This window comes from Gilliamella sp. App4-10, assembly GCF_001690495.1.
GTDB lineage: Bacteria > Pseudomonadota > Gammaproteobacteria > Enterobacterales > Orbaceae > Gilliamella > Gilliamella apicola_G.
On the sequence record NZ_LZGS01000042.1, the window covers coordinates 1 to 42,960 of the forward strand.

Annotated in this window: 41 protein-coding genes, 1 pseudogene and 1 other annotated feature; of the genes and pseudogenes, 30 read left to right on the plus strand and 12 right to left on the minus strand. The window is 35.4% G+C overall.

The features are described 5' to 3' along the window. The 12 genes and pseudogenes from A9G23_RS11530 to A9G23_RS08845 form a co-directional block, all read left to right on the plus strand. Window positions 1–626 (plus strand): annotated as a pseudogene (locus tag A9G23_RS11530) (hypothetical protein); the annotation flags it as partial. A 79-nt stretch (window positions 627–705) separates the two neighbouring features. Further along, window positions 706–2,034: a M23 family metallopeptidase gene (locus tag A9G23_RS08800; RefSeq protein WP_065587258.1), complete on the plus strand. Its 1,329-nt coding sequence runs from the start codon at window positions 706–708 to the stop codon at window positions 2,032–2,034. A 5-nt stretch (window positions 2,035–2,039) separates the two neighbouring features. Continuing rightward, window positions 2,040–3,101 carry a hypothetical protein gene (locus A9G23_RS08805; protein ID WP_141669992.1) on the plus strand — a complete coding sequence of 354 codons (1,062 nt, stop codon included), beginning with the start codon at window positions 2,040–2,042 and terminating at the stop codon, window positions 3,099–3,101. A gap of 117 nt (window positions 3,102–3,218) precedes the next feature. Then, window positions 3,219–5,036: a hypothetical protein gene (locus tag A9G23_RS08810; RefSeq protein ID WP_065587260.1), complete on the plus strand. Its 1,818-nt coding sequence runs from the start codon at window positions 3,219–3,221 to the stop codon at window positions 5,034–5,036. Between the two features lie 3 nt (window positions 5,037–5,039). Beyond that, entirely contained in the window at window positions 5,040–5,999 is a 960-nt protein-coding gene (locus A9G23_RS08815) for a hypothetical protein (protein WP_065587261.1), read from the plus strand. Window positions 6,000–6,102: 103 nt separating this feature from the next. After that, window positions 6,103–6,549: a hypothetical protein gene (locus tag A9G23_RS08820; protein WP_065587262.1), complete on the plus strand. Its 447-nt coding sequence runs from the start codon at window positions 6,103–6,105 to the stop codon at window positions 6,547–6,549. A 293-nt stretch (window positions 6,550–6,842) separates the two neighbouring features. After that, a complete protein-coding gene (locus A9G23_RS08825; RefSeq protein WP_065587263.1) occupies window positions 6,843–7,250 on the plus strand; it encodes a hypothetical protein in 408 nt (135 codons plus the stop codon). 26 nt (window positions 7,251–7,276) lie between these two features. Continuing rightward, complete coding sequence (locus tag A9G23_RS08830) at window positions 7,277–7,933, plus strand: hypothetical protein (protein WP_065587264.1); 657 nt, start codon at window positions 7,277–7,279, stop codon at window positions 7,931–7,933. Between the two features lie 210 nt (window positions 7,934–8,143). Further along, window positions 8,144–8,443 (plus strand): hypothetical protein, encoded by a 300-nt coding sequence (locus A9G23_RS08835; protein WP_141669994.1) that lies wholly within the window; start codon window positions 8,144–8,146, stop codon window positions 8,441–8,443. Between the two features lie 5 nt (window positions 8,444–8,448). Then, the gene (locus A9G23_RS11955) at window positions 8,449–8,835 is read left to right on the plus strand and encodes a M15 family metallopeptidase (RefSeq protein WP_442899742.1); all 387 of its coding nucleotides are present in this window, start codon (window positions 8,449–8,451) and stop codon (window positions 8,833–8,835) included. After that, entirely contained in the window at window positions 8,810–9,244 is a 435-nt protein-coding gene (locus tag A9G23_RS08840) for a hypothetical protein (RefSeq protein WP_065587266.1), read from the plus strand. The genes A9G23_RS11955 and A9G23_RS08840 overlap by 26 nt, the downstream gene beginning before the upstream one ends. Window positions 9,245–9,386: 142 nt before the next feature. Next, entirely contained in the window at window positions 9,387–9,572 is a 186-nt protein-coding gene (locus A9G23_RS08845) for a hypothetical protein (protein ID WP_065587267.1), read from the plus strand. Between the two features lie 2 nt (window positions 9,573–9,574). Here A9G23_RS08845 and A9G23_RS08850 read toward each other — a convergent pair whose 3' ends face one another. Further along, window positions 9,575–10,444: an IS3 family transposase gene (locus tag A9G23_RS08850; RefSeq protein ID WP_065587268.1), complete on the minus strand. Its 870-nt coding sequence runs from the start codon at window positions 10,442–10,444 to the stop codon at window positions 9,575–9,577. 120 nt (window positions 10,445–10,564) lie between these two features. Between A9G23_RS08850 and A9G23_RS08855 the strand changes: the two genes are divergently transcribed. The 13 genes from A9G23_RS08855 to A9G23_RS08910 all read left to right on the plus strand — a co-directional run bounded on the left by A9G23_RS08855 (window position 10,565) and on the right by A9G23_RS08910 (window position 23,136). Continuing rightward, window positions 10,565–10,882, plus strand: coding sequence for a hypothetical protein (locus A9G23_RS08855; protein WP_065587269.1), 318 nt, complete (start codon window positions 10,565–10,567; stop codon window positions 10,880–10,882). An 84-nt stretch (window positions 10,883–10,966) separates the two neighbouring features. Continuing rightward, window positions 10,967–11,101: a hypothetical protein gene (locus tag A9G23_RS11755; protein ID WP_255306902.1), complete on the plus strand. Its 135-nt coding sequence runs from the start codon at window positions 10,967–10,969 to the stop codon at window positions 11,099–11,101. A 501-nt stretch (window positions 11,102–11,602) separates the two neighbouring features. Beyond that, the gene (locus tag A9G23_RS08860; RefSeq protein ID WP_065587270.1) at window positions 11,603–12,580 is read left to right on the plus strand and encodes an HlyD family secretion protein; all 978 of its coding nucleotides are present in this window, start codon (window positions 11,603–11,605) and stop codon (window positions 12,578–12,580) included. A 42-nt stretch (window positions 12,581–12,622) separates the two neighbouring features. Further along, the gene (locus tag A9G23_RS08865; protein ID WP_065587271.1) at window positions 12,623–13,783 is read left to right on the plus strand and encodes an ABC transporter permease; all 1,161 of its coding nucleotides are present in this window, start codon (window positions 12,623–12,625) and stop codon (window positions 13,781–13,783) included. Then, window positions 13,780–14,970, plus strand: a complete 1,191-nt coding sequence (locus A9G23_RS08870) for an ABC transporter permease (RefSeq protein ID WP_065587272.1) — start codon at window positions 13,780–13,782, stop codon at window positions 14,968–14,970. Before A9G23_RS08865 ends, A9G23_RS08870 begins: the two co-directional genes overlap by 4 nt. A gap of 292 nt (window positions 14,971–15,262) precedes the next feature. After that, the gene (locus tag A9G23_RS08875) at window positions 15,263–15,982 is read left to right on the plus strand and encodes an epoxyqueuosine reductase QueH (protein ID WP_065587273.1); all 720 of its coding nucleotides are present in this window, start codon (window positions 15,263–15,265) and stop codon (window positions 15,980–15,982) included. Window positions 15,983–16,170: 188 nt separating this feature from the next. Then, window positions 16,171–17,451 carry a BadF/BadG/BcrA/BcrD ATPase family protein gene (locus A9G23_RS08880; RefSeq protein ID WP_065587274.1) on the plus strand — a complete coding sequence of 427 codons (1,281 nt, stop codon included), beginning with the start codon at window positions 16,171–16,173 and terminating at the stop codon, window positions 17,449–17,451. Window positions 17,452–17,538: 87 nt separating this feature from the next. Further along, on the plus strand, window positions 17,539–18,147 hold the full coding sequence (locus A9G23_RS08885; RefSeq protein ID WP_065587275.1) for a CDP-alcohol phosphatidyltransferase family protein: 609 nt from the start codon (window positions 17,539–17,541) through the stop codon (window positions 18,145–18,147). A gap of 12 nt (window positions 18,148–18,159) precedes the next feature. Continuing rightward, the gene (locus tag A9G23_RS08890; protein ID WP_065587276.1) at window positions 18,160–19,911 is read left to right on the plus strand and encodes a bifunctional alpha/beta hydrolase/class I SAM-dependent methyltransferase; all 1,752 of its coding nucleotides are present in this window, start codon (window positions 18,160–18,162) and stop codon (window positions 19,909–19,911) included. A gap of 6 nt (window positions 19,912–19,917) precedes the next feature. Next, a complete protein-coding gene (locus tag A9G23_RS08895; protein ID WP_065587277.1) occupies window positions 19,918–21,222 on the plus strand; it encodes a dual specificity protein phosphatase family protein in 1,305 nt (434 codons plus the stop codon). A 19-nt stretch (window positions 21,223–21,241) separates the two neighbouring features. Then, a complete protein-coding gene (locus A9G23_RS08900; RefSeq protein WP_065587278.1) occupies window positions 21,242–21,607 on the plus strand; it encodes a hypothetical protein in 366 nt (121 codons plus the stop codon). Window positions 21,608–21,794: 187 nt separating this feature from the next. Continuing rightward, complete coding sequence (locus A9G23_RS08905; protein ID WP_065587279.1) at window positions 21,795–22,733, plus strand: phosphatidate cytidylyltransferase; 939 nt, start codon at window positions 21,795–21,797, stop codon at window positions 22,731–22,733. Between the two features lie 139 nt (window positions 22,734–22,872). Then, window positions 22,873–23,136: an HPr family phosphocarrier protein gene (locus A9G23_RS08910; protein ID WP_034913021.1), complete on the plus strand. Its 264-nt coding sequence runs from the start codon at window positions 22,873–22,875 to the stop codon at window positions 23,134–23,136. A 120-nt stretch (window positions 23,137–23,256) separates the two neighbouring features. Here the strand turns inward: A9G23_RS08910 and A9G23_RS08915 are convergent, their stop codons facing one another. Then, on the minus strand, window positions 23,257–24,618 hold the full coding sequence (locus tag A9G23_RS08915; protein ID WP_065587280.1) for an APC family permease: 1,362 nt from the start codon (window positions 24,616–24,618) through the stop codon (window positions 23,257–23,259). Between the two features lie 368 nt (window positions 24,619–24,986). On the opposite strand from A9G23_RS08915, the gene A9G23_RS08920 reads away from it, so the two are divergent. Together A9G23_RS08920 and A9G23_RS08925 are read left to right on the plus strand one after the other, a co-directional pair. Beyond that, window positions 24,987–25,421: a PTS sugar transporter subunit IIA gene (locus A9G23_RS08920; protein WP_065587281.1), complete on the plus strand. Its 435-nt coding sequence runs from the start codon at window positions 24,987–24,989 to the stop codon at window positions 25,419–25,421. Further along, window positions 25,414–26,802: a PTS fructose transporter subunit IIC gene (locus A9G23_RS08925; protein WP_065587282.1), complete on the plus strand. Its 1,389-nt coding sequence runs from the start codon at window positions 25,414–25,416 to the stop codon at window positions 26,800–26,802. The genes A9G23_RS08920 and A9G23_RS08925 overlap by 8 nt, the downstream gene beginning before the upstream one ends. 75 nt (window positions 26,803–26,877) lie before the next feature. Here A9G23_RS08925 and A9G23_RS08930 read toward each other — a convergent pair whose 3' ends face one another. Beyond that, the gene (locus A9G23_RS08930; RefSeq protein WP_065587283.1) at window positions 26,878–28,560 is read right to left on the minus strand and encodes an amidohydrolase; all 1,683 of its coding nucleotides are present in this window, start codon (window positions 28,558–28,560) and stop codon (window positions 26,878–26,880) included. Between the two features lie 146 nt (window positions 28,561–28,706). Here A9G23_RS08930 and matP point away from each other — a divergent pair, with 146 nt between their 5' ends. The 3 genes from matP to cysB all read left to right on the plus strand — a co-directional run bounded on the left by matP (window position 28,707) and on the right by cysB (window position 32,952). Then, window positions 28,707–29,171: a macrodomain Ter protein MatP gene (gene matP, locus A9G23_RS08935; RefSeq protein WP_065587284.1), complete on the plus strand. Its 465-nt coding sequence runs from the start codon at window positions 28,707–28,709 to the stop codon at window positions 29,169–29,171. A 29-nt stretch (window positions 29,172–29,200) separates the two neighbouring features. After that, window positions 29,201–31,810: a type I DNA topoisomerase gene (gene topA, locus A9G23_RS08940; RefSeq protein ID WP_065587285.1), complete on the plus strand. Its 2,610-nt coding sequence runs from the start codon at window positions 29,201–29,203 to the stop codon at window positions 31,808–31,810. Between the two features lie 170 nt (window positions 31,811–31,980). Further along, window positions 31,981–32,952, plus strand: coding sequence for an HTH-type transcriptional regulator CysB (gene cysB / locus A9G23_RS08945; RefSeq protein WP_065587286.1), 972 nt, complete (start codon window positions 31,981–31,983; stop codon window positions 32,950–32,952). 74 nt (window positions 32,953–33,026) lie between these two features. On the opposite strand, the gene hisIE is transcribed toward cysB, so the two are convergent. The 9 genes from hisIE to A9G23_RS08990 form a co-directional block, all read right to left on the minus strand. Beyond that, the gene (hisIE, locus tag A9G23_RS08950; protein WP_065587287.1) at window positions 33,027–33,653 is read right to left on the minus strand and encodes a bifunctional phosphoribosyl-AMP cyclohydrolase/phosphoribosyl-ATP diphosphatase HisIE; all 627 of its coding nucleotides are present in this window, start codon (window positions 33,651–33,653) and stop codon (window positions 33,027–33,029) included. Further along, window positions 33,647–34,423, minus strand: coding sequence for an imidazole glycerol phosphate synthase subunit HisF (hisF, locus tag A9G23_RS08955; protein WP_065587288.1), 777 nt, complete (start codon window positions 34,421–34,423; stop codon window positions 33,647–33,649). The genes hisIE and hisF overlap by 7 nt, the downstream gene beginning before the upstream one ends. Beyond that, a complete protein-coding gene (gene hisA, locus A9G23_RS08960; protein ID WP_065587295.1) occupies window positions 34,405–35,142 on the minus strand; it encodes a 1-(5-phosphoribosyl)-5-[(5-phosphoribosylamino)methylideneamino]imidazole-4-carboxamide isomerase in 738 nt (245 codons plus the stop codon). The genes hisF and hisA overlap by 19 nt, the downstream gene beginning before the upstream one ends. A 17-nt stretch (window positions 35,143–35,159) precedes the next feature. After that, complete coding sequence (hisH, locus tag A9G23_RS08965) at window positions 35,160–35,747, minus strand: imidazole glycerol phosphate synthase subunit HisH (RefSeq protein ID WP_065587289.1); 588 nt, start codon at window positions 35,745–35,747, stop codon at window positions 35,160–35,162. After that, a complete protein-coding gene (hisB, locus tag A9G23_RS08970; RefSeq protein WP_065587290.1) occupies window positions 35,748–36,815 on the minus strand; it encodes a bifunctional histidinol-phosphatase/imidazoleglycerol-phosphate dehydratase HisB in 1,068 nt (355 codons plus the stop codon). It lies immediately after the preceding gene. An 8-nt stretch (window positions 36,816–36,823) separates the two neighbouring features. Continuing rightward, window positions 36,824–37,882 (minus strand): histidinol-phosphate transaminase, encoded by a 1,059-nt coding sequence (hisC, locus tag A9G23_RS08975; protein WP_065587291.1) that lies wholly within the window; start codon window positions 37,880–37,882, stop codon window positions 36,824–36,826. 15 nt (window positions 37,883–37,897) lie between these two features. Beyond that, a complete protein-coding gene (gene hisD / locus A9G23_RS08980; protein WP_065587292.1) occupies window positions 37,898–39,193 on the minus strand; it encodes a histidinol dehydrogenase in 1,296 nt (431 codons plus the stop codon). A 4-nt stretch (window positions 39,194–39,197) separates the two neighbouring features. Further along, window positions 39,198–40,097, minus strand: coding sequence for an ATP phosphoribosyltransferase (gene hisG / locus A9G23_RS08985; RefSeq protein WP_065587293.1), 900 nt, complete (start codon window positions 40,095–40,097; stop codon window positions 39,198–39,200). Window positions 40,098–40,135: 38 nt separating this feature from the next. Continuing rightward, window positions 40,136–40,260, minus strand: a sequence feature (His leader region). Between the two features lie 1,163 nt (window positions 40,261–41,423). Further along, a complete protein-coding gene (locus tag A9G23_RS08990) occupies window positions 41,424–42,407 on the minus strand; it encodes an AEC family transporter (protein WP_065587294.1) in 984 nt (327 codons plus the stop codon). Window positions 42,408–42,960: the final 553 nt, after the last annotated feature.

The following is a 42,960-nucleotide window of genomic DNA, read 5'->3' on the forward strand; positions in this document are numbered from 1 at the left end:
AAATTAAAGTGTTAGGTTGTAATTTTAAGAGAGTCAAAGGGGATAAAGAAAGTATCTATAATCAGTTGACTAAACTTAATATCTTTGAGGATTATAATGAAGATTTAAAAAAATATGATCTATCTTTGAATAAGTTTAATGGATTGTATTTTATTGAGCCTTCTAATCTATCGGAAAGGTGCATTGGCTTTAATTATGAGATTATCATACTACTTAATAATAATGAATTAATGATTCCTTATAATAAACATTTAGTTTTTTATAAGCAATTAGCTATTACAGATGAAAACAAAATAAATAATTTTAAACGTAATGAAAATTGTCTTGAAACAAAATATTTTGAGATGGAGACAACTAAAGTTTGTTTCTATAAAAATATGACAATATTAGATGTATATGAAGCAATGAGTATTAATCCTACTTATGAGTTTAGGGAAAAAATCAAACAGGGGAAAGATTTTTCGGATATTTACGAAGATGATTATATGAGAGTTGAAGTTGAATATAAATGGAAAGGGAAAAATAAACTAGAGATTGTACAATATTTTGATGGTGGAGAGACTTATTACACATTTGTTAATCAAGAAAATAGAACAAAATTAATAACCAAATTTTCGCCAGATTAAGAAATAATACAAAATAGTAGCTTTTAGAGAGTTAAGGTTACTCGCAGGCAATAAGCAAACGCTACCGATACACGGTTGGGTGAATATAAAAGACAATGCACAAGCGCATATCAAACGACGTAGTCTATGGCACTGGCCTGGGTTTGAAACGATAGAAGAAAAGGCCTCGATAGGTGAATTATCTGACAAGATAGGCAAGAATAAAGTGGCGAAATTAGATTTAGCCGATTACACCCCAGCGATGCGGGCATTACACCAAATCTTAACCGGCACACTGATTTATTCAACCCAACGAAAAAAAGACCTACCGCCGCCGACTTTTACGGATAGGGATTTAAAAGAAGGATTACGCCGAAGCTGGACGGCGGAGTTGATAGGGCATTTACTGGTGAAATATGAAAGTGAATGGTATGCCGATGAAGCGTTAAGCAAATGGAATGAGATAGATGAGCTGTTTGAAGAAGAAAAGCGACAACAAAAAGCACTTATTGAAGCGGGATTAGATGAGCTGGGCATCACCGAGCCTTACCTCCGTGATTTTGCCTTAGACGTGGTAGACGAAGCGCATGAACATGTCAAATCAAACTGGCAACTAGAAAAAGCACAGCGCATTAAACCCTCACTGTGGTGGAAACAAGTGGCACAGGCACAAGCCCAAAACCCAACAGCAAACACTGATGCCAATATCCCTAAACTGTCCAATCTATCCGCAGACGGCAAGGCATGGTTTATTCATCCGGTAGCGATGATGGATTATTTTAAAGTTGAAACAACAAAACTTTGGCATGAGCCTTTAGACAATCCACAACGAACGTATTTTAGTTCAAACGGTCGTAATTTTTATTGGAATGGTGCTTTTGGTTATGTAAGAAATCAGGGAGCTAAAGCTCATACTGGATTAGATTTATTTGCGGATATAAATACCCCTTGTTATGCCTGTTTAGATGGTGAAATAGTCCAATATAAAGAAGAAGGTGGATATGGCAATGTGCTGGTCATTAAAGTTAAAGGTGATGATTTACGCGCTTCAAGAAATGACTATACGCTTGAATTTACTGACAAAGACAAAAAAGAGATAGTCCAAGCCGATAATTTTAATATTAATGCTGACCATTTTTTCTTACGTTATTGTCATTTAAGTGATAAACATGCTGACTTAAAAGTCGGGGATAAGGTTAAATCGGGCGATTTGATAGGCTATACAGGTGATACCGGTAATGCTAAAGGACTTTGTAACCCTCATTTACATTTTGAAATCGCTATGAAGAAAAATGGCAATCGAACTCATACAGGCAATCTACAAAAGGATAGATTAGCCTACAAAATTAATCCAGCCTTCTTCGTTAATTTACAGACAAAAGATGAGGCTAAGCAGACAAAAGTAAAAGAGAGAAGAGAGAAGAGATAAAAAATATGATGCCAGCAAAAAGAAAGAAGCGAAAGCAAAACAGAGATAAATTAAGGAATAACAAGATGAATTATATCAAGCTTATTTTACTTATAATATTCTTAATACCGGCAATTAGCCAAGCAGAATTATATCGTATTTACACAGGCACCATTGGTCAAAATAAAGCTGAATTTTATTTTGAATATGATTTTGCTGTTTATATTGATAATAAAGATTATCAGATTAAGCATTTTGATTATATAAGAAAGAGTAGTTATCCAACTAAATTTAAATCTAATGATGTAAATTCATTAGATAAAATAGTGATTGAAAATGTTGACAGTCATACTTTTAATTATGGACCAGAAACTTATCAACAATTAACAGGCTATACCCTTAATGGTGATAAGGTAAATTTACAAAAAACATTTGAATATGAAAAATATAATGAGCAACATCCATTGAGTGAAGCAGAGTTTAATAATATTGAATTTTTACAGGAACATAGTACCAAAGACTTTTATTTTAAAGTTATGATATCTAAGAAAAAAAAGGAAGAAGTAGAGATTGTGGGGATTAATATCTATAGTAAACATGATGGTCGCCTTATTCAAACTATTACGGGAATAAAAGAGTGTAAATTTAATTCTTATGTTAGTATTATGGTTACTGGGGCTGATTATAATTTTGATGGTGATAATAATGATTTTTATCTCATTAAAGACAGAGTTTATGGACCTAATAGAACAGCCGAATATTACAGTTATGACAAGATACAACAACAATTTGTTAAATTAAATCTTGAAGGCAATGCATTTCTCTTTGATTTAGAAGAAAAAGCCGCCACTAGCTACAAAACCTGCCCAGGTAAAAAAGAAAATGATCATATATCGCTAACCGATGATTTTCAATACATAGGCAATAATCGCTATAAACGGGTACAAACTGAGTGTCTGTATAAATCAGGTGAATATCAAAATGAATACAGTGGTCATTATGAATATAAAAACCAAAGAGCATGTAAACCTAAAGAAATAAAAGCTTGTCGAAATTATATTGATACTAATGATTATGATGATTATTAATGGCACGGAGCTAATTATGTAGCTGAACTCATTCTTGGCGGAAAGGGACAAAATACAACGTTACCGAGTGTCTATTCTGAGCCTGCGAATGATGATGATTTTTTCACGATTCGCTTTATGATTGAAAACAAGCCGTACTGGATAGCCGCCAGTAAAGTCTTACACCTTAATGGCGAAGATGGGCAGCTCAATTCAAGCGTAAGTTATTGGCATGATTTTCCGTTATCATTAGATGACAACCTTTCTCCACAGGAAAAGAAACGTAATACGGTATGTTACCCTCGCACTGTGTCCCTAATTTCATTAGAGAATGACGGCTTGATAGCGATAGATGATGAAAACACAAAATGGGTACAAGTGACGGCACTGGATGAGCAAACACTACCGATACACGGTTGGGTGAATATAAAAGACAATGCGCAAGCGCATATCAAACGGCGTAGTCCATGGCACTGGCCTGGGTTTGACACGATAGAAGAAAAAGCCACGGTGGGTGAATTATCTGACAAGATAGGCAAGAATAAAGTGGCGAAATTAGATTTAGCCGATTACACCCCAGCGATGCGGGCATTACACCAAATCTTAACCGGCACACTGATTTATTCAACCCAACGAAAAAAAGACCTACCGCCGCCGACTTTTACGGATAGGGATTTAAAGGAAGGATTACGCCGAAGCTGGACGGCGGAGTTGATAGGGCATTTACTGGTGAAATATGAAAGTGAATGGTATGCCGATGAAGCGTTAAGCAAATGGAACGAAGTTGATGAGCTGTTTGAAGAAGAAAAACAACAACAAAAAGCACTTATTGAAGCGGGATTAGATAAACTTGGCATCACCGAGCCTTACCTCCGTGATTTTGCCTTAGAGGTGGTGGACGAAGCGCATAAACATGTCAAATCAAACTGGAAAATAGAAAAAGAGCAACGCATCAAACCCTCACTGTGGTGGAAACAAGTGGCACAGGCACAAGCCCAAAACCCGACCGCAAACACAGAAGCAAATACCCCTAAACTGTCCAATCTATCCGCAGACGGCAAGGCATGGTTTATTCATCCGGTAGCGATGATGGATTCTTTTCAAGAAGAAAAAATAGATATTATTGTTTTTTATATTTATTTAGATGGTCGAATACAAAAGTACATACCATCATTTATTAAAGATGAGAATCAAAATAAGTATCGCTATGTCATTGTCGATGGACAAGATAAGAAGCATAAGGTTTGTGATTTGGAATATATCAGAATTAAAGAGAAAGTTAGAAAAGCATTTAATCCTAATCAACCCAAAACTTTTTATAAGACTAAGAGTCCTAGTGATATTGCTTCAGATGTAAATGATGGAGATACTAAATATCGAATTATTTATGCCAATGGTGAAATTGCTGAATGGGGTAAACATGACAGATATTACAACGTGAAATCGAAAAATCCAAACTCATGGCGCGTTTTCGGTGTAAATAATAATGAAGTGGAATTGCTAAGAATGCCTGATTCATTAAATAAACAATATGGTAATTTAAATATTGAATATAATTTCCATAATTCAAAGCGCCGTTATGCCAATCCTGGTTTGTTTGCAGCCATGTTGGGGAGTATAGCTGTTTATAATAAAACTGTTACTACTACAGGTAGTGCATTTCAATGGGGTTCTTGTTTTCCAAGTGTATTACATATTAATGGTATGGCTATTGACTTTGAGTATAAGTCAAAAAATAACCAAGGTGGTTATTATTCTCATTCGTCTCAACAATATCAAGATGATTTAGCATTTTTAAATGCGATGCGACTATTTTTTGATAAGATCCGTGTTGGAGAGCATTCTCATTTTAAAGAATTTAGACAATTATCCGGTGTTGTAGACGGTGGTTCTTTACATAACTCTCACTTTCATGCTGACTTTTCACTAACTAAAATTGAAGAAATTAAGGAGTAAATTATGAAGCATTCCTTTTATATCGGTATTGTTTTTTCTTTGGTTAGTGCATACTGCTATAGTCAACCATTTGATATAGAAGAAAAATACCGAGGTAATTCATTTTTTAGTAGAGTAAATATGCAAAAACTATGGAAAGATTGTACACTGCCTTTAGACTTTGAGGAACTTGATGTTTCAAAGCAAACCGAAATAAGAAACCGTTGTCAGTTGTATAATTTTAGTTCTTATTTTGATAATGTGTATGACTTGATTGATAAAAGAACAGTAATATATCAGAAAAACGATTTAACGTTACGATTAAGTAAAGAAAATTTTAGTTTCAAGCAAGAAGATGATTATTATTCTGGTGTTAAATTGATTTTATTTTTAATAAAAAATAATGAAATTAAAGATAGAATAACCCTTGCTAATTATTTTACAAATGAAACAACTTTACTTTCAGTTGGTTACCAATATTTTTATATCTCACCAAGTGGCGATATTTATACTTTATCCTTAATAGAAATGGATGATGGAATCGGTCCTCAAAGATGGAGACATTATAAAATCGATGTGAAAAATCTAAAATTTCATTTAGCTCAGATATACGATTTTCGTCATCAAGTTACTTATCCTGATAATTTCACTATCTTACCAGATCCAGAACAAGACAAATATTATAAAAAGGAACAATTTGAAAAGTGCTTAAAAGACGAATCTGAAGATTTTTGCGATATAGAAGATGTTTATTTTTATTATCTTGATCAAATAAAACAGAAAACGGTACAACTTGCCCGAAAAAACAATTCAACGAAAAATTTATTTTCCCCACTCAAAAAGAATCGGGATAAATTGTGTTTAAGCCAAAATGAGTTTTTAATTAACAATGAATTATTTCCCTATTTTGATGACATAGTTTTATGTGAAATAAAACAATTAAAGCAAGAAATAAAACGCGTTGAGATAGAGTTAGCAAAATAATATTGATTTAAAAAAGCAAATAAACAGTTTGTAATATGTAATTATATTAATTAATAAAGGTTTACGTAGAAGCTGGACGGCGGAGTTGATAGGGCATTTACTGGTGAAATATGAAAGTGAATGGTATGCCGATGAAGCGTTAAGCAAATGGAACGAAGTTGATGAGCTGTTTGAAGAAGAAAGACAACAGAAAAAAGAGCTTATCGAAGCGGGATTAGATAAACTTGGCATCACCGAGCCTTACCTCCGTGATTTTGCCTTAGACGTGGTAGACGAAGCGCATGAACATGTCAAATCAAACTGGCAACTTGAAAAAGTGCAACGCATTAAACCATCACTGTGGTGGAAACAAGTGGCACAGGCACAAGCCCAAACCCCGACAGCAAACACAGAAGCAAATACCCCTAAACTGTCCAATCTATCCGCAGATGGCAAGGCATGGTTTATTCATCCGGTAGCGATGATGGATTATTTTTCAGGCGCAGGCATAGCTACTTATCATATTTATCATGACGGAAAAATTGAAAAACATATACACAAGAAATACTGAAAGGTTATGAACAAAAATATAAATACGTTTATCATGATAAAGATAATAATGAGCATGAAATATGTATAGCAGATTGGCATACAACTAAAAAGAAAAGAAATGGTGTAACAGTAAGTGCACCGAATCGAAGTGATACTAATATTATTGAATATAAAGAAAATGTCAATGAAGGGGATACCCAGAAAAGAGTTAAATATGCAAATGGAGATATTGCTGAGTATGGTAAACATCCAACCAGAGGATTAATTTGGCGATTATACAAAGCTTTTGATGAAGAAATTGAAATAGTTCGAATGCCAGATGAAATTAATTATACAAAAGGTTCTGTTACGATTAAATATCGGTTCAGTAATACCAAAAGAAGATATACTGGACCTGGTCCTTTAGCTGGTTTTATAGGTGCTCTTGCTGAGATAGGTTTTGAATTGACAACGACAGGAAGTTGCTTTTACGAAGCATCCTGTTTTCCCAGTGCAGAACATGTAAATGGTAAAAGTGTTGATACTTCATATAAATTAGATGTTAATCAAGATCAAAAAATTATTAACGCTATGGCAAAATTTCATTTTAACGAAAGATTTATAGGAATTAATCCATATTTTTATAAATTATCTAATGCTGTAAACAAGGATGCTCTACATAATACTCATTTACACTCAGGCGATTTTGATTTTAACTGTATAACAGAGATTGAAAATTAATTATTGATATAAAAGGATGAGTATCTGTGAAAAGAAAATTATTTATGTTAATGCATTCTTTAATTTTTACTTTTAGTTGTACGGAAGCTAAAATCAATAGCAACCCTGAACAAAAAACACAAATTAGTAAAATGGAAACATACCAAGGAGATAATCATATTAGTAGAAAAGATTTTGTGAAAAAGATAGATTCTTCTTGTACCATAGCGCATCCATATGGAGGAACTAATGAGGAAATAGAATATGAAAGAAAAAGATGTGTATTATCAAAAATGACTTTTGATTATGACGAAATAATTAATCCAATAATATTAAATGAAAAAGTATATTTGCCTCCAATAAATGGTATTAATATTTATTTAGAAAAAGTGAAAGAGATAAATCCATCTAGTCTAGAAAGCGTAACTATTGCAGAAGTTAAACTTTTTACAAAAATTAATGATCAAATAAATGATAGCCTAACCATTTATTATATAAAAAATGATTATGATGCTTTTTATGTAGAATCCCAATATTATTACATAGATAAGTTTATATACATTTTAAAATACGGTTCTGATGAAGATGGTTCATTAGTTAAGTTCTGGAAAAAATATTCAATCAGTACCAATGGAAAGTTTAAATTAGAGGACTTTTTCGAATGTCACTTTGACAATAATCTAGACAGAAATGTATGTAAATGATTTTTTAAATATTTTGATCATCTAAGTTATGTTGGAATTACACAGTATTATAACTCAATCGTCATTATATTCGATGAAGCGTTAAGCAAATGGAACGAAATTGATGAGCTATTTGAAGAAGAAAAACAACAACAAAAAGCACTTATTGAAGCGGGATTAGATAAACTTGGCATCACCGAGCTTTACCTCCGTGATTTTGCCTTAGACGTGGTGGACGAAGCGCATAAACATGTCAAATCAAACTGGCAACTAGAAAAAGCACAGCGCATTAAACCCTCACTGTGGTGGAAACAAGTGGCACAGGCACAAGCCCAAAACCCAACAGCAAACACCGAAGCCAATATCCCTAAACTGTCCAATCTATCCGCAGACGGCAAGGCATGGTTTATTCATCCCGTGGCGATGATAGATTATTTTAATGTTACAGAAAATAAGAAACTGAAACTTGGGATAGTGTTACAAACTCTAGAATTGCGTTATTACATCCCGAAATTCGTCAAAATGCGGTAGATTTTATCAATGATGTAGAAGAACAATTTGGAATACAATTAAGAGTTACGACAGGACTTAGAACTATTGATGAACAAAATCGCCTTTATGAGCAAGGGCGTACAACATCTGGAAATATAGTTACTTGGGTTAGAGGAGGATATAGTTACCATAATTATGGATTAGCAATAGACGTTATAGAGATCAAAGATAAGAAAGTTAATTGGGACGAAAACGTTCTAATCAGAATATCTTCTGTAGGTATAAGAAATGGTTTTTCTTGGGGCGGTAATTGGAAAAAACAAAAAGATTATCCTCATTTTGAAATTACTTTTGGTTATAAAGCATCGGAATTATTAGAAAAATATAATAAAGGAGAATTAGATAATGAAGGGTATATTATATTTGATTAGCATTAACATTTTATGCGTATCATTCGGATTAAAAGCTGAAGAGATAACACTTGAATCTTTACAAGCGACAGAAGGTGCAGTGTTAAATTGTATGGAAAAGCAACTTAATCTTAGAATTTATGGTGAAACATACCGTTTAAAAATTGTTGTTAGTAAAAGAAAAGATTTATTTGAAGTATTATCAAACACTGAATACTACAATATACCAATTGGTTATCATGATGAAAATTTAAAATCTGAAACCGTTTTTACTGTTGAAAATAAATATTTTATTAAAAATAAAGAAATTATTTCTGCTGTATCTCTTGATTCTATGTATAAAAAAAATGCTAATGATGATTTATCAATTTTATCAGATGCAATAAGTGAAGCTCATGAAAATCAAAAATGTTTATCATGGGATTTTTAGTGAATCATTAATAATATACGTGATTTGTTGTAAAACTTATCAGATAACAATCAAACATAGAACGAGTAGTGAGCATCAATGAAGTTTACTGGAGCATGACGGCTTGATAGCGATAGAGAAGGACAACACAACCTAGGTACAAGTGACGGCACTGGATGAGCAAACACTACCGATACACGGTTGGGTGAATATAAAAGACAATGCACAAGCGCATATCAAACGGCGTAGTCCATGGCACTGGCCTGAGTTTGAAACGATAGAAGAAAAGGCCTCGATAGGTGAATTATCTGACATGGTATGTCCACACTTTTTAGTACCAAAAAGATAAGGTCATCGATTTCTTTGGTATTCAATCGGCGAGTGGTCATTTAATGTTGAATGAAGTCGATTATAATTAAACCAATCCACATAGTGATTAAATTCCAATTTAAGTTGCGCCATTGAATCAAAAATAGTATTCGACACAAATTCTGTTTTCACTGCTTTAAATGTGCTTTCTGCAATTGCGTTATCATAGGGGCAGCCTTTGCGACTTAACGACCGTGTAATTCCAAATGCTGTTAAACATTCATCAATCAAATGATTATCAAACTCTTTTCCTCTATCAGAATGAAACAACTCAATCGTCTGTAAGTTCATTGGAATTTGACTCATAGCTTGCATGACCAGTGCCGCTGGTTTATGCCTGCCAGCACGTCGTCCCACTATTTCTCGATTACTGATATCAACAATTACGCAAAGGTAGTGCCAACGTTGTTTAACCCTTACATAGGTTAAATCGGTCACCAATATCTTTTGCGGTTGACCTATATCAAATTCTCGATTAAGTTCATTCCCCACTGGTGATTCATGGCTTTTTTCTGTCTGAATACAATATTTTTTACAGGTGTATTTCGAAACCCAGCCATTTTTCGCCATGATTCGACCTATTCGGTGTCGAGATACGGTTATGCCTTGCTTTCTCAGCTCTGCTTGCAGACGCCTTGTACCATAAGCACGATAATTATTATTAAAAATTTTTGCAATGAATGAGCCAGTAGTTTGGTACTGCGTTATCCACTTATCTAATGCTGATTTGGTGAGATCATACTCTGCGACGATATCCGCACGTTTTTTACCATTTTGATATAGCATGACCATTTGTTTTTTGAACTCGTTAGTAAAGCTACGTTTTGCTCTTCGCGATGAATCGATTGTCATTGTTGTTACCTTCTTTTATTTTTAGTTTATCATAACAATGACCTTATAAAACTGGTACTAATTAGTGTAGCCGATCCATTACGCAGAAGCTGGACGGCGGAGTTAATAGGGCATTTACTGGTGAAATATGAAAGCGAATGGTATGCCGATGAAGCGTTAAGCAAATGGAACGAAATTGATGAGCTATTTGAAGAAGAAAAACAACAACAAAAAGCACTTATTGAGGCGGGGTTAGATAAACTCGGTATTACCCAGCCTTGCCTACGTGATTTTGCCCTGCAACAAGTGGACAAGGCGCATGAACATGTTGCTGATAATTCATTATCCGAATATGATGCTTTATTACTGATCATAGATGATTATAATCGGCAAAAACAGTCTCTAATCACTCTATTATCCGATGCTGTCGCCCAAAAAAGCCTTAGCAGAGCAATTTAAAAATCAGTATGAATATATCAATGTCAATGGTTATTCGATTGGTGATATCTTTAGTGGCAAAATGAATTAACAACGAGGTTTATAATGAATAAATATTTTCAAATTATTACCGATAAAATTACCGAACTGCAAGTGATTGATACCAATTTATCTTTATTTGGCAAGGCTGCTTTGCGTGCTTACCATTATTGTGACAAAAAAAGGAGAGTAACCGAATAATAGTTGATGATTTATTACTCTGAAAGGCTTTATTAGGCGCTAAACAATATAAATAGTAACCAATTGGATATAAATGATATTTTTGTCAATATTTGTACTAATGACGAATTTTTACAGAGTTTCTTTTAGGAGCTTTTGAAATTTTATTATAAATATAAATCAATTATACTATTTATTGTATAATTACAAGGAATGTTGTTTTAGATAGTGTTATTGATCTTGGAATGATGCAAAATTGTGTAATAATTTAGAAGGTGAATTAGACAATAGTATTGATGGTGTGTTTGCCTATTTTTTATTATCATAAATAGTGAAAAAAGATTTTAATAAATTGATTTTAAAGGATATATAAGTAATTGTTTATCACTAGCTCAACACCAATGATTTTTAAAGATCACAGCTATATAACGCTATATTTTATTGCGTATTTTAATATTTGCCTTTATATTATTGCCAATAATCTTATTCTAGTTTTACTCTAATCATTTATAAGCACAATTTATGCATAAAAAACGTCTTTCTTTGATTGTAGCGATCATTGCTGTTATTGCTATGGTTATTATTATCTATCTTGCGAACCAGCAGAGCACCATTATATTACAAGGTGAAGTTGAATCTAGCCGTGTTGATGTTGCAGCTAGAGTGCAGGGGCGAGTGGTTCAATTTAATTATGATGTTGGAGATAATGTTAAACAAGGTGATGAGCTTCTTACCCTTTCAAATCCAGCATTATTAGCGCAGCTTGCAACGGCAGAAGCGCAATTAAAAGTGACAATGGCGAGCCGTGATAATACTTATAGTACTAGGCCAGAAACCATTGATGTGCAAAAGGCACAGTTAGATAAAGCGAATTCAGATTTAGTTTTAGCACAAACAAGCTATGAACGAATTAATCGTTTAGCTAAAAATGGAACGGTTTCAAAGCAAAGTTATGATGAATCTTTTAATCAATACCAAGCGGCGATTAAGGCCTATGAAGCTGCTAAAGCTAATTTAGAATTAGCTGAAAATGGTAGTAGTGTAGAGCAGAAAAAATTAGCCGATGCGCAGGTGGAACAGTCAGAAGCGGCGTTGTTACAAGTAAAAGCGGATATAAATGAATTAACTTTAGTTTCCCCTATTAGTGGTCAAATTACAACTCGAGTAGCCGAAACAGGACAACTGTATAGTCCAGGCACGCCACTTTATTCTATTATAGATTTAAATGATATTTGGTTTACTTTTAATCTTCGTGAAGATTTGCTAGGAAATCTTAAAGTCGGTGATACGTTTCAAGTTAAAGTGCCGGCATTAAATAATCAAGTTATTGATGTAAAAGTCACCGTATTAAATGCCTTAGGTCAATATGCAAATTGGCAAGCGACTAAAGCGACGGGTGACTTTGACTTAAAAACTTTTGAAATGCGTGCTAAACCAATTAATAAGGTGACTGGTCTTCGTCCAGGGATGAGTGTTACCACAAAGTGGCAATCTCACTAACATAAATAATATGGAGATTATACACAAAAGGAAAGGGCACTGATGTCTCACTCGCTATTAGAAGTGATTAGATGGGAACTTCGTAAATTAATTAAACAACGTTTTTTGTTTTTATTAGTTTTCATCTATCCTTTATTATTCATTTTTTTATTTCTTTATATGTATCATGCTGGCGTAATTACCCAGATACCTATTGCTGTTGTTGATCAAGATACAACCAAATCATCGCGTACATTAATTCAACAAGTGGCAGCTTCACCACAGCTACAAGTCGCTGAACGTTATCAAGATCTTTCGTCAGCCAAACATGCGTTGATCAAGGGGGAAGTTTATGCCGTGCTTTTTATTCAACCAGAATTTGAAAAAGATCTTATCGCAGGGCATCAACCAGAAGTGGTCGCTTTTTATAATAATCAGTATATGTCGGCGGGAACGATTATTTTTCGGGCGATGAGCTCTGCATTGAAAACAGCTAATAGCCAAATAGTACTGCAAGGATTATTAGAAAAAGGAATGGCTTCACCGGTAGCACAAAGTCAAATGCAAACGATTCCAGCTAGTTTACATCCTTTATATAATCCTACATTAAATTATCTTTATACCTTAATTAATGGTTTAATCCCCACGATTTTGCAGATCATTATTATGATGGCATTGGTTACCAGTGTCACTCGAGATCGCTTTGCTGCAACGAGCTATCAGCAAATCTTACAACTCGCTAATCATAATATTTTTATCTTTTTATTAGGGCGTATTCTTCCATATGTTCTCTATTTTGTATTTTGTCTGATTTTATTTGATACAGTTTTAATCGCTTATTTTAATTTACCATTAAATGGGCATTTTATATTGCTGATGCTTGGTGGTATCGGGTTTACACTGACTTCTTGTTTGTACGGAATTTTTTTTGGTTTAACTGGCTCAACCCTAGCACAAGCTTATGGCAGTGCAAGCTTAGTCGCTTCTCCTAGTTTTGGATTTACTGGGCTGATTTTTCCTCGTCTTGCAATGAATACTTTTGCTTATATTTGGGGCGCTTTATTGCCTGTGACATGGTATATACAGATTCGTCTTGATCAAACATTGCGATCACCAAATATGATGACTTCGTTAGAACCCTTTGTTTATTTATTGATCCAGTTTAGCGTTATGGCATTACTTATTACTCTTCATTTACGAAAAATCCGTAGGCGGTTAATATGATTAAATCTTTATTATTAATTTCCTATGAAGAACTAAAACGTATTTTCCAAAATAAAGCGATAGCCAGCGTCATGTTTGTGGGAATTTTTATCTATTTCTTCTTTTATCCACAGCCTTATTTACATGAAGCGATACGAGATGTTCCTATCGCTGTTATTGACCAAGATAATACCAACTATAGCCGAGAGTTAGTCAGGCAAATTGATGCCAATAAATCCATTAACATAAACTTACATATTGCGGATTTACAGACAGCTAAAAAATTGATTGAAGAGCGTAAAATCTATGGGGTAGTGCTGATACCCTATCGTTTTCAACAACATATTTTAGAGGGCAAAACGAGTCCTATATCATATTATGGTGATGCGAGCTATATTTTAATTTACAGTAACGTTGCCACCGCAGTTAACACTGTTGCTAGCAATTTTGGCGCTAAAATTTCCATTTCGCGAAAAATAGCGCAAGGCGTTGATCCAGCTGTAGCAACCAATAGTGTTTCACCGTTTAATAGTCAGTTGATAAGTTTATTTAATCCTCAATCAGGCTATGCAACCTATGTTATTCCTGCCGCCTTTATTTTGATCTTATATCAAACACTACTTATTGGTAGCACCTTATGTCGTTTATTTAGCAAAAATTCTGATTTTGAAAGAGATGTTATTCATCAACAGAATAATGCTGCATATTCTGCATTATTATTACTAATTGGTAAATTATTGACTTATTTAGTACTCTATTTAATCTATTTTATTATTTATACCGTATTTGCGAATTATTGGTATGATTTACCACGCCTAAGTCATCTTGTTGTTTCGTTGTCGTTTATTATTCCTTTTATTTTTTCTACGGCATTATTAGGTAAAGTTATATCACATTTTGTCCATACGGTGAGTGATGTGTTTTGCTTAATTATACCGTCAAGTATGGTGATATTTTTTGTTACAGGGCTTTCTTGGCCAAAAGAATTAATGCCTCCTTTGTTTCACTTGATTGGCGATATATTCCCAGCGGTACCTGCTATAGTAGGTTCGGTAAAAATTAATCAAATGGGAGCCCGCTTTTCTGAATTTAGTCCACAATATTGGCATTTATGGATATTAACGATTATCTATTTTGGTATTGCATTCATTCTTGAGAAACGCGACATTCAAAAGGCAACGTCTGCACATGTTAATGTAGCAAATTAAAATAGGGTTGTTATATTTATCATAACTAATTGAACTTAAAATAGGATTGTTTCAACGTCAATTGTTAGGCTGGCCATTGTTATTGTATTGGTTTATCCCGATTGATCTTTTAGCTTTATGATAAAATCTAATCATTTAAATTAAATAGTGTCAATTATCTATAAATTCAAATATAAAATTTCATTCTTTGCCTTGAAGGCTGATGTGTATCACTATATTATAGTCGGTCGACTAAAACTTAGTTAACTAAAACAAGAAAATAGAAAACAAAATTAAATATAAATGAGTTCCCATGTTAATCAATGCTAAAAATATTCTTGAAAAATTAAATCCACATAATAAAGTAAATTATGATTCTGTATTAAAAGAGGTGATTGCTAATTGGCAAGCAGAATCAGTGCGACCAAAGTTATTAATTCATAGCTGCTGTGCCCCATGTAGTACTTATGTTCTTGAATATTTGGCTCAATATGCCGATATTACGATTTATTTTGCTAATTCTAATATTCATCCTCGAGTTGAATATGAATATCGTAGTGTGGTACAGCAAAAATTTATTGCTGATTTTAATCGAAAAACGGGGCATAACGTGCAATTTTTAGAGGCGCCATATCAACCAGCAGAATTTATCAAGCAGGTCGGTCATTTGCGTGATGCGCCAGAAGGTGGTGAACGTTGTCATATTTGTTACAAAATGCGATTAGACTTAGCAGCAATTAAAGCACAGGAATTGGGTTTTGATTATTTTGCGAGTGCGCTAACCCTTAGCCCCAAAAAAAATAGCCAAAAAATTAACGAGTTAGGTTTTGAAATTCAAGAGCTCTTCTCAGTAAATTATCTGCCTTCTGATTTTAAAAAGAATAATGGTTATAAACGTTCGATTGAGCTTTGTAAAGAGTACGATGTGTATCGTCAATGTTATTGTGGCTGTATTTTTGCGGCTAAAGCACAAGGTGTTGATTTGAAAAATGTGATTGCTATAGCTAAGCAAGGATTAGAGAAAGGTCTTTAAGTCTTGAAGTATTTGAGACATTTAATCATAGAAAATATACTGAAAGGTATTATTTTCTGAGACTTTTTGACAAATCTTGCTATCTGTAATAGAGATGTTTTTTTAAACAAAGCTATTAAAAAATTTAAATATTTGGCTATAATATTTTTTAAATAGTTAACTATACTCTTGCAAAGTGTGAGTTTGTTATGTCAAAAATTTATAGGTTAGGATTGAATATCGGTTCAACAAAAGCGAAATGTGTGGTGCTTGATAAGCATAACAATTTTGTGTATACCAATGATGTTTGTCATAATACGCATATTGTGTCAACCGTACTAGCGTTGTTAGACGAGATAGGGCGAAAACTTGGTAATAATATTATTTTGTCGATAAAAGTGACCGGTTCTGCAGGAATGGTTATTTCAGAAAAAGCTGATATCGCATGTATTCAAGAAGTGGTTGCCACATCAGAGTTGGTGTATCGTAAATACCTCGAAGCGCGAACCTTGATTGATATTGGTAGTGAAGGTAGTAAGATGTATTCCTTCTTTTCTGACCGTCCACCAGATATTCGAATAAATGGGAACTGTGCTGGCGGAACAGGGAAATTTATTGATCAGATGGCAACGTTGCTTAATACGCCTGTTCAACAATTTGATTTGCTTGCTCAAAAACATGACCAAATTTATCTAATCGCCTCGCGTTGTAGTGTTTTTGCTAAACCTGATGTCCAAAACTTAATTAGTCGCAACGTTTCAAAAGAAAACATTGATTATTCTATTTTACAAATAGTTTGTATTCAGCTATTTAAAACCTTGGTGCACGGTTATGCTGTTGTGCCTAAAGTGATGTTAATTGCTGGAGCACTTTCATTTATTTCAACACTTGGTAAAGCAGTGTTAAAGATCTTAAAGCTAAATGATGAACAGATTTTAAAAACCGAACATCCTATATTATTGTCGGTATGGGGGGGGGTGATTCATCTTATTGACCATACCGAACTTTCAATCAATGCTTTTATTGCAAAATTAAATTCTTCAAAAAAAGTAATAGCTAATCAGAATGTTAGATCAAATCCACTATTTAATGAATCATTACCTTTTGATGATTGGATAAACAAACACAAATACATCGAAATTCCTAGAATTAATTTAACTGATTATCAAAAGCAAAATGCGTTTTTAGGTATTGCTAGTAGATCTACAACCACAAAACTCACCTTAATTGATGAAGATGATGGGCTACTATCTACACATTATGCGCCTAATAATGGTCACACTATTAATGCTTTAATAAAAGGTGTGAGTCAATTAAAGCAAAAAATTGCTGAATCAAGCAAAAATATTTTTATTGCCCGTACTGGTGTAACCTTTTATGGTGAAGAGCTGTTAAAAGTGGCTTGTGCCTTTGATGATGGTTTAGGCGAGGTTTACGAGCTTAATCGTCTGCATTTTATGGTTAGTTGTTTAAAACATACGCAATTATAGAGAATTATTTAATTACTATAAAACTATATAGTTATGTTATAGTCTATCAATTTAATCATTGTTGAGCATTTACTAGGAGGAACAAGAGTGTTGTCGATTTATCAATTAAAGCCCAAATTTCAAGCATTTCTTAGGCCATTTGCCAATTACCTTTATAAGGCTAATATAACCGCAAATCAAGTAACATTAATTGCAGGTTTGGGATCTATTTTTATCGCACTGATTGTTGGGAGGTTAGTGGCATATCAATGGATTTTCTGCCTTATTCCAATATGGATGTTTATCCGTATGGCACTTAATGCTATTGATGGTATATTAGCCAGAGAATATAACCAAAAATCAAATTTGGGTGCTTATTTAAATGAGATTTGTGATGTTGTATCGGATAGCGCACTGTTACTCATTTTTACGCAACTTGACAATGTTAGTAATTATTTAGTCATCTTAGTAGTTTTATTGTCGTTTTTGACTGAATACAGTGGTGTGCTAGGGGTTATGATTGGCGCTTCACGGCGATATGATGGTCCAATGGGTAAGAGCGACCGTGCGTTTATTTTTGGGGGAATAAGTCTAGCCATTGCGACTTATTTATTACCTTTAAACTACATCAATACGCTATTATGGGTCATCAGTATTTTGCTTATTTATACTGTATTTAACAGAATCCGAAACGGCATGAAAGAAGTCAAAAAATAATAAGGAGAGAATATGCGTCAACAGCAACAAAAAACATTTATTAGTCATGATGGTTGCCAGTTATTTTATCGCTATTGGCCTGCCGTTGATAGCGATGCGGATAAGTCTAGAGCAATAGTGCTTTTTCACCGAGGGCATGAACATTCGGGGCGAGTTGAGCATCTTGCTGACGAATTAAATCTACCTGATTACCAGTTCTTTGCTTGGGATGCCAGAGGCAATGGTCAATCGGAAGGTGAACGTGGTGATGCTCTCAATTTTGCAACGTTAATTAAAGATGCTAACTGTTTTATTGAACATATCATACAAGAGTATGACCTGCGTCAAGAAGATATTGCTGTTATTGCCCAAAGTGTTGGTGCTGTTATTGCTTCGGCGTGGGTACATGACTATGTACCAAATATTCGTGCCTTAGTGCTAGGATCGCCAGCCTTTAGTGTAAAATTGTATGTACCATTAGCGGTGCCAAGCTTAAAATTACTGTATAGTTTGAAAGGTAATTTCTTTGTTAATAGTTATGTTAAATCTAAATTGCTGACGCATGATGTTGAGCGTGCACAATCTTTCACACAAGATCCATTAATAACACGGCAGATATCAGTTCGATTGCTTTTGGATTTATATTCGGTGTCAGATCGTATTATAAAAGATGCAAATGCTATCACCGTACCAACACAATTGCTAGTTTCTGGCTCGGATTATGTAGTAAGACGTAAACCACAAAAACAATTTTACAATAATTTGGGCACACAGCAAAAAGAATTTCACATACTGCCAGGTTTTTATCATGATACGTTTGGTGAAAAAGATCGAAAGTTTGCCATCGATCGTGCAAGGCGATTTATTATTGGCTGTTTTGCCAATCAACCTAGTGTACCATCATTAGTTAATGCTGATTTGGTGGGATATACACGGCAAGAAGCAGATAACTTAACGATGCCACCATCTGGCCTTATTAAGTCTCTATACTGGAAGTATATGAAAATCAACATAAAATATGTCAGTAAACTTTCTGACGGAGTTAAACTTGGTATTAATACGGGATTTGATTCGGGTAGTATGATGGATTATGTTTATCGTAATGAACCTTCAGGAACCTCAAAATTAGGGCGTTTTTTGGATTATATTTATTTACAAGCTATAGGTTGGCAAGGTATTCGACAACGAAAAGTACATCTTGAAGAGTTAGTTAAATTAGCTATCAATAAATTAGTTGAGCAGAACTACTCTATCGATATTGTTGATATAGCCGCTGGACACGGTCGTTATATTTTAGAAACGATTAATCAAATCGGCAATAAACCTAATTCGATATTACTGCGAGATTATAGTGATATTAATGTAAGAGATGGGCAAGCGTTGATAGCTGAAAAGGGCTTAACTGATATCGCACGTTTTGAAAAGGGTGATGCTTTTAGTCGACAACAACTCGCCCAATTATCCCCTAAACCAACTTTAGCTGTTGTGTCTGGTTTGTATGAACTGTTTAGTGATAACCAGTTGCTACGCGATTCCCTATCAGGGCTAGCAGATTCAATACCTGAAGGGGGATATTTAATTTATACTAATCAGCCATGGCATCCGCAAGTAGAATTTATTGCAAGAGTATTAACATCACATCGTGATGGTCAGCCATGGATTATGCGAAGGCGTACACAACTTGAAATGGATCAATTGGTTGCCGCTGCTGGTTTTAGAAAAATCACAATGCGTATTGATCAGTGGGGAATTTTTACCGTATCACTAGCGCAACGAATTAAATAATTGGTAATGGATAGAGTAAAACTAGGATTTGATAAGCTAACTATTTATAAGTTCATATGGTTAGTCGGTTTAGCAATTTTCTTTTTTGCTAGCTATGATTTTGCCAATTGGTTTACTTCTACACGCCGTGATGTAGGGAGTATATTTCTTGAATGGGAGCGTTCAATTCCTTTATGTTCTTGGTCTATCGTACCTTATTGGTCGATAGATCTTATGTGTGGACTCGCAATATTACTTGTTTGGTCTTATCGAACCTTAAAAATACTCTGTTTTCGTCTTTTATCCGCTCAGATTATTTGTACTATCTTTTTTTTGATCTTTTCGCTAAAATTTTTTTTTGATCGCCCAAAATTAGATGGATTACCGGGATTATTGTTTGATATTTTGACGAGATTTGATAAACCGTTTAATCAAGTTTTGTCGCTCCATATAATATTATTGGTTATTTTGTGGGATTTTTATGCTAACTATCTCCGTGGCGGCTGGCGTTGTATTGTGCATATTTTGTGTTTATTAATTGGTTTATCGGTATTAACGACTTGGCATCATCATTTTTGTGACATATCAACTGGGCTTTGGGTAGGGTGCTTTTGTATTTGGTTATGGCCTGATGATGGCTTATCGCCACTAAAAAATTGCCAATTACCTAAACAATATGTTTGGAGTAGTCTCTATTTTTTACTGTTTTTATTGCTATTTTCTATTGCTATTTACTTTTCTTCATGGGCATTGTGGCTATTGTGGTTTTCAGGTGCATTTTTATTGGTTTCAGTAAATTATTTGTTATTTGGTGCAGTGGGTTTTCAAAAACAGGCTAATGGACATTTTAATCTTGCTGTTACTATTTTATATTTGCCTTATTTTATAATTATGTGGATTAACTCACGATTGTGGACATTTAAAAATAACCCAGTCGATTTGATTTGTGATAATGTTTATTTAGGGCGAATACCATCCAATAATACATTGCACACAAATCACTTTACATCGATAGTTGATCTTTGTGCAGAATTACCGATTACTCAATTTAATGGAAATTACCATTCGATCCCTGTGCTAGATATGACGCCACTAACCATTGAACAATGTCAACAAACAGCCAAAATTATTGAGAAATATCATCAACAAGGGAAATTATTAGTTTGTTGTGCTTTAGGCTATTCACGCAGTGCTACTGCCATTATTGCTTGGTTATTGTTGACTAAAAGAGTATCAAACTTAGATGAAGCGATAACTAAGGTTAAAGTATGCCGCCCTAATATTGTCATCACCACTAAACAACAATTAATTTTAACAGAATGTTTTTTCTAAATAACAAAAGGAAGTTGGTATGTTAAGTCATGATGATACAAAAACTGTAATACACGCAAGTCAAATTTCACTTATAACATTTTGTAGCTTACTAGTTATCAGCTTACCAATTAGTCTATTTTCGCTACTATTAACCAGTATAGCGTTACGCTTTGAGTTGATAACAAGTGAGGTGATTAACAGCACATTATCATTAACCCTATTTTGTTTTGTAGCCTTGATTATAGGACTGATTAGTATTTATTACGCATTGCGCATCCAATTTAACAAACAATTGTTTAAATATTTAGCCATCCGTAATGAACAAATAGCCAATACACTTATTGAGTTAGATAATGTGTTAGTGACCTTTCATTTTATTAAATCCAATCCAATCAGTTGGTAACACGGATCATTACCAAATGTCAACAAGGTACATTAATTAAGGCTGTTTAGAAAAATAATAGTGGTGGTGATGCAAATCGTGTTGTTAATAGGCGCATGGTTCAGTGGTATTATCCAAACTTGGTAACAGAATTATAACGAAAATCGCTTCAAATTAAATGATGAAAAAGAAATAAGGAGAAACAAAGATGTCTAATTATCAACGTGATATTTTATTACTATTTATCGGTATTGGTATTTTGCTTATTATTGCCTCTATTATTGGTTGGCTGTTAAAACGGCGCCTTAGTTGTCCAAATAGTGTAATTGATAATCTCAATAAACGCATTAACGCTTGGTGGGTAATGGTGGCAATTATTGGAGTTACTTTTTGGGTAGGAGAATTGGCTATCATTTTTCTATTCTTTGTGTTATCAGGCATTGCATTACGTGAATTTTTAACCTTAACGCCTATTAGTCGTTACGATTCTTATGCATTGATATTTGCTTATTTTATTGCTTTACCTTTGCAATATATTTTAGTGGTTATGTCATGGTATGGATTGTTTAGCATTTTTATTCCTGTTTATGGCTTTTTACTATTATCGATCTTGGCGGCAATAACCGGCTCAACCGATCATTTTTTAGCGAGAATAGCTGAAGTACAATGGGGACTAATGATTACGGTTTATAGCATTTCTTGCGTGCCTGCACTATTAATATTACCAATCAGTAATTACCAAGATCGTAATCTGCTTTTAATTGCTTTTTTAGTATTAGTTGTTCAACTTTCAGATGTATTGCAATACATGTTTGGAAAATTATTCGGTAAACACAAAATTAGCCCAAATTTATCACCCTCTAAAACCGTTGAAGGGTTTATTGGAGGAATTTTATCAGCAAGTTTAATTGGTGCTTGCCTATTTTGGCTAACACCTTTTAGCTTTATGCAAGCTGGTTTGATTTCACTTATGATTACGTTATTAGGGTTTTTGGGAGGTTTGGTTATGTCAGCCATCAAACGTGACAGAGGCATAAAGGATTGGGGAAATCTAATCGGTGGTCATGGTGGGGTTCTTGATCGTTTAGATTCTGTCTGTTTTGCAGCCCCTATCTTTTTTCATGTTGTACGTTATTTTTGGACATAACTTTAATACCAAGTTTAGATAACCAGAATAGATTATATAAATTATACAAGTTTACATGTAAAAAAAGAGCAAAGCTGTTTAAATTATGATATAAATACAGGCATTGTATTAATGCTAATATATAAATAAGGACTTTATTATGTTAAAAGAGCAAATGGTAGTAAAAAATTCAACGGGTTTACATGCACGCCCGGTAACAACACTTGTAAAATTAGCTGGTCGCTATAAATCATCCATTGAGCTTGTTTACAATGACAAAGCAATCAAATTAAAAAGCATGATGGGTTTACTTGGTGCTGGCGTTAAAGGCGGTTCTACTGTTGAAATCATCTGTGATGGTGAAGATGAGCAAGCAGCAATGGACGAAATCCGTGAGTTATTCGCAACAGGCTTTGGTGAATAATTACTGAGTTAATCTCGTAATCATTTTTAAGAAATTTATTCCGTCGACGATCGTCGACGGAAGTGTAAAGAAGGCGTTAACTAAATACTTTATAGTAGACATATTTATCCAATTGAATGGTTAATCTTTGATAATCGAATGTAGTTCTTTATGATCAATCGAAGGTAACAAACGCGTAAATCCTCGAGTAAGATAAAGTAAATAAAGAAAACCCATTGCCAACCAAACTAAACCAACAATCATCGCTGTAGCATCAAGACTTGTCCATAACCATAGTGAGAGTAAAACGCCAATGGCAGGTAGCATGCCATATTTGAATAGGACAGAGAATGTTTTTTTCTTGGTATTGCCTAAATAGCTTTTAATTACACATAAATTAACAAAGGTAAATGCAACTAAAGCACCAAAACTGATCATTGAAACAACTAAACTAAGATCTAATACTAATGACAGTAATGAAAAACAGGCGACAAAAATAATCGACAAGTAAGGGGTTCTAAAGCGTGGATGAATTTTATAAAAGATTTGTTTAGGTAACACACCTTCACGCCCCATTGCATAGAATATTCTTGATACACTCGTTTGTGCAGTCATTGCCGATGCAAAGACACCTGTTAAATATGCAGCTTGGAAGAAGTTATACATAAAATTACTGCCTAATTGGCTGATATTACCAACTTGACGAACCACATCTAAACTTGCAGTATCTTTATTATCGATGAAATCACTCCATTTAGGGTAAGCTAAATGTGCACAATAAGAAACTACTAAAAAAATACAACCAGCAATAAGAACAGTCCAGATAATGGCTCTTGGAAGCGATTTTTGTGCATCGTTAGACTCTTCTGCCAAGGTAGCAATGGCATCAAATCCTAAAAAAGCGAGGCATAATATTGCTGCACCTGACATTAAACCACTCAAATCATTCGCATTAACTTGTAGTGGTTTTATCATTGCTTCAGGGGTTAAATCCACATTAACTAAAGTCAAAAATATAAATAATCCAATAAAAATCATCTGAACAATAATTAAAGTGAAATTCACCGAATTAATCAATTTAATACCCAGATAATTTAAAAGACTAACACCAATCAATGATCCAAGTACAAAAACATACGCAGGAACGCTAGGAAATGCTTCGTTAAGATAAATACCGAGTACCAAATAATTTAATATTGGTAAAAATAGGTAATCAAGGATTTGTGCCCAACCCACCAAAAATCCAATTTTACCACCAAACGTATGTTGAACATACGAATAGGCAGAACCAGCAATTGGAAGCTTATTTGCCATTCGGCAATAGCTTAATGCTGTAAAAAAGATCATAGCTAGGGTGATAATATAAGCTATAGGTAAGTGACCGTTACTTAATACTGTCACTTCCCCATAAGTGGTAAAGATCCCCAAAGGAACCATATAAGCTAAACCAAATGCAATCAATGCAGGTGTGGTTAAAACTCGTTTCATTTTTATTGCGGACATGACTTTGCTCCTCTGTCCCAAAAAACAATAAAAAACTACTAAGTATAGTTTTGCCTTTTTACCCGCTTAAAGCGGCAGGGAATTCTGCCATATTGTGATAATTATGCAAGTTAATTTTTAGTAAAATGATACTAAAGCAAACAAATTATTACCTTTAAAGCATATTATTAGTGATTTTAGTCCAATTTAATTTAGAGTATTTGGTTAAACGGTTAATTCTCTATTTGCATATTTGTGATCCAAATCTATTATTTATTAGACAAAATAAGTGTCAGTGCAAATAAATTATTGTATATTTTATCTGCAATCTAAGTAGAGTGAAAATTGCGTTATTGCGAATAATCTATTATTAGTAAGAGGATGAATTTATGCAGTCAATCCCTGTTTTACCGGTTGATTTAACGGGTAATGTTGTTACTCAAAAATCAACAGTTATCCATCTAATGGTTGAAACTAGCCAAGCTTATTTAACTAATGTCAAAACCTTTTTTGACGATGTTATGGCGCATGAACAAGAAATGGAAACCGATGTGCTACCTGATATTGCCTTGCCACATGCAAAAAGTAGTGCTGTTAAAACACCATTTATTGTGGTGGGGAAATATGGCGATGGCATCATTTGGAATAATGATAATAAAGTGAAATTAATCGTTATGATTGGTGCTCCAGAGCATGCCAATAAAGAGCACTTATCCATTATTGCTAAATTAGCATCGAATTTAGCTAATGATGATTTTGTCGAAGATTTGCTTAAAAGCGATATTCAATCTGTAGCTAATAAAATCAGAGGATTATATGAGTAAAAAAAAGATTGTTGCGATTTGTGCGTGTACTGCAGGGATGGCACATACTTATATTGCTAAGCAAAAAATTGAAAATGAGGCGAAAAAGCGTGGTTGGGAGTATAAAGTCGAAACACAAGGTGCCGCAGGTATTGAAAATTCATTAACCGAACAAGATCTTAAAAGTGCCGATGTGATTTTATTAGCGACTGATATTTCAATTGAAAATGTCGATAGGCTTGAGCCTTATAAAAATGTCATAAAAGTGAGTACTGGTGAAGCCGTTAAAAATACTGCCAATATTTTTAATAATGCAAATGTGATGTCGACTACAGTGGTTAAAGATTGTATCGGTAAAGAAATATTTAGAGCATTAAATACGGGTATTAGTAAGTTTTTACCCGTTATTATCGCATCAGGAATATTGTTTTCTATTGTGTTAATGACAGGGGATGTGACTAATGGCAATATTGAGCCAAGTAATCAATTCTTTATGGATTTAAAACAGGTTGCCTTATATGGTTTTGCTATGATGGTGCCAGTGCTTGCTGCTTATATGGCTTATTCCATTGGCGGCAATGCTGCTTTAGCGCCTGCATTTATTATGGGTTATGTGGTTAATAATCCAATTGGTTCTAATCAAGTCAATACTGGATTTATTGGCGCAATGATTTTTGGTATTTTAATCGGCTATTTTGTTAAATGGTTTAAAACGATTAAAGTTCATCCAGTAATTGCATCGATTATGCCAGTGATGATTATCCCTACAGTGACGATATTAGTGATGGCACCACTTTACATTTATGGTCTATCTTATCCGCTCGATTGGTTTGTCAAAGCTATGGTCGCAACTTTACAAGGTATGTCAGAGGTTAATGCCGCATTTTTAGGGATTGGCATTGGTATATTAGCGGCGCTAGATATGGGAGGACCATGTAGTAAGGCGGCGACTGCATTTACCTTAGCGGCAATGGCGGAGGGGGTTTATGGTCCAAATGGGGTATTTCGTATGTGCTGTGCTATTCCACCATTAGGTTTAGCTATGTCATCATTAATTGTTTCACGCCCAAAATATACCAAAGAAGAAAAAGAGTTTGGTATTACCGCTTTCTTTTTATCATTGGCGGGTATTACTGAAGGTGCAATCCCTTTTGCGGCCAAAGATCCAATGCGTGTTATTATTGCTATTGTTGTTGGCACTGCCATCGCAGGTATGCTAGGTATGATTAATGGGATTGAATCATTGGTAGCATTTGGCGGTTTAGTCGCATTAGGTGGAGTGACCAAAGCGACGCTGTGGTATGTCATTGATATGTTTATTGGCGCATTAATTATTGCCGCTATCTTACATTTCACGAAACCAACAGCTGTGGAAACCGAAATAGTTGCTCAAGTTGACTAAAGTCTAAATAATAACCTATGCTACACCAATCATGGTTGGTGTAGCATTTTGTAAATTAAAGACATAAAGTTTAAATTATGCTTGTTGATAAACGATTTTACCGCCCACAATAGTTGTTAAAACCTTGACATTTTGCATATCGGTTGCTGGAATAGTAAATGGATTGCGATCTAAAATAATCAAATCAGCAAATTTACCTTTCTCAATTGACCCAATGTATTGATCTTGTTTTAATACATATGCGGCATTAATAGTGGCACTACGTAATACTTCAATAGCGGTTAGATTGCGATCATTGTTTAATCGCGGATGCTCGTCATCAATTTTTCGTGTCATCGCAATTTGGAAATCGTACCATTCATTTAATGGATCAATTGGCCAATCGCTACCGAAAGCACATGTCACACCTGCATCAATATATTGCCCGTGTGCTTCTAAACCATTATAACGCTCTGGGCCAAAGAGGGTTTGATATTGCTCAACCATTGCCGAACTACATCCTGCCCATTGAAATGAAAAGACCACACAAGCATTCAATTGCTTATACCTTGTAAATTGATGTGCAGCACTTAATTCATTGTGTGCTGTACTTGGGCGAATATCCTCATCAGGTAAGGTTTTTCGCATTTTTTCAATAGCATCAAGCACCACTTCAATCGCACCTTCACCAACAGTATGCATATGCGGATGAAATCCTGCTTTTGCTGATTCAAGAATGAGAGCATCTAACATTTCAGTTGAATAATAAAGATCACCGTAACGATCTTTTTCGTCAGCTAAATTATATGGTTTAAGCAAACGTGCGGTCATTAAAGGTGCTTGCATTACGCCGTCTACAAATAATTTGGTATGTGAGATTTTGATACCAGGTTTTGGTTGCCAGTTTTTATCGTCGTAACGTGCAGCGAACTGTTTAACTTTGTTAAGTAGAGTTGGAATTTCTTCAATTGAGGATACATCATCTGGCGGTAATTCACGCGCACCAAATAAGCGAATCGATAGTTGGTCTTGTTGTTGTAGTGTTAAAAATGCATCGGCTTGGGTTTCGGTAATTCGAGCATCCATAACAGCAGTAACACCTTGTTTATTGAGTTCTGCTTGCGATAATTTAGCAATGTTGACTGCTTGTTCATCGGTGAGTTTAGAAATGCTGTCAAACGCACGCATAGCCGGGGCATCTTCTAATATGCCATTTAATTCACCGTCATCAGTACGACCAATCTTTCCATCGGTTGGTTCAGGGGTGTTTCTATCTAAACCAAATTTCTCTAAAGCAATGCTATTCGCAACTAAAGTATGGCAGTCATTAGAAAACAAAATAACAGGGCGTTTTGTATTGAGCCGATCAAGATCAAAGCGAGTAATATCAGTACCGATTGGCAACACTTCTTGGCGCAACCATCCTCGAACTTGTAACCAATTTGCGCTGTTATCTGTCAAATCTTTATCTAAATGCGTTTGAATAATAGCTAAAGTATCATCAATGGTTAAGCTTTGATAATTTAAATTACAAGAGGATAATTGCATTCCGCCCCAAAATGTATGTAGATGCGAATCAATGATCCCTGGCATCATCGTTTTACCTTGTAGGTCATAAATGGTTGTATGGTTATCAACATAGTGACTGTTATTTATTTCTTGCGTAGTGCCAGTTGCAATAATATAGCCATTTTCGATTGCTATTGCCTCGCAGACACTATCTTGTTTGTCCGCGGTGTAAATATAGCCGTTAATATAAATAGCATCTGCTTTAGCCATTATGGGAATTCCTTAAATAAAGATCAAAATGAAAGAGCAACGATAGCAGATTTATAAAAAATTTGTCAAATGCAATAATTTTCTTTATTGTGTGACTAGATTATGCTACAACTATATATTCAGTTACAGCGTCACAAGATGAACCAATGAAATATCAACAACTAGAAAACCTAGAATGTGGTTGGAAATGGCACTATCTAGTAAAAAGGCATCTAGAAGGCGAGTCAATTACACGTTATATTGAAAAAAGCGCTGCACAGCATGCGGTCAGTGAGTTATTATTATTAGAACATAATCCAACTGGTGTCGTTGATTGGATAAAACAACATTTAAATCCCGATTTAGATAATCGCCTGAAGCAAACTATTCGTGCAAGACGAAAACGGCATTTTAATGCAGAACAGCAAAATACCCGAAAAAAGTCGATTGATTTGGAATTTTTAGTTTGGCAACGATTGGCTAATTTAGCCAAACGCCGTGGATGCACGCTGTCACAAACCATTACGCAATTAATTGAAGATGCAGAACAGAAAGAGCAATATGCTACGAAAGTATCAACAATTAAAGATGATTTACTGTCGCTTCTTGATGTGAAGCTCGATAGTAAATAATACAAACAACAGAATAAAAAGGTTTTATTATGGGAAAATCCCTTGTTATTGTGGAATCACCAGCCAAAGCAAAAACGATTAATAAATATCTTGGCAAAGATTTCGTGGTTAAATCAAGCGTAGGTCACATTCGTGATTTGCCAGTTAGTGGTAGTAGTCAACGAGCTGAAAAGCTAACAAAAGATACCAAAGACAAAGCCGAGAAAAAAGTAAAACGCTCTGAAAAGCAAATCTTAGTCGATCGAATGAGTGTCGATCCTTATAATGGCTGGCAAGCGCATTACCAAATTTTACCCGGTAAAGAACGTGTGGTGTCAGAATTAAAAAAATTGGCTAAAGATGCAGATATGATCTATCTAGCAACTGACTTGGATAGAGAAGGGGAAGCCATTGCTTGGCATCTTAAAGATGTGATTGGCGGAGACGATAGCAAATATCGTCGCGTTGTGTTTAACGAAATCACCAAAACAGCGATCAAAAATGCCTTTAACCAGCCATCAATGCTCGATATGGATCGGGTCAATGCACAGCAAGCGCGTCGATTTATGGATCGGGTTGTGGGTTTTATGCTATCGCCATTACTTTGGAAAAAGGTTGCTAGAGGCTTATCTGCTGGTCGTGTTCAGTCAGTTGCAGTGCGTCTAGTTGTTGAACGTGAACGTGAAATCCATGCCTTTATTCCTGAAGAATATTGGGATCTTTTTGCTGATTTGAATACAGCGAAAAATGAGTCGTTAACTCTGCAAGTAACTCATTATAAAAACGAAGCGTTTGAACCAAAAGATAAAGTTGCCATTGATATTGCGCTAGCAGGACTTAATCAAAACCAATATCAAGTAACGAATATTGAAGAAAAACCGACTAAAAGTAATCCAACTGCACCGTTTATTACTTCAACTTTACAGCAAGCCGCGAGTACTCGTCTTGGTTTTGGTGTTAAAAAGACCATGATGTTAGCTCAAAGATTATATGAAGCGGGTTATATTACCTATATGCGTACCGATTCTACTAACTTGAGTCAAGATGCATTAACCATGGTACGAGATTATATTGGCAACAAATTTGGTGATAAATATTTGCCAAAATCACCTAATGTATACAGTAGTAAAAAGAATTCACAAGAAGCGCATGAGGCGATTCGCCCATCAGATGTTACTATTCTTGCTGATAATATTAGTGACATTGAAGCTGATGCGGGTAAATTATATCAACTGATTTGGCGCCAATTTGTAGCTTGTCAAATGACATCGGCCGAATATAACTCAACAACAATTACAGTTAAATCAGGTGATTTTACTTTAAAGGCCAAAGGTCGTACATTGCGTTTTGACGGTTGGACTAAAGTGCAACCGCAATTGACGAAAAATAATGAAGATAGGATATTACCGCCGTTATCAGTCAACGACAAACTCGATTTAATCATCTTAAATCCAAATCAGCACTTTACCAAACCACCCGCTCGGTATAACGAAGCATCACTGGTTAAAGAGCTTGAAAAACGTGAAATTGGTCGCCCATCGACTTATGCAACCATTATTTCGACAATTCAAGATCGCGGATATGTACGTTTAGATAATCGCCGTTTTTATGCTGAAAAAATCGGTGAAATTGTTACCGATAGACTTAGCGAAAACTTTAATGACCTAATGAGTTATGACTTTACCGCACGTATGGAACATGCATTGGATGAAATCGCTCATAAAAAACAAGAATGGCGCGAAGTGCTCGATCAATTTTTTAGTGATTTTAGTCAGCATCTTGAGGTTGCCGAACAAGCACCCGATAAAGGCGGTATGCAACTTAATCCATTAGTGTTAACACCTGAAATTAAATGCCCTAATTGTAGTCGTGAAATGGGCATTAAAACTGCGGGTACAGGTGTATTTTTAGCCTGTTCAGGCTATGCGTTGCCACCTAAAGAGCGTTGCAAACAAACCATTAATTTAATTCCTGAGCACGAAACTTTAAATATCTTGGAAGAAGCCGAAACAGCTGAAACCGAAGCTTTAAGAGCGCGGAAACGCTGTCCAAAATGTCACACTGCAATGGATAGTTATTTGCTTGATAACGAGCGTAAATTGCATATTTGTGGCAATAACCCAATTTGTGATGGTTCATTAATTGAAAAAGGGAATTTTAAAGTTAAAAGTTACGAAGGGCCGATTATCGAATGTGAAAAATGTGGATCTGAAATGCACTTAAAATCAGGCCGATTTGGATTATATATGGGTTGTACTAATCAGGATTGTAAAAATACGCGTAAAATCTTAAAAAATGGTGATGTTGCACCACCTAAAGAAGATCCGGTAGATTTACCAGAACTTCAATGTAGCAAATCCGATGCGCATTTTGTATTACGTGATGGTGCAGCGGGTATCTTTTTGGCGGCACATAACTTTCCAAAATCAAGGGAGACGAGAGCGCCGTTGATTGAAGAGTTACAACGCTTTAAAGACCGTCTACCAGAAAAATTTATCTACTTGACCGAAGCACCTAATAAAGATCCTGATGGTAATCCAGCAATTGTTCGTTTCAGCCGTAAAAACAAACAACAATATGTTACCTCGGAAATTAATGGAAAATCGACAGGTTGGGTGATGCAATATGTGGATGGCAAATGGATCAATAGTAAAAAATAGGTAAGCACACCTGAATGTTGTCAAAAAGTTTCAGGAAAGTATGCGTTTTAGTATAAAAATAATTATTTTTGTTTGTGCTAGGCTGTGAAAAGATTTACCTTACCAATTCTCCCTTTTGTAATATGATTAAAAGGGAGAAAAGCATACAGTTAAAGGAGCTTTTGTGTGTCATGAAATTGCAACAATTACGCTATATTGTTGAAGTCGTTAATAACGATCTTAACGTATCGTTGACATCCGAAAAACTGTATACTTCTCAACCAGGTATAAGCAAACAAATAAAATTATTAGAGGATGAGCTTGGCATTCAGATATTTACCCGGGTAGGTAAGCACCTTTCAGAAGTAACGCCAGTTGGTGAAAAAATTATTGCTCTTGCTCGAGAAATCCTCAATAAATCGAGCGATATTAAAATTATTGCCAAAGAGTTTAGTCAGCCAAATCAAGGCTCATTAACTATTACCACAACGTATACTCAAGCACGTTATACCTTACCCGTTGTGATCCAACAGTTTATGCAACAGTATCCAAGTATTACTTTGCATATGGAGCAAGGGACCTCTTCTCAATGCATGTCACAAGCTCAAGCAGGGCAGGCCGAATTGGCTATTGTGACCGACATTTCTCAACTTAGCGATGATATGATTGCCTTACCTTGCTATCACTGGAACCAAGCTGTGATTGTGATGAAAGATCACCCACTTGCCAAAAGCAGCTTAATTACAATTGAACAACTTTCAAAATATCCATTAGTCAGTTACGATTTTTCTAATGATGGTTCCGATTTAAATCAAGCTTTCTTACGCGCTAATCAGTCGCCTAATATTGTTTTTAGTACAACAGACGCTGAGTTAATTAAAACCTATGTTAAATTGGGCGTCGGTATTGGCATTGTCGCAAAAATGGCGGTGAATAATACTTCAGAGGATGATTTTGTTGTACTGAGTGCTGGTCATATTTTCCCCTACAGTACAACCTATATCGTTTTTGCTCGTTCGTTATTTTTACGCAGTTATATGTATGATTTTATTCAGCAGTTTTCACCACATTTGGATCGACAAACTGTCGATAAACTCATGTTATGTGAAAATAATATCGAAGTATTAGCGATGTTTAATGGAGTAAAATTGCCTGTTTGCTAAGTTGATTTATTTTTTATCATAATAAAAAAGATGTAAATCAAAGTGCGATATGATTCGCACTTTGATTATTTTTATTATTTATGCCTTGTTTTTAAAATGCCAATCACATCTTGTAGTGACAGATTTTGATCTTGGAGTAATACTAATAAATGATAAACCAAATCCGCAGATTCATTTTTTAACTCTTCTCGATCATGAACTGTCGCAGCAAGGGCGGTTTCAACACCTTCTTCTCCCACTTTTTGCGCTATTCGTTTTGTGCCATCATGATACAGTTTTGCCGTATACGATGACTTAGGATCGGCATTTTTTCGTGTAGCGATTAATTGCTCTAATTCAAACAAAAATCCCCATTCGCTTTTAGCATTAGCAAAGCAACTTGTTGTGCCGGTATGGCAAGTTGGACCAACTGGATTCACTAAAATCAGTAACGTATCATTATCGCAATCAGCCGAAATACTCACGATATTTAAAACGTTACCAGAAGTTTCACCTTTGGTCCAAAGGCGCTGTTTGGTGCGTGAATAAAAAGTGACTTTACCACTGCTTTGTGTTTGTATTAACGCTTCTTGATTCATATAACCAAGCATTAATACATCACCAGATACATAATGCTGAATAATGACCGGCATTAAATTATCTACTTTTTGCCAATCAAGTTGTTGTAAATTTAATTGGGTATTGCAATTTTGAGTTAACATAATCGAATATCTACTCCATGTTGTACCAAATATTGTTTAAGTTCACCAATATTAATGATTTGCTTATGAAAAACGGAGGCTGCCAATGCACCGTCAACTTCAGCTTGGTCAAATGCCTGTAAAAAATGCACCATATTTCCCGCACCACCTGAAGCAATCAGCGGTACCTTGCAAATATCGCGAACCGCTTTCAGTTGCTTAAGATCATACCCATTACGAACGCCGTCTTGGTTCATCATATTTAGAACAATTTCGCCCGCACCACGTTTTTGCACCGCTTGTACCCAATCAAGCGTATTCCATTTTGTGGCAACGGTGCGTTTTTCGTCACCTGTAAATTGATAAACATGATAATTGTTTGATTCTTTGTCATACCAAGTATCAATACCAACCACAATACACTGCACACCATAACGATCTGCAAGCCTTGTAATTAAATTGGGATCGGCAATCGCAGGGGAATTAATCGAAATTTTATCGGCACCAAAGCTTAATATTTGCCCAGCATCTTCAACAGTTTTAATTCCGCCAGCAACACAAAAGGGGATATCAATAACTTCGGCCACTTTTGCAACCCAACTTTTATCAACCACTCGCCCATCTGACGAGGCGGTAATATCATAAAAGACCAATTCATCAGCCCCTTCTTGCGCATAGCGCTTTGCTAAAGGCACAATATCACCAATAACTTCGTGATTTCGAAATTGCACACCTTTAACCACTTGACCATCGCGAACATCTAAACAAGGAATTATTCTTTTTGCCAACATGAAATTGCCTCCTGAACAGTAAATTTTCCTTCAAGCAAAGCTCGGCCAACAATCACACCTGCTACGCCACTATTTTGTAGTGCTTTAACATCATTTAACTGACCAATACCGCCAGATGCTTGAAAAGCAATTTGTGGGTATTTTTGGCTGATTTCTTGATACAATTTAATGTTTGAGCCACTTAGTGTGCCATCTTTTGAAATGTCCGTGCACAGTACATGTTGTAAACCATAAGGTAAATAATCCTCAATCACTTGTTCTAATGTCTGTTTTGAATCTTCTTGCCAGCCATGAATGGCAACATATTTATTGCCTTGTTTATCAATGCGAACATCCAGAGCCAACACTAATCTTTCTGCGCCATATTTTGTGAACCACATTTTGACCAATTCGGGTTGTTTAATCGCTGTTGAGCCAATTACTACGCGAGCGGCACCGGCGGATAGTAATGATTGTATATCTTTTTCAGTACGAATGCCTCCACCCACTTGAATAGGCACTTGTACGCCATTAATCAACGTTTGTATTAACGAAATTTGGCGCGCGGTTGGATTTTTCGCTCCGGTTAAATCAACAAGATGCAATAGTTTAGCGCCTTGTTTTTCATAATCTTGTAAACGCAAAAGGGGATTATTGCCATAATTGCGCTTTTTCGCATAATCACCTTGATGTAATCGCACAACGGATCCTTCAATTAGATCAAGGGCAGGAATGATCATTGGAAACGTTGTCATAGTTACATCTCCAAAAAGTTTTTGAGCAATTTTGCACCGGCTGAGCCAGAACGCTCGGGATGAAATTGCACGCCGTAGAAGTTTTCTTTTTGTACGGCAGCGGTAAAGCTTTCGCCGTAATTGGTTTCTGCTATTGTTGCTGAACATAGTGGCATCGCGTATCCATGTACAAAGTAAAAATAAGCACCATCAGGAATATCTCGAAAAAGATGATGACCGGCTTTTGGGTAGACTTGATTCCACCCCATGTGTGGCAAAGGTAGACCATAATCAGGAATTTCAACAACGTTTTCAGGGATAATTCCTAAAGTATGCACATACCCTTCATTGCTGTAATTTGCTAAAAGTTGCATACCAAGGCAGATCCCTAATACCGGTTGCGTACAAACTTTGATAAGCTCTATTAAATTGCGTTCTTTTAGTTTTTGCATAGCTGAACTTGCTGAGCCTACCCCTGGTAGAAACAGTTTGTCTGAACTTAGCACGATATCAGGATCAAGGCTAATGATTGGATCATAACCTAACCGTTGCACAGCATATTTGACCGATGAAAGATTAGCGCAGCCAGTATCAAGAATGACAATCTTCATTTATAGCACTCCTTTTGAACTTGGCAATCGATCACTTTCAATTTTGATTGCTTGCTTTAATGTGCGCGCAAAGGCTTTAAATAAGCTTTCAACTTTGTGATGATCATTATTGCCTTCGGTTTCAATATGTAACGCGATAGCCATAGCATAACTCAGTGAGTAGAAGAAATGCTCAACCATTTGTGTGCTCATATCGCCTACTTTTTGGTGGGTAAATTCGGCTTTAAATTTAAGATAAGGGCGCCCTGAAATATCAATTGCACACTTGGCTAAACACTCATCCATTGGAATAACAGATGCGTAACGCGTAATGCCGCGTTTATCACCGAGTGCTATTTTAAGTGCCTCGCCTAACGCCAGTCCAGTATCCTCGATGGTGTGGTGATCATCAATATGCAAATCACCCGCTACTTGGATATTGAGCTTAATACCGCCGTGTGTAGCAATTTGATCGAGCATATGATCAAAAAAACCAATTCCCGTATTAATTTGACTGCCACCTTGGCGATCGAGCCATACTTCGACTAATATTTTCGTTTCTTTGGTATTGCGTTCAACTTTAGCATAGCGATTAGTGACAGTTAATCGTTGCGCAATTTCGTGCCAGTTTAAATCTTCAGGATGATATCGTAACCCTTTGATTTGCATATTTTCAGCTAATTGAATGTCCGTTATCCTATCGCCAATAACGTAGCTATTTTGTTTGTCCAGTTTACCACTGGTAAGATAAGGAAACACTAATTGGATTTTAGGTTTACGACATTCACAGTTATCTTCGGGAAAGTGAGGGCAAATTAGCACATCTTCAAAATTAATGCCTTGTGATTTAAAAATCTGCATCATTAGATTATGCGGTCCATCAAAATCTGCTTGTGGATAGTTGCTAGTACCCAGCCCATCTTGATTGGTGACCATCACTAATTTGTACCCTGCTGCTTGTAGTTTAAGCAGAGCAGGGATCACATTCGGTTCAAAAGCCAGCTTATCAAAACGATCAACTTGAAAGTCAATTGGAGGCTCGGTAATTAATGTACCATCTCGATCAATAAATAAGTATTTTTGTAACATTTTTGCTCCTATTTTATTGCCTTGAGCGCAGAAATTACTGCTTCACACTCAGCTTGGGTGCCAATGGTGATTCGAATCATATTATTTTGACCAATCGACTTGCTTTGATCGCGTAAAATAATCCCTCTATTCCATAAGATATTAAACACGTCTTTATTATCTTGAAACTTCACACATAAATAGTTGGACGAACTCGGATAAATTTTTTCAACAACTGATAACTGTGCTAGCGAACTGGCAAATTTTTCTTTTTGTTTGTTCAAATTGATTACATGCAACTTCATGGCATTAATGCCATCTTTACTCAGCGCTTGTGATGCAATATCGGCCACAGGCGTAGCGAGTGGATAGGGGGCAATGACTTTTTGTAATGCATTAATCACCGGTTTATTCGCAATCGTAAAACCACAACGTAATCCCGCTAAAGCGAATGCCTTTGATAGTGTACGTAACACCACTAAATTAGAGTAGTTAGCAAGCCAACTCACCACCGTTGAGTTAGGGGAAAACTCAATATAAGCCTCATCAATCACCACTAAAGCACGATTGTTAGCAATATTGAGCAACGCCTTAATATCCTCAGGATCAATTAAGTTACCCGTTGGATTATTTGGTGAACAGACATAAATCAGTTTAACGCCATCAAGATGCTGCTCAATACCCTCAAGATCAAGCTGCCAATCGGCTTTGGTTGGGACTGTTTTGGTTTTTATGCCTAACGTTTCAGCACTCACTTGATACATGCCATAAGTTGGTGGGCAGTACAAAATACTGTCTTTTTCAGGCTCGCAAAATGCACGCATTAATAATTCAATAGCTTCATCAGCGCCGCGGCTAACAATTAACTGATCGGGTTGTACACCTGCATATTGAGCATAACGCTGAATCACTTTTTCTGGTTGTGGCTCTGGATAACGGTTTAAGGTTTGTTCGGTTAATTCAAAATGTGGTGCGACGGGGTATTCGTTCGCATTGAGCCACACATCACCATTACCGCCAATCCGACGGGCGGATTGATAAGGCGTTAGTTTCTGAATATTTTTTCTAACTAATTGATTGATATCCATGTTATCCACCTATTTTTAACCCATTGAATTTAATGCCGCTAGGCGTAAAGTTACCGCGTGTTTATGGGCGGTGAGTTGTTCGGCTTCGGCCATAAGTTCGACAGCATTTCCGATTGCTTTTAAGCCCTCTGGCGATAATTTTTGTACTGTCATTCTTTTTTGAAAATCAGCCAGCCCAAGGCTAGAATATGTTGCGGTATAGCCATATGTTGGCAGTACATGATTAGTCCCAGAAGCATAATCACCGACTGATTCAGGCGACCAATTGCCTAAAAATATTGAACCAGCACTGGTGATCTGTTCAACTAATTCATCCGCATTGGCTGTTTGAATAATTAAGTGTTCGGGACCATAACGATTGCTGATGTTAATGCACTGAGTTAAATCTTTCGTTACAATTAAGCGACTCTCTTTCAAGGCTTTTTCCGCAATCTCTTTGCGCGATAGTTGGGCAAGTTGCTTATCGACGGCGATTGATACCGCTTGTGCAATGACCTCGTCAGGGGTAAGCAGTATCACTTGCGAATCAGGACCATGTTCGGCTTGTGATAACAGATCGGCAGCAATAAAATCAGGGTTTGCCGAACTATCAGCAATAACCAGCACCTCAGAAGGACCCGCAGGCATATCAATGGCGGCACCATCAAGGCGTTGACTTACTTGGCGTTTGGCTTCGGTAACGTAAGCATTGCCTGGACCAAAAATTTTAGCCACTTTAGGCACCGATTCAGTACCAAATGCCATAGCAGCAATCGCTTGAGCTCCACCAAGTTGATAAATCTCGGTAATGCCACAAAGTTCAGCTGCATATAATATTTCATCGGCAATCGGTGGAGGCGAACATAAAATCACTTTACGACAACCCGCAATTTTAGCCGGTATTGCCAGCATTAACACGGTTGATAATAAAGGGGCGGAACCACCCGGAATATAGAGTCCCACTGAATCAATAGGGCGGGTCACTTGCTGACATTTTACACCTGGCATAGTTTCAACCGTAATGGCTTGTTTTACTTGAGCTTGGTGAAACTTATTAATATTAGCAACTGCAAGTTGCATGGCTTGTTTTAAATCAGAATTAACGCGACTAGTAGCTGCTTTAATTTCATCTTGAGTTAATTTAATCTGCTTAATTTGAACTTTATCAAACTTGTTACTTAGCGCTTTTAATGCTTCATCGCCATTTTTTTTAACTTGAGCCAAAATATCTGTTACTGCTTTGCTAATCGAATCAGAGGCCGTGATAGCTGGGCGTGTTAATAGCGCTATTTGTTGTTCATTTGTACATTGTTGCCAATAAGAGAGTTTCATATTATTACTCCATCATTTTTTCAATTGGTAAGACCAGAATTGAGCTGGCGCCTAATGCTTTTAGTTTTTCCATAGTTTCCCAAAAGAGTGATTCACTGCTCACCATATGTAGCGCCACACGATTTTGTTCACCGGTTAAAGGTAAAATAGTTGGATTTTCTGCCCCTGGAAGCAGGGCAACTACATCTTCTAAAACGGCGGTTGGAGCGTGTAGCATAATATATTTGGATCCACGTGCTTGAATGACACCTTGAATTCGAGTCATGATTTTATCAATCAGCTCTTGTTTTACTGGTGGCATTTCGCCTTGGCGCTGGATTAAACAGGCTTTTGATTTATAGATAACTTCGATCTCTTTAAGACCGTTTGCTTCAAGTGTTGCGCCACTTGAAACCAAATCACAAATCACATCGGCAAGTCCTGCGCGCGGTGCAACTTCGACCGAACCATTAAGCAAACAGGTTTTAAAGGTAACATTATATTGTGCAAGATAACGGCGTAGCAGGTGAGGATAAGTGGTCGCAATACGCAGATCATTCAAACATTCAGGACCTGTATAAACAAAATCACGAGGCGCAGCTATCGATAAACGACATCCACCAAAATCTAAACTGCGTAATTTTTTGAATTGTGGATTTTCGCCTTCGGCTTGCCGGTCTAATACTTCTTCTTCTAATACATTCTCGCCGACAATCCCAATATCGACAACGCCATCAATCACCAGACCGGGAATGTCATCATCTCGAACTCGCAAGATATCGATGGGCATATTTTCGGCAAAAGCAATTAACCGTTGTTCTTGCAGATTAATCTTAATGCCACATTGTGCCAGTAATTTTTTTGACTCATCACTTAAACGACCTGATTTTTGCATCGCAATGCGTAAACGCGAATTATCCAACATAATATTCTCCAACTTATCCAAAAAATTTATAAATCACAAACAAAAAACCCCCGGAAGATTGATCTTCCGAGGGTTCTCCATTTGTTTTCGCGATATCACCGGAAGATCAACGTCTTCCAGCACCAATCGCCCAAAGACTATTCAGGAATGATGGTGATGATGATGTTTAGTCACAAAAACGCAAAAACAAATCATAAAATAAAAACCTTTAACTGAGTTAATAATTAAATCTATTGAACAAAATATAACAGAATTTACTTGCTCGCAACTCTTTTTTCAATTTTAAAGAATTATTTAATAACCTGTAGAATCAATTTAAGCCAATTAAACTATCTGCTTTAATTGATGATTAACTTTATAACGATAATAATACTCAATTTTTTCTAGAAACAAAGTTGTCACATAATTATAAATAGAAAGATAACCAAGGAGCAAAATATGAAACAAGCACTAATTATGATTGATATTCAAAATCATTAATTTCCAGTAGGTAAATTGCCTTTAGTCAATACAGAGTTTACATTACAAAATAGCCTAAAATTACAGCAAGAAAGTATAGCGTGAGATGATGAGTCATAGGTGCATCGATTCAACTACTCGCAGTGTTTGTGAGCTTGGTTATCAAACCGATATTAACTTATAATGCTTGTACCACTTGCGATCTCGAATTTAACGGTAAAGCTATTCCCACTCAAACGATATATAATAGCTTGATGTCAGTATTAGCAGGGCTTGGCATCGGTTATGAGTTGTGAAATGTTTATTCATGCCAAATAAAATCATAATAAATAATTATAAACTTTCAAATTAAAACTTTTAAAAAATGAATAAAAATAATAGTACCATTTATATGGTACCAATATATTAGGAAAAGAAGGTAAGCTTACATTTATCTCACTTTTGATACTTATATTGAATTATGTTATTTTTAGGGGTTTATTTACCGCTCATTTTTATTAGAAAAGAAGATTATCACGTGAAAGATTTGAATATTTACGCCTTTTATACAATCTGCTAATTGTTGCCGCAGCAAACAAGTTGTTTTTTTATCAGATGACTTAAAAATTATCAATATTTAATAGTTAAGAGAGTCTATTCGAGATAATGAGATCACATTTGAGCCAATAGGAATTGGTGAACAGCTTGAAACACTTAGCAAAAACTTTCAAGTCATTATGCGGTTGTGTGGAAAAATTAGATTTTTAGTTCTTTTGGATTAAGTCGTTTTGATTTTTTATATTTTTATATTTTTATATTAGAGAGTACTTGTTATTCAATGCCCTCACTTAGGTAACTCTAAATGAGAGCATTAATATTTAACGTTTGTTAAGCAACGCCAGGAACGGTGAAATCCATAATAAGTAGTAAGGTTGGTAAAATAAAGATAGATAAGACAGTTGATGCAAAGAAAATGCTTGATGCTTGTTCTTGCTCAACATTCCAATTGTAAGCCAAAATAACCGCTGTTGATGCTGTTGGCATTGCCAATAGGAAAACTAATTCTTCTGCTTCCATACCAGTGATACCAAATAGGTATACGGAAATAAGTGCAACAATTGGTGTAATAAAACTTTTCAATACAATATTGATCATTAATGGTTTAGATAATTTTAATTGAACACCATGAATACCCACACCAACTGCAATAAGCGATATAAAGTTACAAGCATTTGACATAATATCAAAGGTGTTAAACACAAAATGAGGTAACCATTGGGTTCCATCGGTTACACTAACAATGAGTCCTAAAATAACGGCCAAAAACATCGGTTTCATGAGCGAGTTTTTTACCGCATTAAAGATCATATCGCCGGTGACTTTACCGCCAGACATTTTAGTATCACAGAGTTCTAATAAGAATATTGTCATTGGAATCAATGATAAGGCAACAACAAAATTAGCAATCGCGACTGAAATAGTGGAAGCAGCCCCCAACATTAGCGTTAAGAAAGGAACCCCCATACCCCCCATATTTGGAAAGCAGCACAACATTGCATTCATCGCTGTTGACTTTAATTCTTTATGCAAAATGTACTTATTTGTTAAAAAACAAATTATCCATAAAAATGACATAGTACAGAAAAACGCAATCATCCAAATACCATTAAATATTTGCGATGGTTTGGCATGCGAGGTATGCACAAAAAGCAAAGCCGGAAAGACAAAGTTTGATACAAGCCCTGATAATAATTTTTTAGAATCTTTTGAAAAGATCCCTTGTTGTACGCATAACCAACCAAGAAAAATTAATAAAAAAACCGGAAGGCAAGAACTTACAACTTGCCCAACTGCAGACCAGATCAGATTCATTTTTTAAAACTCCTAAAATAATATTACTAAAAATACAAATTCGGTAATTAGTCGGTAACTTCAGATTAGATATTATATTTATAGACCTAGCTAAAATAAGAGAGTAACAAAATCGAATATATTTATTACATGTAAAACGATATTCTTCGTTGTTGAAACTTGATATTATTAAATGCTATTTCGCACTTAGTATGTTTAATTAAAGACATTATCAATATAAAAACCTTCGTTATATTTAAATGTAAAATATAGTAACTTAGGAAGCATTATACTTATTCTTCTCAACCTTGTGTAAATCAAGGTCTACTAACTGTCTTAAAAAAACAAGAAAATATTAAAAATTTTCTTAGAATTTAGTAATAATAGATTTTTATTTCTTTAAAAAACAATAGATAAGAAAACATGAAACATGAGTGTTAAATTATAGTAAAAATTAATATTGCACTAAAATTGCCTAAATGATGTTTTTTTATAATGTATTATTCGTTATACAAAAACATACCTATCATAGTTAATAATTTGATTTACTTTATTTATATAGAATTGCTGCTAT

Coding starts and splice junctions, on each gene's coding strand:
- A9G23_RS08805 (WP_141669992.1), top strand. CDS start 2,040: ATGATGCCAGCAAAAAGAAAGAAGCGAAAGCAAAACAGAGATAAATTA.
- A9G23_RS08810 (WP_065587260.1), top strand. CDS start 3,219: ATGATTGAAAACAAGCCGTACTGGATAGCCGCCAGTAAAGTCTTACAC.
- A9G23_RS08815 (WP_065587261.1), top strand. CDS start 5,040: ATGAAGCATTCCTTTTATATCGGTATTGTTTTTTCTTTGGTTAGTGCA.
- A9G23_RS08825 (WP_065587263.1), top strand. CDS start 6,843: ATGCCAGATGAAATTAATTATACAAAAGGTTCTGTTACGATTAAATAT.
- A9G23_RS08840 (WP_065587266.1), top strand. CDS start 8,810: ATGAAGGGTATATTATATTTGATTAGCATTAACATTTTATGCGTATCA.
- A9G23_RS08850 (WP_065587268.1), bottom strand. CDS start 10,444: ATGACAATCGATTCATCGCGAAGAGCAAAACGTAGCTTTACTAACGAG.
- A9G23_RS11755 (WP_255306902.1), top strand. CDS start 10,967: ATGAATAAATATTTTCAAATTATTACCGATAAAATTACCGAACTGCAA.
- A9G23_RS08860 (WP_065587270.1), top strand. CDS start 11,603: ATGCATAAAAAACGTCTTTCTTTGATTGTAGCGATCATTGCTGTTATT.
- A9G23_RS08865 (WP_065587271.1), top strand. CDS start 12,623: ATGTCTCACTCGCTATTAGAAGTGATTAGATGGGAACTTCGTAAATTA.
- A9G23_RS08870 (WP_065587272.1), top strand. CDS start 13,780: ATGATTAAATCTTTATTATTAATTTCCTATGAAGAACTAAAACGTATT.
- A9G23_RS08875 (WP_065587273.1), top strand. CDS start 15,263: ATGTTAATCAATGCTAAAAATATTCTTGAAAAATTAAATCCACATAAT.
- A9G23_RS08880 (WP_065587274.1), top strand. CDS start 16,171: ATGTCAAAAATTTATAGGTTAGGATTGAATATCGGTTCAACAAAAGCG.
- A9G23_RS08890 (WP_065587276.1), top strand. CDS start 18,160: ATGCGTCAACAGCAACAAAAAACATTTATTAGTCATGATGGTTGCCAG.
- A9G23_RS08895 (WP_065587277.1), top strand. CDS start 19,918: ATGGATAGAGTAAAACTAGGATTTGATAAGCTAACTATTTATAAGTTC.
- A9G23_RS08900 (WP_065587278.1), top strand. CDS start 21,242: ATGTTAAGTCATGATGATACAAAAACTGTAATACACGCAAGTCAAATT.
- A9G23_RS08905 (WP_065587279.1), top strand. CDS start 21,795: ATGTCTAATTATCAACGTGATATTTTATTACTATTTATCGGTATTGGT.
- A9G23_RS08910 (WP_034913021.1), top strand. CDS start 22,873: ATGTTAAAAGAGCAAATGGTAGTAAAAAATTCAACGGGTTTACATGCA.
- A9G23_RS08915 (WP_065587280.1), bottom strand. CDS start 24,618: ATGTCCGCAATAAAAATGAAACGAGTTTTAACCACACCTGCATTGATT.
- A9G23_RS08920 (WP_065587281.1), top strand. CDS start 24,987: ATGCAGTCAATCCCTGTTTTACCGGTTGATTTAACGGGTAATGTTGTT.
- A9G23_RS08925 (WP_065587282.1), top strand. CDS start 25,414: ATGAGTAAAAAAAAGATTGTTGCGATTTGTGCGTGTACTGCAGGGATG.
- A9G23_RS08930 (WP_065587283.1), bottom strand. CDS start 28,560: ATGGCTAAAGCAGATGCTATTTATATTAACGGCTATATTTACACCGCG.
- matP (WP_065587284.1), top strand. CDS start 28,707: ATGAAATATCAACAACTAGAAAACCTAGAATGTGGTTGGAAATGGCAC.
- topA (WP_065587285.1), top strand. CDS start 29,201: ATGGGAAAATCCCTTGTTATTGTGGAATCACCAGCCAAAGCAAAAACG.
- cysB (WP_065587286.1), top strand. CDS start 31,981: ATGAAATTGCAACAATTACGCTATATTGTTGAAGTCGTTAATAACGAT.
- hisIE (WP_065587287.1), bottom strand. CDS start 33,653: ATGTTAACTCAAAATTGCAATACCCAATTAAATTTACAACAACTTGAT.
- hisF (WP_065587288.1), bottom strand. CDS start 34,423: ATGTTGGCAAAAAGAATAATTCCTTGTTTAGATGTTCGCGATGGTCAA.
- hisA (WP_065587295.1), bottom strand. CDS start 35,142: ATGATCATTCCTGCCCTTGATCTAATTGAAGGATCCGTTGTGCGATTA.
- hisH (WP_065587289.1), bottom strand. CDS start 35,747: ATGAAGATTGTCATTCTTGATACTGGCTGCGCTAATCTTTCATCGGTC.
- hisB (WP_065587290.1), bottom strand. CDS start 36,815: ATGTTACAAAAATACTTATTTATTGATCGAGATGGTACATTAATTACC.
- hisC (WP_065587291.1), bottom strand. CDS start 37,882: ATGGATATCAATCAATTAGTTAGAAAAAATATTCAGAAACTAACGCCT.
- hisD (WP_065587292.1), bottom strand. CDS start 39,193: ATGAAACTCTCTTATTGGCAACAATGTACAAATGAACAACAAATAGCG.
- hisG (WP_065587293.1), bottom strand. CDS start 40,097: ATGTTGGATAATTCGCGTTTACGCATTGCGATGCAAAAATCAGGTCGT.
- A9G23_RS08990 (WP_065587294.1), bottom strand. CDS start 42,407: ATGAATCTGATCTGGTCTGCAGTTGGGCAAGTTGTAAGTTCTTGCCTT.